General features: G+C 69.4%; 52 protein-coding genes and 1 riboswitch (1 of these 53 running past the window's edge). Of the genes, 38 read left to right on the plus strand and 14 right to left on the minus strand.

What is annotated here, in order from left to right; all coding sequences use genetic code 11:
* The 4 genes from ACE3N6_RS05755 to ACE3N6_RS05770 all read left to right on the plus strand — a co-directional run.
* On the plus strand, positions 1 to 1105 hold a 1105-nt coding region (locus ACE3N6_RS05755), incomplete at its 5' end, for a response regulator (RefSeq protein ID WP_374244233.1).
* On the plus strand, positions 1098 to 3218 hold the full coding sequence (locus tag ACE3N6_RS05760) for a putative bifunctional diguanylate cyclase/phosphodiesterase (RefSeq protein ID WP_374244234.1): 2121 nt from the start codon (positions 1098 to 1100) through the stop codon (positions 3216 to 3218). The genes ACE3N6_RS05755 and ACE3N6_RS05760, both read left to right, overlap by 8 nt.
* Positions 3215 to 5239 (plus strand): TonB-dependent receptor plug domain-containing protein, encoded by a 2025-nt coding sequence (locus ACE3N6_RS05765; RefSeq protein ID WP_374244235.1) that lies wholly within the window; start codon positions 3215 to 3217, stop codon positions 5237 to 5239. The genes ACE3N6_RS05760 and ACE3N6_RS05765 overlap by 4 nt, the downstream gene beginning before the upstream one ends.
* A 118-nt stretch (positions 5240 to 5357) precedes the next feature.
* Complete coding sequence (locus tag ACE3N6_RS05770) at positions 5358 to 5939, plus strand: peroxidase-related enzyme (RefSeq protein ID WP_374244236.1); 582 nt, start codon at positions 5358 to 5360, stop codon at positions 5937 to 5939.
* A 3-nt stretch (positions 5940 to 5942) separates the two neighbouring features.
* On the opposite strand, the gene ACE3N6_RS05775 is transcribed toward ACE3N6_RS05770, so the two are convergent.
* Complete coding sequence (locus tag ACE3N6_RS05775) at positions 5943 to 8201, minus strand: putative bifunctional diguanylate cyclase/phosphodiesterase (RefSeq protein ID WP_374244237.1); 2259 nt, start codon at positions 8199 to 8201, stop codon at positions 5943 to 5945.
* Between the two features lie 301 nt (positions 8202 to 8502).
* On the opposite strand from ACE3N6_RS05775, the gene napF reads away from it, so the two are divergent.
* The 10 genes from napF (at position 8503) to ACE3N6_RS05825 (ending at position 17615) form a co-directional block, all read left to right on the plus strand.
* On the plus strand, positions 8503 to 9003 hold the full coding sequence (gene napF / locus ACE3N6_RS05780) for a ferredoxin-type protein NapF (protein ID WP_374244238.1): 501 nt from the start codon (positions 8503 to 8505) through the stop codon (positions 9001 to 9003).
* Positions 9000 to 9299, plus strand: coding sequence for a chaperone NapD (locus tag ACE3N6_RS05785; protein ID WP_374244239.1), 300 nt, complete (start codon positions 9000 to 9002; stop codon positions 9297 to 9299). Before napF ends, ACE3N6_RS05785 begins: the two co-directional genes overlap by 4 nt.
* Positions 9296 to 11854 carry a nitrate reductase catalytic subunit NapA gene (gene napA / locus ACE3N6_RS05790; RefSeq protein WP_374244240.1) on the plus strand — a complete coding sequence of 853 codons (2559 nt, stop codon included), beginning with the start codon at positions 9296 to 9298 and terminating at the stop codon, positions 11852 to 11854. The genes ACE3N6_RS05785 and napA overlap by 4 nt, the downstream gene beginning before the upstream one ends.
* A gap of 74 nt (positions 11855 to 11928) precedes the next feature.
* On the plus strand, positions 11929 to 12834 hold the full coding sequence (gene napG / locus ACE3N6_RS05795) for a ferredoxin-type protein NapG (protein ID WP_374244241.1): 906 nt from the start codon (positions 11929 to 11931) through the stop codon (positions 12832 to 12834).
* A 2-nt stretch (positions 12835 to 12836) separates the two neighbouring features.
* Positions 12837 to 13712, plus strand: a complete 876-nt coding sequence (gene napH, locus ACE3N6_RS05800) for a quinol dehydrogenase ferredoxin subunit NapH (protein ID WP_374244242.1) — start codon at positions 12837 to 12839, stop codon at positions 13710 to 13712.
* Entirely contained in the window at positions 13712 to 14191 is a 480-nt protein-coding gene (locus tag ACE3N6_RS05805) for a nitrate reductase cytochrome c-type subunit (RefSeq protein WP_153160662.1), read from the plus strand. The genes napH and ACE3N6_RS05805 overlap by 1 nt, the downstream gene beginning before the upstream one ends.
* Before the next feature lie 25 nt (positions 14192 to 14216).
* A complete protein-coding gene (locus tag ACE3N6_RS05810; RefSeq protein WP_374244243.1) occupies positions 14217 to 14876 on the plus strand; it encodes a NapC/NirT family cytochrome c in 660 nt (219 codons plus the stop codon).
* Positions 14877 to 15196: 320 nt separating this feature from the next.
* Positions 15197 to 15622 carry a cytochrome c gene (locus ACE3N6_RS05815; RefSeq protein WP_374244244.1) on the plus strand — a complete coding sequence of 142 codons (426 nt, stop codon included), beginning with the start codon at positions 15197 to 15199 and terminating at the stop codon, positions 15620 to 15622.
* Positions 15623 to 15649: 27 nt separating this feature from the next.
* Positions 15650 to 17029 (plus strand): cbb3-type cytochrome c oxidase subunit I, encoded by a 1380-nt coding sequence (locus ACE3N6_RS05820; RefSeq protein WP_374244245.1) that lies wholly within the window; start codon positions 15650 to 15652, stop codon positions 17027 to 17029.
* A gap of 274 nt (positions 17030 to 17303) precedes the next feature.
* The gene (locus ACE3N6_RS05825) at positions 17304 to 17615 is read left to right on the plus strand and encodes a hypothetical protein (RefSeq protein WP_374244246.1); all 312 of its coding nucleotides are present in this window, start codon (positions 17304 to 17306) and stop codon (positions 17613 to 17615) included.
* Here the strand turns inward: ACE3N6_RS05825 and ACE3N6_RS05830 are convergent, their stop codons facing one another.
* Together ACE3N6_RS05830 and ACE3N6_RS05835 are read right to left on the minus strand one after the other, a co-directional pair.
* The gene (locus tag ACE3N6_RS05830) at positions 17616 to 19037 is read right to left on the minus strand and encodes an AAA family ATPase (protein ID WP_374244247.1); all 1422 of its coding nucleotides are present in this window, start codon (positions 19035 to 19037) and stop codon (positions 17616 to 17618) included.
* 33 nt (positions 19038 to 19070) lie between these two features.
* Positions 19071 to 20012 (minus strand): DUF805 domain-containing protein, encoded by a 942-nt coding sequence (locus tag ACE3N6_RS05835; protein WP_374244248.1) that lies wholly within the window; start codon positions 20010 to 20012, stop codon positions 19071 to 19073.
* Positions 20013 to 20156: 144 nt separating this feature from the next.
* Here ACE3N6_RS05835 and ACE3N6_RS05840 point away from each other — a divergent pair, with 144 nt between their 5' ends.
* The 4 genes from ACE3N6_RS05840 (at position 20157) to ACE3N6_RS05855 (ending at position 25446) form a co-directional block, all read left to right on the plus strand.
* A complete protein-coding gene (locus ACE3N6_RS05840) occupies positions 20157 to 20402 on the plus strand; it encodes an oxidoreductase-like domain-containing protein (protein WP_374244249.1) in 246 nt (81 codons plus the stop codon).
* Positions 20403 to 20411: 9 nt separating this feature from the next.
* Positions 20412 to 20493: riboswitch (S-adenosyl-L-homocysteine riboswitch) on the plus strand.
* Positions 20494 to 20554: 61 nt separating this feature from the next.
* Entirely contained in the window at positions 20555 to 24268 is a 3714-nt protein-coding gene (metH, locus tag ACE3N6_RS05845) for a methionine synthase (protein WP_374244250.1), read from the plus strand.
* Between the two features lie 30 nt (positions 24269 to 24298).
* Positions 24299 to 24880 carry a GIY-YIG nuclease family protein gene (locus ACE3N6_RS05850; RefSeq protein ID WP_374244251.1) on the plus strand — a complete coding sequence of 194 codons (582 nt, stop codon included), beginning with the start codon at positions 24299 to 24301 and terminating at the stop codon, positions 24878 to 24880.
* An 80-nt stretch (positions 24881 to 24960) separates the two neighbouring features.
* Positions 24961 to 25446 (plus strand): hypothetical protein, encoded by a 486-nt coding sequence (locus ACE3N6_RS05855; protein WP_374244252.1) that lies wholly within the window; start codon positions 24961 to 24963, stop codon positions 25444 to 25446.
* A gap of 21 nt (positions 25447 to 25467) precedes the next feature.
* Here the strand turns inward: ACE3N6_RS05855 and ACE3N6_RS05860 are convergent, their stop codons facing one another.
* The 3 genes from ACE3N6_RS05860 to ACE3N6_RS05870 are packed head-to-tail and all read right to left on the minus strand — an operon-like array spanning position 25468 to position 27131.
* The gene (locus ACE3N6_RS05860) at positions 25468 to 26265 is read right to left on the minus strand and encodes a CbbQ/NirQ/NorQ/GpvN family protein (RefSeq protein ID WP_374244253.1); all 798 of its coding nucleotides are present in this window, start codon (positions 26263 to 26265) and stop codon (positions 25468 to 25470) included.
* Positions 26262 to 26522, minus strand: coding sequence for a cytochrome C oxidase subunit IV family protein (locus tag ACE3N6_RS05865; protein ID WP_374244254.1), 261 nt, complete (start codon positions 26520 to 26522; stop codon positions 26262 to 26264). The genes ACE3N6_RS05860 and ACE3N6_RS05865 overlap by 4 nt, the downstream gene beginning before the upstream one ends.
* A 12-nt stretch (positions 26523 to 26534) precedes the next feature.
* Positions 26535 to 27131, minus strand: a complete 597-nt coding sequence (locus tag ACE3N6_RS05870) for a cytochrome c oxidase subunit 3 family protein (protein ID WP_374244255.1) — start codon at positions 27129 to 27131, stop codon at positions 26535 to 26537.
* Between the two features lie 164 nt (positions 27132 to 27295).
* Here ACE3N6_RS05870 and ACE3N6_RS05875 point away from each other — a divergent pair, with 164 nt between their 5' ends.
* A complete protein-coding gene (locus ACE3N6_RS05875) occupies positions 27296 to 28219 on the plus strand; it encodes a diguanylate cyclase domain-containing protein (protein WP_374244256.1) in 924 nt (307 codons plus the stop codon).
* Positions 28220 to 28224: 5 nt separating this feature from the next.
* Here the strand turns inward: ACE3N6_RS05875 and ACE3N6_RS05880 are convergent, their stop codons facing one another.
* Together ACE3N6_RS05880 and ACE3N6_RS05885 are read right to left on the minus strand one after the other, a co-directional pair.
* A complete protein-coding gene (locus tag ACE3N6_RS05880) occupies positions 28225 to 28716 on the minus strand; it encodes an isoprenylcysteine carboxylmethyltransferase family protein (RefSeq protein ID WP_374244257.1) in 492 nt (163 codons plus the stop codon).
* A 184-nt stretch (positions 28717 to 28900) separates the two neighbouring features.
* On the minus strand, positions 28901 to 29215 hold the full coding sequence (locus ACE3N6_RS05885; protein ID WP_374244258.1) for a hypothetical protein: 315 nt from the start codon (positions 29213 to 29215) through the stop codon (positions 28901 to 28903).
* 128 nt (positions 29216 to 29343) lie between these two features.
* Between ACE3N6_RS05885 and ACE3N6_RS05890 the strand changes: the two genes are divergently transcribed.
* Together ACE3N6_RS05890 and ACE3N6_RS05895 are read left to right on the plus strand one after the other, a co-directional pair.
* Entirely contained in the window at positions 29344 to 30603 is a 1260-nt protein-coding gene (locus ACE3N6_RS05890) for an AmpG family muropeptide MFS transporter (protein WP_374244259.1), read from the plus strand.
* Positions 30604 to 30622: 19 nt separating this feature from the next.
* Entirely contained in the window at positions 30623 to 31333 is a 711-nt protein-coding gene (locus ACE3N6_RS05895) for a uracil-DNA glycosylase family protein (RefSeq protein ID WP_374244260.1), read from the plus strand.
* Between the two features lie 316 nt (positions 31334 to 31649).
* Here ACE3N6_RS05895 and ACE3N6_RS05900 read toward each other — a convergent pair whose 3' ends face one another.
* The gene (locus ACE3N6_RS05900) at positions 31650 to 33170 is read right to left on the minus strand and encodes a helicase HerA-like C-terminal domain-containing protein (protein ID WP_374244261.1); all 1521 of its coding nucleotides are present in this window, start codon (positions 33168 to 33170) and stop codon (positions 31650 to 31652) included.
* A 190-nt stretch (positions 33171 to 33360) separates the two neighbouring features.
* Here ACE3N6_RS05900 and ACE3N6_RS05905 point away from each other — a divergent pair, with 190 nt between their 5' ends.
* A complete protein-coding gene (locus ACE3N6_RS05905) occupies positions 33361 to 34089 on the plus strand; it encodes a YebC/PmpR family DNA-binding transcriptional regulator (RefSeq protein WP_374244262.1) in 729 nt (242 codons plus the stop codon).
* Positions 34090 to 34190: 101 nt separating this feature from the next.
* Here ACE3N6_RS05905 and ACE3N6_RS05910 read toward each other — a convergent pair whose 3' ends face one another.
* Positions 34191 to 34901: a PEP-CTERM sorting domain-containing protein gene (locus ACE3N6_RS05910; protein ID WP_374244263.1), complete on the minus strand. Its 711-nt coding sequence runs from the start codon at positions 34899 to 34901 to the stop codon at positions 34191 to 34193.
* A gap of 336 nt (positions 34902 to 35237) precedes the next feature.
* Between ACE3N6_RS05910 and ACE3N6_RS05915 the strand changes: the two genes are divergently transcribed.
* Both ACE3N6_RS05915 and ACE3N6_RS05920 read left to right on the plus strand, forming a co-directional pair.
* A complete protein-coding gene (locus ACE3N6_RS05915; protein ID WP_374244264.1) occupies positions 35238 to 35669 on the plus strand; it encodes a PilZ domain-containing protein in 432 nt (143 codons plus the stop codon).
* Between the two features lie 148 nt (positions 35670 to 35817).
* Positions 35818 to 37449: an ABC-F family ATPase gene (locus ACE3N6_RS05920; protein WP_374244265.1), complete on the plus strand. Its 1632-nt coding sequence runs from the start codon at positions 35818 to 35820 to the stop codon at positions 37447 to 37449.
* A 15-nt stretch (positions 37450 to 37464) separates the two neighbouring features.
* On the opposite strand, the gene ACE3N6_RS05925 is transcribed toward ACE3N6_RS05920, so the two are convergent.
* Positions 37465 to 39669, minus strand: coding sequence for an EAL domain-containing protein (locus tag ACE3N6_RS05925; protein ID WP_374244266.1), 2205 nt, complete (start codon positions 39667 to 39669; stop codon positions 37465 to 37467).
* A 64-nt stretch (positions 39670 to 39733) separates the two neighbouring features.
* Here ACE3N6_RS05925 and ACE3N6_RS05930 point away from each other — a divergent pair, with 64 nt between their 5' ends.
* The 3 genes from ACE3N6_RS05930 to ACE3N6_RS05940 all read left to right on the plus strand — a co-directional run bounded on the left by ACE3N6_RS05930 (position 39734) and on the right by ACE3N6_RS05940 (position 44128).
* Positions 39734 to 40384 carry a hypothetical protein gene (locus ACE3N6_RS05930; protein ID WP_374244267.1) on the plus strand — a complete coding sequence of 217 codons (651 nt, stop codon included), beginning with the start codon at positions 39734 to 39736 and terminating at the stop codon, positions 40382 to 40384.
* A 31-nt stretch (positions 40385 to 40415) separates the two neighbouring features.
* Positions 40416 to 43382: a response regulator gene (locus tag ACE3N6_RS05935; protein ID WP_374244268.1), complete on the plus strand. Its 2967-nt coding sequence runs from the start codon at positions 40416 to 40418 to the stop codon at positions 43380 to 43382.
* Positions 43383 to 43705: 323 nt separating this feature from the next.
* Positions 43706 to 44128: a hypothetical protein gene (locus ACE3N6_RS05940; RefSeq protein ID WP_374244269.1), complete on the plus strand. Its 423-nt coding sequence runs from the start codon at positions 43706 to 43708 to the stop codon at positions 44126 to 44128.
* A gap of 18 nt (positions 44129 to 44146) precedes the next feature.
* On the opposite strand, the gene ACE3N6_RS05945 is transcribed toward ACE3N6_RS05940, so the two are convergent.
* A complete protein-coding gene (locus tag ACE3N6_RS05945) occupies positions 44147 to 45760 on the minus strand; it encodes an NAD(P)-binding protein (RefSeq protein WP_374244270.1) in 1614 nt (537 codons plus the stop codon).
* A complete protein-coding gene (locus ACE3N6_RS05950) occupies positions 45760 to 47301 on the minus strand; it encodes a polyamine aminopropyltransferase (RefSeq protein WP_374244271.1) in 1542 nt (513 codons plus the stop codon). The genes ACE3N6_RS05945 and ACE3N6_RS05950 overlap by 1 nt, the downstream gene beginning before the upstream one ends.
* Before the next feature lie 82 nt (positions 47302 to 47383).
* Between ACE3N6_RS05950 and ACE3N6_RS05955 the strand changes: the two genes are divergently transcribed.
* The 10 genes from ACE3N6_RS05955 to ACE3N6_RS06000 all read left to right on the plus strand — a co-directional run bounded on the left by ACE3N6_RS05955 (position 47384) and on the right by ACE3N6_RS06000 (position 54861).
* On the plus strand, positions 47384 to 47770 hold the full coding sequence (locus tag ACE3N6_RS05955) for a DUF350 domain-containing protein (RefSeq protein WP_374244272.1): 387 nt from the start codon (positions 47384 to 47386) through the stop codon (positions 47768 to 47770).
* Positions 47771 to 47798: 28 nt separating this feature from the next.
* Positions 47799 to 48815, plus strand: coding sequence for an SPFH domain-containing protein (locus tag ACE3N6_RS05960; protein ID WP_374244273.1), 1017 nt, complete (start codon positions 47799 to 47801; stop codon positions 48813 to 48815).
* A gap of 19 nt (positions 48816 to 48834) precedes the next feature.
* Positions 48835 to 50325 carry a DUF4178 domain-containing protein gene (locus tag ACE3N6_RS05965; protein ID WP_374244274.1) on the plus strand — a complete coding sequence of 497 codons (1491 nt, stop codon included), beginning with the start codon at positions 48835 to 48837 and terminating at the stop codon, positions 50323 to 50325.
* On the plus strand, positions 50322 to 50483 hold the full coding sequence (locus ACE3N6_RS05970; RefSeq protein WP_374244275.1) for a hypothetical protein: 162 nt from the start codon (positions 50322 to 50324) through the stop codon (positions 50481 to 50483). The genes ACE3N6_RS05965 and ACE3N6_RS05970 overlap by 4 nt, the downstream gene beginning before the upstream one ends.
* Positions 50480 to 50830 (plus strand): adenosylmethionine decarboxylase, encoded by a 351-nt coding sequence (speD, locus tag ACE3N6_RS05975; RefSeq protein WP_374244276.1) that lies wholly within the window; start codon positions 50480 to 50482, stop codon positions 50828 to 50830. Before ACE3N6_RS05970 ends, speD begins: the two co-directional genes overlap by 4 nt.
* Before the next feature lie 91 nt (positions 50831 to 50921).
* Positions 50922 to 51488 (plus strand): flavin reductase family protein, encoded by a 567-nt coding sequence (locus ACE3N6_RS05980; protein WP_374244277.1) that lies wholly within the window; start codon positions 50922 to 50924, stop codon positions 51486 to 51488.
* A 4-nt stretch (positions 51489 to 51492) separates the two neighbouring features.
* Positions 51493 to 51813 carry a hypothetical protein gene (locus ACE3N6_RS05985; protein WP_374244278.1) on the plus strand — a complete coding sequence of 107 codons (321 nt, stop codon included), beginning with the start codon at positions 51493 to 51495 and terminating at the stop codon, positions 51811 to 51813.
* A 145-nt stretch (positions 51814 to 51958) separates the two neighbouring features.
* Positions 51959 to 52537 carry a TIGR01841 family phasin gene (gene phaP / locus ACE3N6_RS05990; protein ID WP_374244279.1) on the plus strand — a complete coding sequence of 193 codons (579 nt, stop codon included), beginning with the start codon at positions 51959 to 51961 and terminating at the stop codon, positions 52535 to 52537.
* A gap of 156 nt (positions 52538 to 52693) precedes the next feature.
* Positions 52694 to 53770 (plus strand): PHB depolymerase family esterase, encoded by a 1077-nt coding sequence (locus tag ACE3N6_RS05995; RefSeq protein WP_374244280.1) that lies wholly within the window; start codon positions 52694 to 52696, stop codon positions 53768 to 53770.
* Positions 53771 to 53793: 23 nt separating this feature from the next.
* Positions 53794 to 54861: an ADP-ribosylglycohydrolase family protein gene (locus tag ACE3N6_RS06000; RefSeq protein ID WP_374244281.1), complete on the plus strand. Its 1068-nt coding sequence runs from the start codon at positions 53794 to 53796 to the stop codon at positions 54859 to 54861.
* Positions 54862 to 54877: 16 nt separating this feature from the next.
* Here ACE3N6_RS06000 and ACE3N6_RS06005 read toward each other — a convergent pair whose 3' ends face one another.
* Positions 54878 to 55174 (minus strand): DUF2502 domain-containing protein, encoded by a 297-nt coding sequence (locus ACE3N6_RS06005; protein ID WP_374244282.1) that lies wholly within the window; start codon positions 55172 to 55174, stop codon positions 54878 to 54880.
* A 165-nt stretch (positions 55175 to 55339) separates the two neighbouring features.
* Here ACE3N6_RS06005 and ACE3N6_RS06010 point away from each other — a divergent pair, with 165 nt between their 5' ends.
* Positions 55340 to 55415: the 5' end (the start) of a hypothetical protein gene (locus ACE3N6_RS06010; protein ID WP_374244283.1), read on the plus strand. The gene runs 434 nt beyond the window's last position; 76 of the gene's 510 nt are visible here — the first part of the coding sequence; its start codon is at positions 55340 to 55342; its stop codon lies beyond the right edge, outside the window.

A 55415-nucleotide genomic window follows, 5' to 3' on the forward strand; every position in this document is an offset into this window, starting at 1 on the left:
CAGCATCGTCGGCGCCTGTTCCAGCGCGCTGGATGCGCTGGCGGCCGGGCGGGTGGATGCGGTGGTGGTGGAGGAGGCACTGTGCCTCGCCATGGCCGCCGCCCACCCCGACTTCACCGGGCCGGGCGTGCCGGTGCTCTTCGTGCGCAGCTTTGCTACCCCCGGCGACCTGCAACTGGCGCTGCCCCCCTGGGTGGGGGCCGAGGTCCACGAGCCAGTCTCCGACATCGCCCTGTGGCGCGGCCTGGCCGGGCTGTTCGGCTTGGAGACCGGGTTTGTCCGGGCGCGACCCGATCTGGGCGGCCTGCCCGCCGGGCTACGGGTGCTGATGGTGGAGGACAACCACGTCAATCAGCTGGTGCTCAACGGGATGCTCCGCAACTACGGCTGCGCGTGCACCCTGGCCGGCAACGGCGAGGAGGCCCTGGCCATCCTCGCCGGGCAGGATTTCGACGTGGTGCTGATGGACATGCAGATGCCGGTGATGGACGGCCTCGCCGCGACCCGCGAGCTGCGTCGTCGCGAAGCCGCCGAGGGGCGCAAGCGCCAGCTGGTGATCGCCCTCACCGCCAACGCCCTGGCCGGCGACCGGGAGATGTGCCTCGAGGCGGGCATGGACGACTACATCGCCAAGCCGGTCACCTTCGACGCCCTGCGCACCGCCTTCACCCGCTGGATCGCCGCCGCCCGGGCGGATGCGGCGCCCGCCGCTCAGGCCGCGCCCCCCGCCGGCGGAGAGGCCGCCCTGCCGGTGTTCGACGTGGCGGTGCTGCGCGCCAACCTGGGCGAAGGGGCGGCCGGGGTGCTGCCCGAGGTGTTGTCGTCCTATCTCGACGAGGGCGGGCGCAACGTGGACACCCTCGCCGGCTTCGGCGACGACTTCGACCGCCAGCGGGCCACCCGCCTGCTCCACAACCTGAAGAGCGCCAGCGCCGCCATTGGCGCCCTGGCGTTCTCGGGCCTGTGCCGGGTGGCCGAGCAGGCCGCCCGCGAGGACGACTGGGACGCCGTGCGCCGCCACATCCCCGAGCTGGTGAGCGCCTTCGGGCCCGTGCGGGCCGCGGTGGCCGCCGAGCTGCAGGGCGAGGAGACCAGCCATGCATGAGGTGCGCGTGCTGGTGGTGGACGACGAGCCGGTGACCCGCATCATCACCGAGAAGGTGCTGCAGGCGCAGGGCTTCACGGTGCGCGCCGCCGCATCGGCCGAGGCCGCCTTCGCGCTGCTGGCCGACGACTTCCGGCCGGATCTGATCCTCCTCGACGTGGTGATGCCCGGCATGAGCGGCTACGAAGCCTGCCGCCGGCTGCGCGCCGACGCCCGCTACGAGCACCTGCCGATCGTGATGCTCACCGCCCTCGACGACCAGAAATCCATCGACGAGGCCTACTTCAGCGGCGCCACCGACTTCATCACCAAGCCCCTCAACATGCCGCTGCTGCCGCACCGGGTGCGCCACCTGCTGCGTTCGGCGATGACCTTCCAGCAGCTCCTGGCGAGCCGCGAGACCCTGCTCAACACCCAGAAGCTGGCCGGGCTGGGCGACTGGACCCTCGACGGCAACGGCGGGCTGCTCGACTGCGCCGAGCAGTTCCGGGCGCTGCTGGGCATCGGCCGTCCGCCGCGCCCGGCCGCGGCCCTGCTGGCCCGCGTCCACCCCGAGGACCGGGCGCGGGTGGAGGCGGCGCGGGCCGGGTTGCAGGGCGGCGCCGGCTACGAGATCGAATACCGGCTGGTGGCGCCCGACGGCGCCGTCACCCACCTTCAGGAGGTGGGCTACCCCAACCCCCCCGACGCCCCGCCGGGCGCCCACGGCTACACCCAGGACATCACCAAGCGCGTCGAGGTGGAGGCCCAGGTGCGCCGGCTGGCCTGGTTCGACCCCCTCACCGGGCTGCGCAACCGGTCGCGGATGGTGGCGCTGATGGCCGACGAGATGGCCGGCCCCGGCGGCGTGCTCAACCTCTTCTTCCTCCACCTGAGCGGCCTGCGCAAGTTCGCCCTGCTGTTCGGGCAGGCCCGCTCCGACGCGGTGCTGCGGGCCTTCGCCGAGCGGCTGCGGCGCTTCCTGGCCGACGAGGCGGTGGCCCTGGGCGTGCTCCCGTCCGAGGCCCTGGCGGGCGCCGGCCTGGGCCGCTACGACGAGGCCGACTTCATGCTGAGCGTGCCGGGCGACCATCCCCAGGCTGCGCTCGCGCGTTTTGCCGATGCGCTGCTGGCGGCCAGCGCCGCGCCCCTGGAGGCCGAGGCCGGCGAGCCCGGCGAGGCCTTCAACCCGGCGCCGTCGGTCGGGGTGAGCCGCAGCCCGGCCGACGCTCGCGACGTGCACGAGCTGATCCGCTGTGCCATGCGCAGCGCCATCCGCGGCGCCGCCGAAGGCGGCAACCGGGTGGTGTTCTTCGACCCCGCCCACGACGCCGAGCTGGCCGCGCGCCACCTGCTGGAGCGCCAGCTGCGCGTCGCCATCGACGCCGGCGACCAGCTCGAGCTGTACTTCCAGCCCAAGGTGGACGCCCGTTCCGGGGCGCCGGTGGGGGCCGAGGTGCTGCTGCGCTGGCGTCACCCGGAGCGCGGCATGGTCAGCCCCGGCGAGTTCATCCCCCTGGCCGAGCAGAGCGGCCTCATCCGACCGATGACCGACTGGCTGCTGGCCCGGGCGTTGGATCAGATCGCCGCCTGGCGCGCCGCGGGGCTCCCTCCCGGGCGGGTCAGCATCAACATGTCGGCCCACAGCTTCTATGGCGGCGGGCTGGTGCGGCTGGTGGACGACGTGCTGGCGCGTACCGGCGTGCCGGCCTCCCAGCTGGTGATCGAGATCACCGAAGGCACCCTGATGCACGACCGCCTCGCCGCGCTGCAGGTGCTCAACGCCCTGCGTGCCCGGCAGATCGGCATCTCCCTCGACGACTTCGGCACCGGCTATTCGTCGCTGGGCTACCTGCAACGTTTTCCCATCGACGAGATCAAGGTGGACCGCTCCTTCGTCACCGACCTGGACCGCAACCCCGGCAACCAGGCGCTGGTGAGCGCCATCGTCGGGCTGGGCAGCGCCCTGGGCCTGGCGGTGGTGGCGGAGGGCGTCGAGACCGAAGCCGAGGCCGCCCACCTGCGCCGCCTGGGCTGCCCCATCCTCCAAGGCTTTCTGTATGGCCGGCCGATGCCGGCGGCGGATTTCGCCACCTACATTGCCGGCGCTCTCCGGAGTGCATCCGCATCATGATGCCCAAACCTCCCTGCTTCCCCGCGCCTCCCGCCCGTCGCCAGCGCCTGCTCGGTGCACTGCTGGCCGCCGCGCTGGCGCCGCTGCCCGTCCAGGCGGCCGTCCGCGTGGACGGCATCGCCATGTCCCTCGAAGAGCTGGCCGAGGTGCGCATCCTCGCCACGCCCAAGTTTGCCGAGGACGCCGAGCATTCCCCGTCGGCCATCGCCATCGTCACCCGGGCCGACATCCGCACCTTCGGCTGGCGCACCCTGGCCGACGTGCTGCGCTCGCTGCAGGGCTTCACCGTCACCGACGACCACACCTATTCCTACGCCGGCGTGCGCGGCGTGTCGGCGCCGGGGGATTACCGCCAGCGCTTCCAGGTGCTCATCGACGGGATGAGCGTGAATGAGAACGTCTTCGCCAGCGTGCCGGTGGATTCGGCCTTCCCCCTCGATCTCGACCTCGTCGAGCGCATCGAGGTGATCCGCGGGCCCAGCGCCTCGGTGTATGGCGGCGACTCGATGTTCGGGGTGGTCAATCTGGTCACCCGCAGCGGCGACAGCCTGAACGGCAACGAGGCGGCCCTGTCCATCGGCAGTGGCCGGGATCGCCGCGCCCGCCTGACCCGCGGCGGCGAGACCGACGGCGGCATCGGCTACCTGGTGTCGGCCAGCGGGTTCAACGCCCGCGGGCAGGGGCTGGATTTCCCCGAGATGGTCGCGGCGGGCCTCGACACCCGCGCCAGCGGCCTGCGCGGCGAGACCGGCGGCCGCCTCTTCGCCCAGCTGCGCGGCGGCGACTGGCGCGCCACCCTGGTGCACGCCGAGCGGGACCGCAGCGTGCCCACCGGCAGCTACGGCACCGACTTCAACGACCTCGCCCATCGCGAGAAGGACGTCTTCACCCTCGCCGAGTTCGGCGCCGTGCAGGCGCTCGACAGCGACACCACGGTGCACGAGCGGGTGTACTTCGGCCGCTACCGCTACCGCGGCAGCTTCCCCTACACCTACGCGCCCGATTACGTGCTCAACCGCGACGACGCGGTGGGCGAGTGGTGGGGCATGGAAGGGCGGGTGGTCAGCCGGGCGCTCGCCGGCCAGCGCTGGACGGTTGGCGCCGAGCTGCGCGACAACCTGCGCCAGGACCAGAAGAACGCCGACCCGGGCTACGGCTGCTATGGCCTCGCCGCCACGCCCTGCCTCGACAGCCGCGAGACCAGCCGCCTGTTCAACCTGTACGTCCAGAACGAGATCAACCTGAGCCCGGCCACCCTGCTCACCGTGGGTCTGCGCTTCGACCAGCGCTTCGGCGCCAACCGCCACTGGAGCCCCCGCGTCGGGCTGGTGCACGAGACCGCCGGGGCCGGCATCTTCAAGCTGCTGTACGCCAGCGCCTTCCGCGACCCGACGGTGTTCGAGCGCTTCTACGTCACGCCCACCTACGTCTATGGCAACCCCGTGCTGCGCTCGGAGCGCATGCAGTCGGTCGAGGCCGCATGGGAAAAACGCATCGGCAACGGCCGCTTGATGGCGACAGCCTATCTGTTCCGGATCGCCGACCTGATCGCCCCCGACGCCGACACCGGCGTGGTAAGGAACAGCGGGCCGCTCACCGGCCAGGGGCTGGAGCTGGAGTACGAACAACGCTGGCTCGACCGCTACAGCCTGCGCACCGGCTACACCTTCCAGCAGCCCCGGGGCGAGCGCGGCCGGCCCGAGAACGCGCCGCGCCACATGCTCAAGGCCAACCTGGGGGCCGAGCTGGGCGGTGGCTTCGTCGCCGGCCTCGAAGGCCAGTACGTCAGCGCCCGCCTCACCGCCGAAGGCGGGCGGCGCGTGCCCGACTACGCCATCGCCAACCTCAACCTGCGCTACCTGCCGCCCGGCCAGGCGTGGGAGCTGGGGCTGGGGCTCTACAACCTGTTCGACATCCGCTTCAGCGAGCCCGCTGCCGGCGACACCACGCTGGCCGGCCCGCGCTGGACGATGCCCCAGCTGGGGCGGACGGCGATGCTCACCGCCCGGCTGGGCTTCTGAGGCGGCCGTGCAAATTCCGTCAATCGCATTGACCTTTCTGCCGATCTGAGCCGGCGCGCCGTCCGGCCCGGCGGGCTGTCTTACACTGGTGGCACAACAAGCCCACCAGGAGACAGTCATGACCGACCGCCCCGCCAGCCGTTACCCCCTCCCCGATCTCGCCAGCCTGCCCGACGACGTGCGCGAGCGCATCCTCGCGGTGCAGGAGAAGGCCGGCTTCGTGCCCAACGTGTTCCTCACCCTGGCCCACCGCCCGGCCGAGTTCCGGGCCTTCTTCGCCTACCACGACGCGCTGATGGAGAAGGACGAGGGCCTCACCAAGGCCGAACGGGAGATGATCGTCGTCGCCACCTCGGGCGCCAACCAGTGCCTGTACTGCGTGGTGGCCCACGGGGCGATCCTGCGCATCCGGGCCAAGAACCCGCGGCTGGCCGACCAGCTCGCCACCAACTACCGCAAGGCCGAACTCACCCCGCGTCAGCGCGCGATGCTGGATTTCGCCATGAAGCTGGCGCTGGATTCCGCGTCGGTGGGCGACGCCGACATCGACGCCCTCAAGGCCCACGGCTTCGACGACGAGGCGGTGTGGGACATCGGGGCGATCGCCGCCTTCTTCGCCATGAGCAACCGCCTCGCCAACCTCACCTCGATGCGCCCCAACGACGAGTTCTACGCCATGGGCCGGCTGCCCAAGGCCTGAGCCTCAGGCGCTCACCGGGGCGGCCAGCGGGTCTGGCTCGGTGAGCAGGGCGTTGAGCGCCTCGCTCGTCACCGGCCGCCCCAGCAGGTAGCCCTGGAAGGCGTCGCAGCCCAGCTCCCGCAGGGCGCGCAGCTGGAAGGGGTCTTCAATGCCCTCGGCGGTGCACTGCAGCCGCAGGGCGCGGGCCAGCCCGATCACCGCCCGCAGCATCGCCGTGGCCTGGCTGCCGGGCTGGAGCAGGGGCTGGACGAAGGCCCGGTCGATCTTCAGGCGGTCGAAACCGAAGTGCTGCAGGTAGGAGAGCGACGAGAAGCCGGTGCCGAAATCGTCCAGCGCCAGCTGTACGTCCAGCGCCCGCAGTGCCTCGAGCACCCGCCGCGCGATGCGCCGGTCGGCGAGGGTCGATTCGGTGATCTCCAGCTCCAGCCGGCTGGCGGGCAGGCCGCTGTCGGCCAGCGTCCGGCGCACCGCTTCCACCAGCCCCAGGTCGTTGAGCTGGCGCACCGACAGGTTGACCGCCACCCGCAGCGGGCGGGCCCAGCCCATCGCGTCGGTGCAGGCCTGGCGCAGCACCCACAGCCCGATCGGTACGATGAGGCCGGATTCCTCCGCCAGCTCGAGGAACTCGGCCGGCGTCAGCAGGCCCAGATCGGGGTGCCGCCAGCGCAGCAGCGCCTCGGCCGCCATCGGCCGCCCCCCGTCGGCGGCGAACACCGGCTGGTAGTACACCTCCAGCCCGCCGCTGTGGATGGCCTCCGACAGCTCGTGGGTGCGCCGCAGGCGGGTGGACACCCGGGCGCGGATCTCCTCGTCGAACACCGCCAGGGTGTTGCGGCCCTTCATCTTGGCCGCGTACAGGGCCATGTCGGCGCAGCGCAGCAGGTCGGTGCGGTTGCGGGCGTGGGCCGGCGCGAAGGCGAGCCCGGCGCTGGTGCGCACGTCCAGGCGCAGGTCGCCGATCAGGAAAGGGTGGCGCAGGTGCTCCAGGATGCGCCGGCAGGCGTCGGCCACCGCCTGGGGGTTGTCGCCGCCGGCCAGCAGGAGCGCGAACTCGTCGCCCCCCAGCCGGGCCAGCGCCAGCCGGCCGCCATCTACGCGCAGCTTCTCGAGGCGGCGCGCCACGGCGCCCAGCAGGCGGTCGCCCACGCCGTGGCCGTGAGCGTCGTTGATCGCCTTGAAGGCGTCCAGGTCGAGGATCAGCAGGCTCACCGGCTGGGCCGGCCCGGCGGGGTTGAAACAGCCGTCGAGGGTGTGGTTGAAGGCGTGGCGGTTGGCCAGTCCGGTCAGGCTGTCCAGGGTGGCGAGCCGCTCGAGTTCGTGACGGTGGATCTGGGCGGCGGTGACGTCCACGCCCACGCCGCGCCAGCCGATCACGTCGCCGTGACCGGACAGGAGCGGCTTGCCGCTGATCGAGCGCCACTGGATGCCGGCCGGCGTCTGCAGCGGCAGGATCACGTCGCGGAAAGGGCGGCGGCTGTCGAAGCGGTGGCCCAGCAGCCCGATGGCGCGGGTGAGGTCGGCGCGCCCGCCGGTGTTGGCGGCCGTCAGGGCGGCCACCAGCGGGGTGCCCAGCAGCCCGGCTTCGGGTTGGCCAAGGGCTTCGGCCAGGCGCGCGGAGGCGTGGGTGAGCCGCCCGTCGGCGTCGCACTCCCAGAACCAGTCGCGGGAGGCGTCTTCGAAATCGGACAGCAGCAGCTCGACCATCTGGGTCTGGCGTTCGGCCTCGAACTCGGCCAGACAGCGCTCGACGAACTCCCGCGAGGTGGAAAGCATGTCGCGGGCCACGATGGCGGCGTAGATCAGCACCGCGACCGACGCCGCCGCGCCGGTGCCCCGGTCGATCTGGGCGAGGGTGAGCAGCGACACCGACACCAGGGTGCCCAGCCACACCAGGCCCGCCGGGGGCAGGCAGGCGTAGGTGAGGGCTTCGGCGAACAGCACGCCGGCGGTGACGGTGCCCAGCAGCATGCGCAGCTCGTCGTTCCCGCGCAGGAACAGCCAGGCGGTCATCGCGATGAAGAGCTGCGCGGTCGTCAGCGCCTGCAGGCAGACGAGGCCCGGGGTGATCGCCCGGGCGCTGCCAAGACCCCGGGCGAGCCGGGGCAGCCAGAACCTGGAGAGGGGGTTGAGCGCCACGGCCGCCAGCCAGACGGCAGCCAGGAAAGGGTCGATCAGCTGGGGCCCGGCCATCCACGTGAACATGGCCACCACCGCCAGCATCGCCAGATCGTTGCTCCAGCGGGGACGGCGGGCGCGGCTCAACTGGCGTTCCAGCAGGCGGCCGGCGTGCACCTCGTCGAGCCCGGCGGGCCTCCAGGCTTCCCGAAAGCCGGCGAGGAGGCTACCGGGCCGGATTCGCGAAGATGGCGCTGGGTCGGTCGTCAACGGGGTTTGGCGGTGAATGTCAATGGCCTATTGTAGCAGTTTGTGAGGTAATTTACGGACCGCTGCCGCTTTTTGGTGCCCAGAGTGCGTTTTGGTCGACTTTCCTTCGCATAGATCAAGGTTTTGGGTTGAGGTGGGGCCTACAGTCGAAGTCTTCCGAAAAAACCACGAGCCGACAATGGACGTTTCCCGCCGCCGCTTTCTGGGTGCCCGAGTGCCCGGTCCGGCGCCGTTCCGTCCACCGTGGAGCCTCGCCGAGGCTGCGTTTCTCGACCGCTGCAGCCGCTGCGACGACTGCATCAAGGCCTGTCCCACAGGGCTCCTGTTGCGGGGCGCCGGGGGCTATCCCGAGGCCGACTTCTCCGCCGCCGCGTGCACCTTCTGCGGCGATTGCAGCCGGGCCTGCGCCAGCGGCGCCATCGGCCGCGATACCGCGCAGTCGCCCTGGTCCTTCGGCGTCGTCATCGGCGAAGGCTGCCTGGCCGCCCAGAACGTCGAGTGCCGGGTGTGCGGCGAGGTCTGCGATCCCGCCGCGATCCGTTTCCGGCCCCGCCTGGGCGGTGTGCCGCTGCCCGAGGTCGATCTGGCCGCCTGCACCGGCTGCGGTGCCTGCATCGCGCCGTGCCCGGTGGTGGCCGTGACCCGCAAGGCCCAACCTTCCGCCCTGGAGCAATCATGAACATCGTCAGTCTCGTCCTGCGCATCAAGCCGGAGACCCGGGCGGAGGCCGAAGCGGCCCTCACCGCCTACCCCGGCGTCGAATGCCACGGCATGTCGGACGACGGCAAGCTCGTCGTCACCGTCGAAGACGCCGACGGCGCCGCCATGTCCGACACCCTCATCGCCCTGCACCGCGTGCCCCAGGTTCTCGCCGCCACCCTGGCCTACGAGCACTGCGGGTCGACGGATGGCGACAGCCCCGTTTCGAATCAACCGGAAGCCCTGAAATCCCCCTGCGAGGAGGCTCAATCATGACCATCAACCGACGCGACTTCATCAAGACCCAGGCGATCGCCACGGCCGCCGCCACGGCCGGCATTTCGGTGCCCGCCCTCGCAGCGAAGAAGGAGGACGCCGCGGCGCCCGCCGAGAACGCCACCGCCGTGCGCTGGGACAAGGCGGCCTGCCGCTTCTGCGGCACCGGCTGTTCGGTGCTGGTGGGCGTGCAGAACGGCCGCGTGGTGGCCACCCAGGGCGATCCGGATTCCCAGGTCAACCGCGGCCTGAACTGCATCAAGGGTTACTTCCTGTCCAAGATCATGTACGGCGAGGACCGCCTCACCCGCCCGCTGCTGCGCATGAAGGATGGCAAGTACGACAAGAACGGCGAGTTCACCCCGATCAGCTGGAACCAGGCCTTCGACATCATGGCCGAGAAGTGGAAGACCGCGCTGAAGGCCGAAGGGCCGGGTTCGGTGGGCATGTTCGGCTCGGGTCAGTGGACGATCTGGGAAGGCTACGCCGCCGCCAAGCTGATGAAGGCCGGCTTCCGCTCCAACAACCTCGACCCGAACGCCCGCCACTGCATGGCCTCCGCCGTGGCCGGCTTCATGCGCACCTTCGGCATCGACGAGCCGATGGGCTGCTACGACGACATCGAGCAGGCCGACGCCTTCGTGCTGTGGGGCAGCAACATGGCCGAGATGCACCCGATCCTGTGGACGCGCATCACCGACCGCCGCCTCACCAAGACCGACGTGCAGGTGCACGTGCTGTCCACCTTCGAGCATCGCAGCTTCGAGTTGGCCGACAACGGCATGATCTTCGTGCCCCAGACCGATCTGGCGATCCTCAACTACATCTGCAACCACATCATCCAGGCGGGCAAGGTCAATCAGGAGTTCGTCAAGAAGAACGTCAACTTCAAGATGGGCGAGACCGACATCGGCTTCGGCCTGCGCCCGGCCCACGCGCTGGAGAAGGACGCCAAGTTCAACGGCTACCCCGGCGCCGACGGCAAGCCCAAGAACAACCCGACCGATGCCAAGCCGGCCACGTTCGAGGACTTCAAGAAGTTCGTCTCCACCTACACCCTGGACTACACCGCCAAGCTCACCGGCGTGCCCAAGGAGCGCCTGCAGAAGCTGGCCGAGCTGTACGCCGACCCGAAGAAGAAGGTCGTCAGCTTCTGGACGATGGGCTTCAACCAGCACACCCGCGGCACCTGGGTGAACAACATGATCTACAACGTCCACCTGCTGGTGGGCAAGATCTCCACCCCGGGCTCGGGCCCGTTCTCCCTCACCGGCCAGCCGTCGGCCTGCGGCACCGCCCGTGAAGTGGGCACCTTCTCCCACCGCCTGCCGGCCGACATGGTGGTGACCAACCCCGAGCACCGCCACCACACCGAAGAGATCTGGCAGCTGCCCGAAGGCACCATCCCCGACAAGATCGGTCTCCACGCCGTGGCCCAGAGCCGCGCCCTGAAGGACGGCAAGCTCAAGTGCTACTGGACCAGCACCACCAACAACATGCAGGCCGGCCCCAACGTCAACCAGGAGATCTACCCGGGCTGGCGTAACCCGGCGGCCTTCGTGGTGGTGTCGGATGTATACCCGACCGTGTCGGCCCTCGCCGCCGACCTGATCCTCCCGTCGGCCATGTGGACCGAGAAGGAAGGCGCCTTCGGCAACGCCGAGCGCCGCACCCAGTTCTGGCGTCAGCAGGTGAAGGCGCCGGGCGAGGCCAAGTCCGACCTGTGGCAGTACATGGAGTTCTCCAAGCGTTTCAAGATGGAAGAAGTGTGGCCGGCCGAGCTGCTCGCCAAGAAGCCGGAGTACAAGGGCAAGACCCTCTACGACGTGCTCTACGCCAACAAGGTGGTGAACAAGTTCCCGAAGGCCGATCTGGCCAAGGCCAACGAGCACGCCATCAAGAACTACACCAACGACGAATCCGAGGCCTTCGGCTACTACGTGCAGAAGGGCCTGTTCGAGGAGTACGCCCTGTTCGGTCGCGGCCACGGCCACGATCTGGCCTTCTTCGATGTCTATCACAAGGCCCGCGGCCTGCGCTGGCCGGTGGTCGATGGCAAGGAAACCCTGTGGCGCTTCCGGGAAGGCTACGACCCGTACGTCAAGGCCGGCGAAGGGGTGAAGTTCTACGGTCACAAGGACGGCAAGGCGATCATCTTCGCGCTGCCCTACCAGGATCCCCCCGAGAAGCCCGACGCCGAGTTCGACCTGTGGCTGTGCACTGGCCGCGTGCTGGAGCACTGGCACACCGGCTCGATGACCCGCCGCGTGCCCGAGCTGCACAAGGCGGTGCCCGAGGCGCAGGTGTTCATGCACCCGGACGACGCCAAGAAGCGCGGCCTCCAGCGCGGCATGCAGGTCAAGGTCCAGTCCCGTCGCGGCGAGATGATCGCCCGCATCGAGACCAAGGGCCGCAACAAGCCGCCGGTGGGCCTGATCTTCGTGCCCTTCTTCGACGAATCCAAGCTGGTGAACAAGCTCACGCTCGACGCCACCTGCCCGATCTCGAAGGAAACCGACTACAAGAAGTGCGCCGTCAAGGTGGTGCGCGCCTGATCTTCCGGGTGGCCGGCGACAGGCTGGGCTGACACCTGGCCTGTCGCCGTCCCCCGGATCAAAGCAGAACAATCATGGACACCGGCAAGAAACCCGCCCGCAAGCCCTCCGATGCCGCATCGCCGGCGTCGGTGGCCCGGCGCAAGTTCATCAACAACGTGGCAGCCGCTGCTGGCGGCGGCTGCCTGTTGGCGCTGGGCGCGGGGCTGTACGCCAAGAGCGCGTCGGCCCTGCCGGCCCAGGCCCTGCGCCCGCCCGGCGCCTTGCCCGAACCCGATTTTCTGGCGGCCTGCGTGCGCTGCGGCCTGTGCGTGCGCGACTGCCCCTACGACACCCTCAAGCTCTCCGACCTGGGCGACCCGGTGGTCACCGGCACGCCCTACTTCACGGCTCGCAAGACGCCCTGCGAGATGTGCGAGGACATCCCCTGCGTGAAGGCCTGCCCCACCGGCGCGCTCGACCGCAACCTCACCGACATCAACAAGGCCCAGATGGGCCTCGCCGCCCTCGTCGACCACGAGAGCTGCCTCAACTTCCTGGGCCTGCGCTGCGACGTGTGCTACCGCGTGTGCCCGGTCATCGACAAGGCGATCACCCTCGAAACCCAGCACAACCCGCGCTCCGACCGCCACGCGATGCTGCTGCCCACGGTGCACTCCGATGCCTGCACCGGCTGCGGCAAGTGCGAGAAATCCTGCGTGCTGCCGGTGGCGGCGATCAAGGTCTTCCCCCGGCAGCTCGCCCAGGGCGCGCTGCCGGCCCACTACCGCAAGGGCTGGGAAGAAAAGGCCCGCCACGGCGGATCGCTGATCGGCGAGCAGGTCGAGTTGCCGGTGCGCGGCTTCGAGGGCCCCACCGCCGGACGCGCCGCCACCGAAACCGTGGTTGCCCCGACTGGCCCCGCGCCGGCACCTGCTGCGGCCACGCCGCCCCCTGCGCCCAAGGGCCCCACCGGCATCGACTCCCGCTGGAAACCCTGACCATGGCCACCACCACCCTGTCCCACAAACCGGCCGACGCGGCGGCCTGCGCGCCGGCCCGCAGCCTGTGGCAGCGCCAGCGCTGGCTGATCCTGCGCCGCGCCACTCAGCTCTCGATCCTGCTCGCCTTCCTGGCGGGCCCGTGGTTCGGCGTGTGGCTCGTCAAGGGCAATCTGTCGTCGTCCCTCACCCTCGGGGTGCTCCCGCTCACCGACCCGCTGCTGGTGCTGCAGACCCTCGTCACCGGCCATCTGCCCTACTCGTCGGCGCTGATCGGTGCCGCCATCGTGCTGGCCTTCTACCTGCTGGTGGGCGGGCGGGTGTTCTGCAGCTGGGCGTGCCCGGTGAATGTGGTCACCGACGCCGCCGCCTGGAGCCGCCGCCGCCTCGGCATCAAGACCGGCCGGGTGCCGGACGCCGCCACCCGCTACTGGCTGCTGGGCGGCCTGCTGGTGGCCGCCGCGATCACCGGCAGCCTCGTCTGGGAATGGGTCAACCCGGTTTCCCTGTTGCATCGGGGCCTGATCTTCGGGATGGGCGGCGGGCTGTTCGTGATCGCCGGCATCTTCCTGTACGACCTGCTGGTGGCCAGCCGCGGCTGGTGCGGACACCTGTGCCCGATGGGCGCCTTCTACGGCCTGCTCGGCAAGACGGCGCTGGTGCGCATCTCCGCCAGCAAGCGCGCCGCCTGCGACGACTGCATGGACTGCTTCGCGGTCTGCCCCGAACCCCAGGTGATCCGCCCGGCCCTCAAGCAGGTCGGGCAGGAGAGCCCCCTGATCCTGGCCGCCGACTGCACCACCTGCGGCCGCTGCATCGATGTGTGCGACAAACAGGTTTTCAAAATGACCCATAGGTTCGATCAAAGGAGCGAGTGATGAACAAGCCGACCTTCCATTCCGCCCGCCTGCGGGCAGCCGCCCTGGCCGTGTGCCTGGCCCAGACTTTCCTTGCTCCTGTCGCTGCCGTCGCCGCCGGTGAGCCGGCCATCAAGCTCATGACCCTGCGCGGTGCCGAGATCAACGCCAGCGATCCGGAAGGCGACGGCACCCGCTATGGCCGCGATTCCGCGCCGCTGCCGCGGGATTTCGTCCAGCAGCCGCCGCTGATCCCCCACACCATCAAGGGCTACACGGTCACCAAGAACTTCAACAAGTGCCTCGACTGCCACGCCTGGGCGCGGGCCAAGGAAACCGGTGCCACCAAGATCTCGGTCACCCATTTCAAGGATCGCGAAGGCCAGGAGCTGTCCAGCGTGTCGCCGCGCCGCTACTTCTGCAACCAGTGCCACGTGCCCCAGAGCGACGCCAAGCCGCTGGTGGGCAACACCTTCAAGCCCGGCACCGGGATGCGCTGACGGATAGACAAGGGAGTTCGGACAAATGGATACCAACAACAAGGGCCTGATCGGACGCATCCGATCCGTCGGCTGGGGATTTGCGGCGATGCTGTTCATCGCCGGCATCCTCTTCTGGGGCGGCTTCAACACCGCCATGGAGTGGACCAACCGGGAAGCCTTCTGCATCTCGTGCCACGAAATGAAGGACAACGTCTATCAGGAATACCGCTCCACCATCCACGCCTCGAACCGCTCCGGCGTGCGGGCCACCTGCCCGGATTGCCACGTGCCGAAGGAGTGGGGGCCGAAGATCATCCGCAAGATCCAGGCCTCCAACGAGGTGCTGCACAAGGTGCTCGGTTCCATCGACACCCCCGAGAAGTTCAACGCCAAGCGGTTGGAGCTCGCCAAGCATGAGTGGGAACGGATGAAGAAGACCGACTCCCGCGAGTGCCGCAACTGCCACAACTACGACAGCTTCGACTACGCCGAACAGGGCCGTCGCTCGTCCAAGATGCACCAGACCGGCCTCAACGAAGGCAAGACCTGCATCGACTGCCATAAGGGCATCGCCCACCAGCTGCCCGAAGTCGAGCAGGCCATCGGCGCGCCGAAGGAAGGCGCGACGCCGGAGGAGTTCCATCCGCCGACGCCGAAGGCCGAAGAACCCAAGCCCGAGGCCGACAAGGCCAGCAAGGGCTGACGCCGGAGCGTGAGCAAAGCCGGGTGAGACGACCTGGCATGGGGAGCACAGGGGCCGCTATTGCGGCCTTTGTGCTTTGTGTGCCCGCCAGCCGAGGTGAGGGTAGGGCGCGACGGCCTTCCGGCAGGGGGCGTGTCGTTCGGGCGAATGCCCCGCCGGGCGCGGCACGCCGCGGCAATTTTAGCCAGGGGCATATGCCATGCGCGCCTGCGGCGGCAGCGGCCCTGGCATCTTGACCGCCATCAAGGACTCATCCCCCCTCCAGCCCGCACCATCCCGCCCAAGCTGCGTCGTGCAGCGAAGCCATCCAGGGAGGTTCCATGAGCGGGACATTCACAAAATCAATGGCGCGAAACATCTTCTTCGGGGGCACTGTTTTCTTTGCGCTCCTGTTTCTCGCGCTGACCTTCGATTCGATGCAGGCCCTGCCCAAACGGGACAATCGGGCCAACCTGACGCCAGCCGTTGCGGCCGGCAAAAAGGTATGGGAAGTCAATAACTGCATCGGTTGTCACACCCTGCTGGGCGAGGGCGCGTACTTCGCTCCCGAGCTGGGCAATGTTTACAAGCGTCGCGGCCCCGAGTTCATCAAGGCCTGGATTCAGTCTCAGCCGACCGGTACGCCGGGTCGTCGCCAGATGCCGAACTTCCACCTGACCGACCAGCAGCTCAACGATCTCGTCGAGTTCCTGAAGTACATGTCGGAAGTCAATACCGCCAACTGGCCGCCGAACATCGAAGGCTGATCGCCGATCCGAAAGGGAGCTAATACTATGCAATATTCGTCTCAGGCGGTCGCGAAGCCATACTTCATCGCGGCCATCGGACTCTTCGTCGGACAGATCCTGTTCGGGCTCATCATGGGCCTGCAGTATGTGATCGGCGACTTCCTGTTTCCTGCCATCCCGTTCAACGTCGCACGGATGGTCCACACCAACCTGCTGATCGTCTGGCTGCTGTTCGGTTTCATGGGCGCGGCCTACTACATGATTCCCGAGGAAACCGAAACGGAGCTGTATTCGCCGAAGCTGGCCTTGCTCATGTTCTGGGTCTTCCTGGTTGCCGGTGCGGCCACCATCCTCGGCTACCTGCTGGTGCCCTACGCCACCCTGGCGAAGTTCACCGGTAACGACCTGCTCGAGACAATGGGCCGGGAGTTCCTGGAGCAGCCGCTGCTGACCAAGGTAGGCATCGTGGTCGTTGCGCTGGTGTTCCTCTTCAACCTGACCATGACCATGCTCAAGGGCCGCAAGACCTCCATCGGCATCGTGCTGATGATGGGTCTGTGGGGCCTTGCGGTGTTCTTCCTGTTCTCCTTCTACAACCCGCACAACCCGGTGCTCGACAAGTACTTCTGGTGGTGGGTCGTGCACCTCTGGGTCGAAGGCGTCTGGGAACTGATCCTCGGTGCGCTGCTCGCCTTCGTGCTGGTCAAGGTCACCGGTGTCGACCGGGAAGTCATCGAAAAGTGGCTGTACGTCATCATCACCCTGACCCTGGTCACCGGCATCATCGGTACCGGCCACCACTACTTCTGGATCGGTACGCCGGAATACTGGCAGTGGTGGGGTTCCGTGTTCTCCGCGCTGGAGCCGATCCCGTTCTTCGCGATGACCGTCTTCGCCTTCAACATGGTGAACCGTCGCCGCCGCGAGCACCCGAACAAGGCCGCCACGCTGTGGGCTCTGGGTACTGGTGTGATGGCGTTCCTGGGCGCTGGCGTGTGGGGCTTCCTGCACACCCTGGCTCCGGTCAACTACTACACCCACGGCACCCAGATCACCGCCGCTCACGGTCACATGGCCTTCTACGGCGCCTACGCCATGGTGGTCCTCACCATCATCAGCTACGCCATGCCGATCCTGCGCGGCCGTGCCGCCAACAGCGAGAAGGCTCAGGTGCTGGAGATGTGGTCGTTCTGGCTGATGACCATCGCCATGGTGTTCATCACCCTGTTCCTCACCGCTGCGGGCATCCTGCAGGTCTGGCTGCAGCGCTACAGCGCCACGCCGATCCCGTTCATGGCGGCGCAGGATCAACTGGCGATCTTCTACTGGCTGCGTGAAGGCACCGGTGTGATGTTCCTGATCGGCCTGCTGATCTACATCGCCAGCTTCTTCGTGGGCGGCGAGAGCAAGAGCCGCGCGGCGTAAGCCGATTCAGGCAGAAGTTGGTACGACGAGCCCGGCGCAAGCCGGGCTTTTCGTTTCTGGGGCGGCCCATTCCGGGTGTGGAGCGTGCCGCGGGCGGGGGCTTCTCGTGATAAAAGGGGGCAAATTGCTTTGATGCACCGCAGCGGTGCCACCATCCTGCCGGATGTCCCGTCTTGGGGCATGATCGGGTCGCCGCGGCCCGGCTGAGTGGGGTTTCAGGTCGGCACAGCACTTGCTGACGGTGTGAGGAAAACCCACAACAGAGAGAGCCGTCATGGAATCGGATTCCGTCGTTCTCGGCCTGCTCGGCCGGATTCACGTGCTCATGCGTCGGGTGACCAACCGGATCACCGACGTGGAGTACATGCGCGCCAATAAGGAATACGCCCGGGAGATCGTCCGGCTCGCGGTGGCCACCGGCAATGCCGAACTGGTCGAGCTGTGCGAGCGCCTGCGCGCCGCGATGGAGCTTGACCCGCCACCCGGCGACGACGCGCCCGCGCGCCCGGGCCTGTTCGACCGGCTGCGCGCCCACCGCCCGGCGGCCACCCATCCGGTGGATCGCTACGTGGGCACCCTGCGTTAATCAGCCGGGGCCGACCACCCGCACCAGCTCGTCGGCATCCAGCGGTTCCATCCAGCGCAGCTGCCGGTCGAGGACGTCGACGGTGGCCTCCGAGGCGTCGCCGTGGCGGGCCAGCAGGCGGCGGCGCAGTTCTTCGTCCGGCGCCGAGCAGGCCAGGATGTCCAGCGATGCGCCGTGGGCGTTGGCCAGGGCCAGGAAGCGGTTGCGCTCGTCCCGGCGCAGAAAGGCGGCATCCACCACCACCGACCAGCCCGCGCCCAGTAGCAGGCGGGCGGTGTCGTGGAGCGTGGTGTAGGTGCGCAGCGTGCTGCCGGGGGTGTAGATGCCGCCCGGCACGACGCGGCTGTCGTCCAGCGGGCCCAGGCCGAACAGGCGCTTGCGCTCCACGTCCGAGCGCAGGCGCACGGTGGTCGCGCTGGCGTCGGCCAGCAGCAGGTCGGCGCTGGCGGTGGTCTTGCCCGATCCCGATACCCCGCAGGCGATGACCAGCCGCAGCGGCGGCGGGGACGAGATCTCTTCGGCCAGCCGCAGGTAGGCTTCGACGCCTTCGGAGGCGCCCCCCAGCCCGGCCACCTTGGCGCGCACCATCGCCCGATACACCGCGTAGAAGCGCAGCACCTGCATGGCGTCGAAATCGCCGGAGAGGGTGAGCCACTCGTTGAGCAGCCAGGCGGCGAGATCGGGCCGCCGGTGGTCGAGCAGGTCGATGTAGGTGAAGGCGATCTCCGAGGCCACGTCGATCCAGCGCAGCTGCGGGTTGAACTCGATGCAGTCGAAGGGGGTGATCCGGTCGTCCAGGAGCACCAGGTTGCCCAGGTGCAGGTCGCCATGGCATTCGCGCACCCGACCGGCGGCCTTGCGGGCGGCCAGCGCCGGGCGGATGCGCGCGAACTCGGCGCGGGTCCAGGCTTCCAGCCTGGCGAGGCGGCTGGCCTGGGCCGGCGCCAGGGCGGCGAGTTCGGTAAAGTTCTCGAGGGCGGGGGCGAGCACCTGCCCGGGCTCGCCGAAGGGGCTGTCGGGGCCGGCCACCGGCGCCTCCCGGTGAAAGGCATGGAGCGTGACCGCAAGGCCCGACAGGTGGGCCAGCCGCAACTGGCCGTGGGCGCACACGTGATCGAGCCGCTGCGCTTCGGGGAAGCGACGCATCTGCACCGCCCACTCCTCGCCCTGATCGCTGGTGCCGACGACCTCCAGGCCCAGGTAGAGATCGGGTGCGAACCGCCGGTTGAGGCGCAGCTCCGCCTCGCAGCAGCGGCGACGTTTCTCCGCGCTGCCGTAATCGAGGAAGGGCAGGCCGATCGGCTTCTTGATCTTCCAGGTGAGGGCGCCGGCCAGGAGCAGCCACGAGATGTGGGTCTCGATCACCGTTGCGTCGTGGCGCGCCCGGAACGCTTCAAGCCAGGGGGGCAAGGGGGTTGTCATGGGCGAATTATCGTCCCGCGCGGCGCATCGTGCTCAACCGGCTGCCAGGGGTGGAATACGGCCAGCCGGCCCGCCGGTCAACACCGGGCCGGCTTCGTCGGTGGGTTGCGGGAGGGGGGCGTCGGGCAGCGCGTAGGCGAGCCAGCCCAGGCTGCCTAGAAAGAGGGCGGCTGTCAGCCCGATGGCCTTGAGGCTGGTGCGTTGGCGCGGGCCCCACGCGTTGGCCTCCGCCCGGCCGGGCCAGCAGGCGAGCTTGAAGGTGAAATACAGCCCGACCACCGGCACCAACTGGGCCAGCCAGACCCAGCCGCGCCAGTCCAGGTCGTGGCAGCGGCGCACCAGGGCGCGAACCTTGAGCAGGGTGGCCAGCGCGATGGCCACGGCGAGCGCGGCGGCGGAGCCCCAGGTGAAGAACGCGGCGAAGCCCAGATTCAGGATGCCCAGGCTGAGCAGCGCGGTCTGGAGCAGCAGGCCGCGCCCGAAGCGCCCGCCGAAGTCCAGGCCGAAGAACTCGCTGGCGGCGGCGGGCGGGCCAGCCTGTTCCTGCCGGGCGGCGTTGGCGCCTTCGGCGGCCTGAGCGGCCAGATAGCCCGGCATGTTGATCGAGCAGGCCCGGCAGATCGTGCGCACGGGCTGGGTTTCGCCGCAGGCGGGGCAGACGACCTGGGGCACGGGGGCGTCGACCACCGTCCGGCCGGCGTCGTCGCGCACCGCGCTGAGGTGCTTGTCGAGCATGTCGGGCGGCAGGGGCGGGTCGATCGTCACCTTGAGCCCGATGCCCTTCAGGCGCAGCTCGTAGCGCTGCGCCTCGACGCTGGAGAGGCCCTTGCGCAGGCGGACGCGTTGCCCCGAGAACACCTGGTGGATGGTCTCGCGGGAGCAGCCGAGCAGGGCCTGGAGTTGCATGCGGGCGATGCTCCGGTCGTAGCCCGGCAGGGTTTCGCCAAAGAAGACGATGTTATGGACGGGTTCCAAAGTGCTTTCCGGATGGCATTTCGGCCGGGATTCTACGGTGCCGCAGGCCCGCCGGCAATGACGCCGGGGTGCAGTTCGGGCAGGCCGGCGCTTTCGTGGGCCGGCGGGCGGTGCTATGTTCGCGCCCTTTCGCCCGAGCCGCCGATGACCGTCGCCGCCAACCCTTTCGATTCCCGGCCTGCCACCCTCGCCGAGGCCGAAGCCCAGATCGCCGCGATCCGGGCGCAGCTCGCGAGGGCCGGGTGCGGCCACCGTAACCCGCCGCCGCCGCCCGACGCCTGCTGCGGCCGCGGCTGCAACGGCTGCGTGTGGGAGGGCTACTACGCGGCCCTTGGCCGGTGGCGCGACGACGCCCGCGCACTGCTGGCGGATACGCCGAAAGCCTTGTAAAATCCGTCGCTTGCCGAGGAGCGTTGCGACCCGCTGATCCCCTCGATCCAGCAGGCCAGGCTCGGCAACCGATCAACGGCGCTCACAAACCTTGCCCGGTTTGTTGCGCCGTTTTTCTTTGCGCGCCCCGGCCGATTTTTTTAGGAACCGCCATGCAGCCCGACCGTACCGCCGAACTCCACAATCAACTGACCCACCGCATCCTGATCCTCGACGGGGCGATGGGCACGATGATCCAGCAGCACAAGCTGGGTGAAGCCGACTACCGGGGCACGCGCTTCGCCGAACACGGCAAGGATCTCAAGGGCAACAACGATCTGCTGGTGCTCACCCGGCCGGATGTGGTGGGCGGCATCCACCGGGCCTACCTTGAGGCTGGCGCCGACATCGTCGAGACCTGCACCTTCAACGCCACCCGCGTGTCCCAGGCCGAATATGGCCTGGCCGACGTGGCCTACGAGCTGAACGTGGAAGGCGCCCGCCTGGTGCGCGCGCTGTGCGACGAATTCACCGCCGCCAACCCGGCCAAGCCGCGCTACTGCGCCGGCGTGCTGGGCCCCACCTCGCGCACCCTGTCGATCTCGCCGGACGTGAACGATCCGGGCTTTCGCAACATCAGCTTCGACGCGCTGGTGGACGACTACTACGACTCCGCCCGCGGCCTGCTGGAAGGCGGCGCCGACATCCTGCTGATCGAAACCATCTTCGACACCCTCAACGCCAAGGCCGCGGTGTTTGCCGTCGAGAAGCTGTTCGCGGATCTGGGCCGCCGCGTGCCGGTGATGATCTCCGGCACCATCACCGACGCCTCCGGCCGCACCCTGTCGGGCCAGACCGCCGAGGCCTTCTGGAACTCCCTCTCCCACGCCCAGCCGATCAGCTTCGGTCTCAACTGCGCGCTGGGCGCGAAGGAGCTGCGCCAGTACGTGGAGGAACTCGCGGGCGTCTGCAACACCTTCGTGTCGGCCCACCCCAACGCCGGCCTGCCCAACCCGCTGTCGCCCACCGGCTACGACGAGACGCCCGAGGAGCTGGCGAGCGAGATCGTCGAGTGGGCGCGCTCCGGGCTGGTGAACATCGTCGGCGGCTGCTGCGGCACCTCGCCGGCGCACATCAAGGCGATCGCCGACGCGGTCAGCCTCGTTACCCCGCGCAGCGTGCCGGATGTGGAGAAGAAGCTGCGCCTGTCGGGCCTGGAGCCCTTCAACGTGGGCGCCGACTCGCTCTTCGTCAACGTGGGCGAGCGCACCAACGTCACCGGCTCCCGCGCCTTTGCGCGGATGATCCTTGAGGGCCGCTTCGACGACGCCCTGGCGGTGGCCCGCCAGCAGGTGGAGAACGGCGCCCAGGTCATCGACATCAACATGGACGAGGCGATGCTCGACTCCCTCGCGGCGATGGAGAAATTCCTCAAGCTCATCGCCTCCGAGCCGGACATCTCCCGCGTGCCCATCATGCTCGACTCGTCCAAGTGGAGCGTGATCGAGGCCGGCCTGAAGTGCATCCAGGGCAAGGGCGTGGTCAACTCCATCTCGATGAAGGAGGGCGAGGCCGAGTTCCTGCGCCAGGCGCGCCTGTGCCGCCAGTACGGCGCCGCGGTCATCGTGATGGCCTTCGACGAGAAGGGGCAGGCCGACACCTTCGCCCGCAAGACCGAGATCTGCGCCAAAGCCTACCAACTCCTCACCGGTATCGGCTTCCCGCCCGAAGACATCATCTTCGACCCGAACATCTTCGCCATCGCCACCGGCATCGAGGAGCACGACAACTACGCCGTGGACTTCATCGAGGCGGTGGCCTGGATCAAGGCCAACCTGCCTTACGCCAAGGTGAGCGGCGGCGTCTCCAACGTGAGCTTCAGCTTCCGCGGCAACGACCCGGTGCGCGAGGCGATCCACACCGTGTTCCTGTACCACGCCATCAAGGCCGGCATGAGCATGGGCATCGTCAACGCCGGCATGCTGGGCGTGTACGACGATCTGGAGCCCGAGCTGCGGGCCAAGGTCGAGGACGTGGTGCTCAACCGCCACCCGGGCGCCGGCGAGGCGCTGGTGGAGTTCGCCCAGACGGTGAAGGAAGGCAAGGCCAAGGATTCCGGGCCGGATCTCACCTGGCGCGAGCAGCCCGTCGAGGCGCGCCTTTCCCACGCGCTGGTCAAGGGCATCACCGATTTCGTGGTGGCCGACACCGAAGAAGTGCGCGCCAAACTCGCCGCCGAGGGCAAGCCGCCGCTCGCCGTGATCGAAGGCCCGCTGATGGCCGGGATGAACGTGGTGGGCGACCTCTTCGGCGCCGGCAAGATGTTCCTGCCCCAGGTGGTCAAGTCGGCCCGCGTGATGAAGCAGGCCGTGGCCCACCTGATCCCCTTCATCGAAGAGGAAAAGGCCCGCACCGGCGCCACCAGCAAGGGCAAGATCGTCGTCGCCACCGTGAAGGGCGACGTGCACGACATCGGCAAGAACATCGTCGGCGTGGTGCTGGGCTGCAACGGCTACGACGTGGTGGACCTGGGCGTGATGGTGCCCTGCGACAAGATCCTCCACGCCGCCCGCGAGCACGGCGCCCAGGCCATCGGCCTGTCGGGTCTCATCACCCCGTCGCTCGAAGAGATGAGCCACGTGGCGGCCGAGATGCAGCGTCAGGGCTTTGCCGACGGTCAGCCGATCCCGCTCCTGATCGGCGGCGCCACCACCAGCCGCGCCCACACCGCCATCAAGATCGCCCCGCACTACGGTGGGCCGGTGGTGTACGTGCCCGATGCCTCCCGCGCGGTGGGCGTGGTCACCAGCCTGCTCTCCGAAGGCCAGCGCGAGGGCTACGCCGCCGACGTGGCCGCCGACTACGAGAAGATCCGCGCCCAGCACGCCGGCAAGAAGGGCGTCGCGATGGTCAAGCTCGACGTCGCCCGCGCCAACGCCTTCCGGTGGAACCTCGACCCGGCCTACACGCCGGCCAAGCCCGCTCAACTGGGTGTGCACGCCTTCGACATCGACCTCGCCGAGCTGGTGGATTTCATCGACTGGGGCCCGTTCTTCCAGACCTGGGATCTGGCCGGCAGCTACCCGAAGATCCTCGACGACGAGATCGTCGGCGAGACCGCCCGCGAGCTGAAATCCGACGCCGAGGTGATGCTCGCCCGCATCGTCGCCGAGCAGGACACCAACCCGTGGGTCAAGGCCCGCGGCGTGATCGGCCTGTTCCCCGCCAACAGCGTGGGCGACGACATCGAGATCTACGCCGACGAATCCCGCAGCAACGTGCTGATGACCTGGCACGGCCTGCGCCAGCAGCACGAACGCCCGGCCGGCAAGCCCAACTACTGCCTGGCGGATTTCGTCGCCGGCAAGGAATCGGGCGTCGCCGACTACGTGGGCGCTTTCGCGGTCACCGCCGGCCTGGGCATCGAGGGCCGTCTGGCTGCCTACGAGCGCACCCACGACGACTACCACGCGATCATGCTCAAGGCCCTCGCCGACCGCTTCGCCGAAGCCGCCGCCGAATGGCTGCACACCCGCGTGCGCAAGGAGTTCTGGGGCTATTCGCCGGCCGAAACCTTCAGCAACGAAGAACTCATCAAGGAAGCCTACCAGGGCATCCGCCCGGCGCCGGGCTACCCGGCCTGCCCGGATCACACGGTGAAGGGCGACCTTTTCAAGCTCCTCGACGTGCCCGCCAACACCGGCATGGGCCTCACCGAGAGCTTCGCGATGACGCCCGCGGCGGCGGTCTCCGGCTTCTACTTCGCCCACCCGGACAGCCACTACTTCGCGGTCAGCAAGATCGGGCGGGATCAGCTGGAAGACTGGGCGAAGCGCACCGGGATGGCGGTGGCTGAGGCGGAGAAGTGGCTGGCGCCGCTGCTGTAAGCGATCGATCAGGGGCCGGGGGATTCGACCATGAGCACGGATACGTCGTACTACGTCTATGCCCTGAAAGACCCCCGGCAGTCGCCGGCGCTGCCGTTCTACATCGGCAAGGGCTCCGGCACGCGTGCCCACGACCACCTGGTCAATCCTGACGACTCGCCCAAAGGGCGGCGGATTCGGGAGATCGAAGCCGCCGGGGCCAAGGTGCTCGTGGTCCGGCTCGTGGATGCGCTCACCGAGGCGCAGGCGCTCAGGATCGAGGCCGAACTGATCGCGGCCTTCGGGACGATCGAAACCGGCGGCTCGCTGACGAACGCCGTCATGCCGTCGGGGCTTGCCCGGAAAGCCCGGGCCGCGGTGGTTGTCCCCTCGGGCGTGCGCGAGAAGGCCCAGATCGGCCTGGCGCTGCTGAAGGATGCGGTGCTCGAGCTGGCGAAGGCCAACCCCCAGGGGATCTCCAACTCAGACGCCGCCAGTCTGCTGGGTTTGCGCAGCGACTATGGCGGCGGCTCGAAGGATTACCTGTCGTACAGCGTGATCGGGCTGCTGATGCGCGATGGCAAGCTTGCGCGCACCGTGACGGGCCGCAAGCACATAGCGAAAGTGGATTGAGCGGGTTTTCCACCCCTCTGTTGATCGCCGCTGTATTTGATTGTTGTAAATAACATCAGGTATGATGAACGGCTTAATTCATGGCTGGTTTTATTTATTTATATATGTATTGCTTGCGTAACTTGCTGGTTGTTCTGGTTGTCAGCCTGATTTCGGTTTTCGCACTGGCTGATCCGCTGTCTCAAACTAAGCATCAGCGGATCATGGGGCTGGCTGCCGAGCAGGGTCAGAACTCAGTGACCGTGGTCAGCATTGAGGAGGCCAATAATGCGCTCGCTACGATGCTGATGATCGGCGCCCTCAATTCCGGCGTTCCCTCAGGGAATTCCGGTGTCTTGCGGCAGTTTTTTGAGGGCAAATTTAACGTGAAGGTCTTGGGGGTTGTCGGCGACGATGACGCCCTGACTGCGGCAACAGTTGCTCGGGCGCTGGAGGACGTCAAGGGTAAGGCTGTGTCCAACGTGTCTTTATTTGTGGTGCTGGACGATGAGGCGCAGCGCAGTCGCCTTGCAGCCCTCGCGGAAGCCGCAGGCGTTCGACTCGTGCTCGCGCCGTTGCAGCGTTAGTGCGCGCGATGCCGCCCGCCATCACCGCCCGAACGTCGCCCTCACCACCTCCAGCAGCGCGTCGGCCACGTCGGCGTCGTCGGTGAGGCTTTCCACCAGGGCCGAGCGGCAGGCTTCGATCGGGTCGAGGCCGACCTTCACCAGCTTGGCGGCGTACACCAGCAGGCGGGTGGAGACCACTTCCTCCAGATCCACATCCTTCAGGCTGCGCAGGCGGGCGGCGATGGAGACGAGCTGCTTGGCCAGCAGCGGGTCGCAGGCGGCTTCGCCCAGCAGGATGGATTCCTCCCGCGCGGCGCTGGGAAACTCGAAGCGCAGGCTGATGAAGCGCTGGCGGGTGGAGGGCTTCAGGCCCTTCAGGAAGTTCTGGTAGCCGGGGTTGTAGGACATCACCAGCATGAAGCTGGCGGGCGCGTGGAGCAGCTCGCCGGTGCGCTCGATGGGCAGCACGCGGCGGTCGTCGGCCAGCGGGTGGATCACCACCGTGGTGTCGCGGCGGGCCTCGACCACTTCGTCCAGGTAGCAGATGCCGCCTTCGCGCACCGCGCGGGTCAGCGGGCCGTCGCACCACACGGTCTGGCCGTCGCCCAGCAGGTGGCGGCCGACCAGATCGGCGGCGGTGAGGTCGTCGTGGCAGGCCACGGTGTACAGCGGCAGCCCCAGCCGTGCGGCCATGTGGGCCACGAAACGGGTCTTGCCCACGCCGGTGGGGCCCTTGATGAGGAGCGGCAGGCGGTTCTTCCAGGCCTGCTCGAAGACTTCCACTTCGTTGCCGGCGGCTTCGTAGAACGGGGTGTTGGCGGTCATCGGGGCGTTCATGGGATGGAGATCCAGTAGGCGACGGCGATCAGCGTCGAGACGAGCAGCAGCCAGCCGAACAGCAGGCCGCGCCAGAAGAATTTGACCCCGCGCAGGCCCATGAAGTCGAGCACCACGAGGCGGCCCTTCACGAAGCCGATGGCGAGCAGTGCCGCCATGGCGGCCGTGCCGGCCACGCCGCGCTCGCCGATCTCGAAGGTGGCGACGGTGGCCAGCAGCAGCACGACCAGCACGAGGTTGAGTTGTCGGGTGTTCATCGGGCGGGCTCCTCAGCGCATCACGTACACGAGGGGGAAGAGGACGATCCACACCAGGTCCACCATGTGCCAGTAGGCCGCGCCGCTCTCGATGCCGTTCATGTTGTGGGGGCCGTAGTCGCCGCTGCGGGTCTTCCACCACAGGGCGACGAGGATCACCAGCCCGAGGATGACGTGCATGAAGTGGAAGAAGGTGAGCGACAGGTAGAACATGTAGAAGGTGTTGGTGGACAGGTTGATGCCGGCCCCGAACTTGGCGCCGTACTCGAAGCCCTTCACCACCAGAAAGCCGCCGCCACAGGCGATGCCGGCCAGCAGCCAGCGGGCGCCGGTGGCGCTGCGGGCGCGGCCGACGGCCTCCACGGCCCGGGCCACGCACCAGCTGCCGGTGATGAGCAGCACGGTGTTCACCGCGCCGGCCGGGCGGTCGAGGGTGGCCTGCATGGTGTTGAAGAGGTCGACGTGGCGGGCCCGCGCGAAGGCGTAGGCGGCGAAGAACACGCCGAAGGCGAGCAGCTCGGCCAGGATGAAGAACCAGATCGCGAGATCGCCGGGGGGCGCGGCGGCGGGGCCGCCGGCGGGTTGCGGGGTCGGGGTGGAGGCGTCCATCGCCGGCAGTATCGGCCGCCCCGCCGCGTCGAGCCTTGATCTGGGCCAATTGCGCGGGCGGGCTGCGGCGTGAAAGTGAATTCCGTCATGCGGAAGTTTTTCGGGCTACTATAACTAAAGTTATATATAAGAAGAGGCGGGGAGGTGGCATGCGGATTCTGGTGGTGGACGATTCCAGAACCATCGCGACGGTGTTCGGCGCGCGGCTCGTCGAGTTCGGGCACGAGGTGGTGATCGCCGAGAACGGGCAGATCGCGGTGGAGCGTTTCCAGGCGTCGGCGCCCGATCTGGTGCTGATGGACATCGAGATGCCGGTGATGAACGGCTTCGAGGCGGCCAAGCAGATCCGCGCCTTCGAGGCGACCCAGCAGTGGGCGTGGACGCCGATCATCTTCCTCACCGCCTCCTACACCCCGGAGAACCTCATCACCGCCATCGAGGCGGGCGGCGACGACTTCATCCCCAAGTCGTCCCCCGAGGGGGTTGTCCAGGCCAAGATGAAGGCCATGGCGCGCATTGCCAGCCTGCGGGCCGAGCTGTCCCTGGCCAACCGCAAGCTGGAGGCCCAGGCCAGCCAGGACGGGCTGACCGGGCTGTTCAACCGCCGCTACATGGATCGGCGCCTCGACGAGCAGTGGCGCGACGCCATCCGCAGCGGGGCGCCCTTCGGCCTGCTGATGATGGATGTGGATCACTTCAAGCGCTACAACGACCACTACGGCCACCTGATGGGCGACGACTGCCTGCGGGCCATCGCCACGACGCTGGCGAAGGTGGCCGAGCAGGTGAACGCCCGCCGGCTGGCCCGGGATGCCTTCGCGGCCCGCTACGGGGGCGAGGAGTTCGCGATCATGCTGCCGCGCTGTTCGGCCGAGGCGCTGGGCGAGATCGCCCGGGCCACCGTGGAGGCCGTGCAGCGGCAGGCGATTCCCCACATCCGCAATGCCGACTGGGGGGTGGTCACGCTGTCGGTGGGCGGTGCCTACATCGGGCGGGCGGAGGGCCCGCTGGCGCCGCTCTTCCGCCGCGCCGACGCCAACCTCTACAAGGCCAAGGAGGGCGGGCGCAACCGCGCCGAGCTTGCCTGAGGCGTTCAGTAGATGAGCGGGATCAGCTTGCGCACCCGCTTGCGGTAGCTGGCGTAGGCCGGGAAGCGGGCCATCAGCCAGCGCTCCTCGCGCCGCGACTTGATGTCGAAGAACACCAGCAGCACCACCGCCCACAGCAGGGTCAGCCAGCCCTGGGCGATCAGCGCCCAGCCGAAGGCAGCGAGGATCAGGCCGCTGTAGATCGGGTGGCGGACCCAGCCGTAGGGGCCGGTCTCCACCAGATGGCAGTCGTCCCGGGGGTGGGGCAGGGGGGTGAGGTTGCGCCCCAGGCGCAGCACCGCCGCGGCGCAGATGGTGACCCCCAGCGCCAGCAACATGGCGCCGACGGCCTGGGCAGGAAACGCCAGCACCCGCGGCCAGGCGGGCAGGCCGGGGGCGGACGAAGGCCCGAACAGGATCAGCGCGAAGAGGCCCCCCTGGGCCACCACGTACCACTCGCCGCGGGGGCCTTTCCACCAGGGCGCCGGGCGGCTCACGGCTGGGTCTCCGCGCCGCGCTGCGCGCTGGCCGGCCGGCGGAGGGCCGGCGTGGCCGCGACAGGCGGGCGATTCAAGGCTGGGTTCATGGCCGCGTGGGGTTCCGTGCGACGGCCGACATGCCGTCGTCAGCCCCCATTCTAGGCCTGCCGGCGGCGCTGCGGGCGATTACCGCCCGCGAGCTTCAGCCCACCACGAAGCCCGGTACGTCGATGCGCACCGCGGGGCGGTCCAGCACCACCGCGACGCAGTGGGCGAAGGTGCGCGCCCACTCGCCGCCCTGGGCGAAGCGCTGTTCGCCGCCGTACTTGGCCACGTTGAGAATCACGTCGAGCATCAGCACCTTGCCCACCGGGTTGCTCGGCGTGCACTCCAGCTCGTCGAACTCCTCGTGGAGCCATTCCTGGGCGCTGGCTTTGGTGAGATCGGCGACGTCTGCGGCGTGCACATGGAATTCGTATTCCCGGTCTGCCCGGAACACGACGGTGACGGTGTACATTCGGGTCTCCTCGTTATTTTTCCACCCTGACCGGCGCATTTTTCGGTGGCCCGCCGGCAAGATCAAGTAACCGATTGTTATCATCCCGCGCTGGCCTGCCTCACCCTTCCCGTCTTCTCCTCTCCGCCATGACCGAATCCCCCTGGCGCGCCCTCGCCAACCGCCGCATGCTGATCTGCGTGCTCACCGGTTTCTCGTCGGGCCTGCCCCTTTACCTGCTGCTCAATCTGGTGCCGGCCTGGCTGAAGACCGAGGGCTTGTCGCTCAAGGCCATCGGGGCGTTTGCGCTGATCCAGTTCCCCTACACCTGGAAGTTCGTCTGGTCGCCCTTCCTCGACCGCTTCGCGCTGCCGCTGCTGGGGCGGCGGCGGGGCTGGATGGCGCTCACCATGCTGCTGCTGCTGGCGGCGGTGGCCTGGCTGGGCACCCTGTCGCCCACCGGCCAGCTCGGGCTGGTGATCGGGCTCACGGCGCTGATCGCCTTTCTCTCGGCCACCCTCGACATCGTCCTCGACGCCTACCGGCGCGAGCTGCTGCCCGAGATCGAGCTGGGCATCGGCAACGCCATCCACGTGAACGCCTACAAGCTGGCCGGACTGGTGCCGGGCAGCCTGTCGCTGGTGCTGGCCGATCACCTGCCGTGGTCGCAGGTGTTCCTGGTGACCGCGCTGTTCATGGCGCCGGGGCTGGCGATGACGCTGCTGGTGAAGGAGCCGGCCGCCGCCCAGGGCGCCCCGCGCACCCTGCGCGACGCGGTGGTGGAGCCGTTCCGGGAGTTCTTCGGCCGCCACGGCGTGCGGTCGGCGCTGGTGGTGCTGGGCTTCATCTTTCTCTACAAGCTGGGCGATTCGCTGTGCACCGCGCTCGCCACGCCCTTTTACCTCGACATGGGCTTCTCCAAGACCGAGATCGGCCTCGTCGCCAAGAACGCCGGCCTGTGGCCCAGCGTGATCGGCGGCATCCTGGGCGGGCTGTGGATGGTGAAGCTGGGCATCAACCGGGCCCTGTGGGTGTTCGGCGTGGTGCAGTGGCTGGCGATCTACGGTTTTGCGTGGCTGGCCTGGCTGGGCCCGGCCGAGGCCGACGCCGGCCGCCTGGGCGTGCTGGCGGCGGTGATCGGGCTGGAGGCGCTGGGCGTGGGCCTGGGCACCACGGCCTTCGTGGCCTACATGGCGCGCACCACCCACCCGGCCTACACCGCCACCCAGCTGGCGCTATTCACCAGCCTGATGGCGGTGCCGCGCACCTTCATCAACGCCTCGGCCGGCTGGCTGGTGGAATACTTCGGCTGGTTCGACTTCTTCCTGCTGTGCGGCGTGCTGGCGGTGCCCGGCATGCTGCTGCTGTTCAAGGTGGCGCCGTGGCGCGAGACGCCGGCCGCCGCCTGATTTCCCATCGATGCTCACCATGACGCCCCTCGAATCCGCCGCCCGCCGCCTGTGCGACACCCTCGACCCGATGCGCTTCGCCGCGCCGGTCAGCCATGTGTACAACCCCCTCGACTACGCCTGGGCACCCAACGCCCTGTACCTGCAGCGCTTTGGCCAGGGGCGGAAGAAGGCGATCTTCGTGGGCATGAACCCCGGCCCCTTCGGCATGGTGCAGACCGGCGTGCCCTTTGGCGAGATCGCCGCGGTGCGCGACTGGATGGGCATCGAGGCGGCGGTGGGCAAGCCCGCCATCGAGAACCCCAAGCGTCCCATCGAGGGCTTCGCCTGCCCGCGCTCCGAGGTGAGCGGGCGGCGCCTGTGGGGCCTGTTTGCCGAGCGCTTCGGCAGCGCCGAGGCCTTCTTTGCCGATCACTTCGTGGCCAACTACTGCCCGCTGGCCTTCTTCGACCACGGCCGTAACCTCACCCCCGACAAGCTGCCGGTGGCCGAGCAGGGCCCGCTGCTGGCGGCCTGCGACGCGCATCTGCGGGCGGTGGTGGCGACGCTCGCGCCCGACTGGGTGATCGGCGTGGGCGCCTGGGCCGAACAGCGCGCCCGCGAGGCGCTGGTGGGGTTGCCGGTGAAGTTTGGCCGCGTGCTCCACCCCAGCCCGGCCAGCCCGGCGGCCAACCGGGGCTGGAGCGAGGCGGCGACGAAGCAGCTGGTGGCCTTGGGCGTGTGGGCCTGAGCGTTCAAGGGGGCGGGCAAGCCTCCGGGCTGCGCGGGCACTGCAAATTGCCGCGCGGTTCTGGCGTCGAGCCTTGTGCGCAAGGCAAAAAGCCTTGCGGTCGATGCAAAAAGCCTTGCCGGCAAGGCTGCCGGGCAACCCCCTTGCGGCAAATAGCGTCGCCGCCAAGGCCCAAGGATTTGCGCGCAGGGCTCGCGGCCTTGCCCGCAAGGCCCCAGGGCCACGGCGGTGCTGCAAAAAGCCTCGTCCGCAAGGCTTTTTGCCTTGCGGGCGAGGGGTCGGGCCGGTGGGGCGAGGCGGGCTGGCCCCGGAGGGATTAGCGGCGGCGGCCGCCTCCGCCCAGAATCGACCCCAGCACGCCGCGCACGATCTCGCGGCCGATGGTGGAGCCCACCGTGCGGGCCACGCTGCGGGCGGCGGTCTCCGCCAGGCCGGGGTGACGGCCGCCGCGCGGCCCGGTGGTGCCGAAGAGGATGCCGGACAGCCCGCCCAGCAACCCGCCGCCTTCCTCCTCCTGCGGGGCCGGCGCCGGGGCTGCGCCAGCGCCGTTGCCGGCCGGGGCCGCGCCGCCGCGCAGCTTCTCGAAGGCGGATTCGCGGTCGATGATCTCCTCGTAGTGCCCGTAGATCACCGAGCCCTCGATGGCGGCCTTGCGTTCGGCGGCGGTGAGCGGCCCCAGGCGCGAGCCCGGGGCGACGATGAAGCCGCGCTCCACCATGTGCGGGCGGCCCTTCTCGTCGAGGAAGGAGATCAGCGCCTCGCCCACGCCCAGCTCGGTGATGACGGTGGCGGCGTCGAACTCGGGGTTGGCGCGCATGGTTTCGGCGGCGGTCTTCACCGCCTTCTGGTCGCGCGGGGTGAAGGCGCGCAGGGCGTGCTGCACCCGGTTGCCCAGCTGGCCAAGCACCGTCTCGGGCACGTCCAGCGGGTTCTGGGTGACGAAGTAGATGCCCACGCCCTTGGAGCGGATCAGCCGCACCACCTGCTCGATCTTCTCCAGCAGGGCCTTGGGCGCCTCGTTGAAGAGCAGGTGGGCCTCGTCGAAGAAGAACACCAGCTTGGGCTTGTCCAGGTCGCCCACTTCCGGGAGCTGCTCGAAGAGTTCGGCCAGCATCCACAGCAGGAAGGTGGAGTAGAGCTTGGGCGAGTTGTAGAGCTTGTCGGCGGCGAGGATGTTGATGACCCCACGGCCGTCGGCGTCCGTCTGGATGAGGTCGGCGATGTCGAGCATCGGCTCGCCGAAGAACTTGTCGCCGCCCTGGGATTCGATGGCCAGCAGCCCGCGCTGGATGGCGCCGATGGACGCAGCGGAGATGTTGCCGTACTCGGTGGTGAAATCCTTGGCGTTGTCGCCCACGTACTGCAGGGTGGCGCGCAGATCCTTCAGGTCGATGATGAGCAGGCCCTGGTCGTCGGCGATCTTGAACACCAGCTGCAGCACGCCGGCCTGGGTGTCGTTGAGGTTGAGCAGCCGCGCCAGCAGCATCGGGCCCATGTCGGATACCGTGGCGCGCACCGGGTGGCCGGCCTCGCCGAAGACGTCCCAGAACACCGCGGTGTTGGCCCGCGGGGTGAATTCGGCGATGCCCAGGGCCGCCAGGCGCTCCTTGAGCTTGGGCGACTCGACGCCCGCCGCGCCGATGCCCGACAGGTCGCCCTTCACGTCGGCCATGAACACCGGCACGCCGATGCCGGCAAAGGATTCGGCCATCTTCTGCAGCGTGACCGTCTTGCCGGTGCCGGTGGCGCCGGTGATGAGGCCGTGGCGGTTGGCCAGCTGGGGCAGCAGGGCGATCTCCTTGTCTTTCGACTTGGCGATGATGAGGGGCGCGGTCATGGAATCCTCCGGGTGGGCAAAATGGGTTCAGCGGGCAATTATCGGCCAACTACCCGCCAGGGGCATGAAATCCGCCCGGCCACGCCCGAAAAAGCCTCGCCGAATTGATCCGCGGCAAGCGCGGGCTGCGCGAACTTCGGGCGGCGGGGTAAAATCGCCGTTTTTCGTTGCAAACCAAGGACACAGAATCATGGCGGGTCATTCCAAGTGGGCCAATATCCAGCACCGCAAGGGCCGGCAGGATGAAAAGCGCGGTCGGGTCTTCTCCCGGCTGGCCAAGGAAATCACGGTTGCGGCACGCATGGGTGGGGGCGACGCCGCCTTCAACCCGCGCCTGCGTCTGGCGGTGGATCGCGCCAAGGCGGTGAACATGCCGGCCGACAACATCGACCGCGCCGTCAAGAAGGGCACCGGCGAGCTGGAAGGCGTCACCTACGAGGAAGCCCGCTACGAGGGCTACGGCATCGGCGGCGCGGCGGTGATGGTCGATTGCCTCACCGACAACAAGACCCGCACCGTGGCCGACGTGCGTCATGCCTTCAACAAGTACGGCGGCAACATGGGCACCGACGGCTGCGTGGCCTTCCAGTTCAAGCACTGCGGCCAGCTGCTGTTCGCCCCGGGCACGTCGGAAGACGCGCTGATGGAAGCCGCCCTCGAAGCCGGCGCCGACGACGTGGTGCCCAACGACGACGGCTCCATCGAGGTGATGACCGACCCGTACCAGTTCGGCGAGGTGAAGGAGGCGCTGGAGAAGGCCGGCTTCACCGCCGAGTTCGGCGAAGTCACCATGAAGCCCCTCAACGACACCGAACTCGCCGGCGACGACGCGCTGCGCATGCAGAAGCTGCTCGACGCGCTGGAATCCCTCGACGACGTGCAGGCGGTGTACACCTCCGCGGCGATGGACGACGCCTGACCGGCGCTCCACCCGCCGGAAGCCGGACACAAAAAAGCCACCTTGCGGTGGCTTTTTTGCTTTGCAGCGCATCCCGGCCGAAGCCGGGAGAGCGAGGCAGATTACTTGCGGCGACGGGCAGCAGCCAGGCCCAGCGCGCCCAGGCCGATCAGGGCCATGGAGGTGGGTTCCGGAACGGTGACCGGATCCTGGGTGTAAACGTAGCGGGCTTGAGCGCCGACGTTCGCGTAGTTGGAGAAGGAGGCGTCGGCGTTGCCGTCGGAGGTGAAGGTGTTGGCGGCGGAGGCCAGCGCGAAGATCGACAGGGCGTTGTTGGCGATCCAGCCGGTGCTCAGGACGTCGCTGTCGTCGCCCAGGGCCAGGGTGGCGCCGGAGCTGACGACGTGCAGGTCGCCGGTGAAGCTGCCGATGGCGGTGGAGACGATGGAGCCGATCTGGCTGCCGCCCCAGGCGGTGCCAACACGCAGGCGGGTGTTGGAGGACAGGTCTTCGATCAGCGAGCCGCTCGGGTTGGTGCTGGTGGCGGAGCCGCCGGCGAAGGTGTTGCCGTAGGCTTGCCATTCGATGTGGTCGAAGGTGTAGCCGGCGACGACGGGAGCGGCGGCGATGTTGAAGTTGATGCCGAAGCTGGTCTTGTTGGAGACGGACGGCAGGACGGCGTCGTTCAGCAGCTGGTTGAGGGAGAGGGTGCCGGAGGCGCCGGTGGCCGCCAGGGTGCCGGTGTAGCCAGCCCAGTTAACGGTGGCGTCGATGGTGTAGGCGTGAGCGGTGCCGGCAGCGGCAACCAGCGCGAGGGCGAGCAGTTTTTTCATGTGAAGCTCCAGATTGAAAATCGACAAAAATATTTGGCAATGGGGGCGATCCCAACTGCTGCCTCATTCTGAGCAAGTCGCATGCCCGCTTTGGGGTAGATTATATAAATCAACAAGTTGAGCTTTTTGTCACGCGGGGTTGAATCCATTTGTAAAAATTCCCGACAGCTAACCGTGAACAACTGTGTATCCGCACCGGGTAAGGCGAAAAATACGTATCGATCTTTGCTGTGTGCCAAAGAATTGGCATTTATCGCAAAATAGTCGTGTGTTTTTTGTTTTTGTTGTATTTTGGCGTTTGTCTGTCGGACAAGAGATTTTGGAGGATTTGCCTTGATGGAGCTTCAGACTGCAAGCGCGACCGCCGCCGTTCCGCGCGGTGAGCGCCGCAAACGCCAGCGTTTCGTGGCGAAGCGCTGGGGTCAGGTGTGTTTCTGGGTGGTGATCGACGGCGAGCGGCTGCCGGTCAACGACCTTTCGCTGGAGGGCTTCAGCGTGCCCTGGGGGTCGCCCCTGGCCGAGCCCGAGGCCTTCCCCTTCGTGCTGGAGCTGGAAGGGATTCCCGACGTCATCCGCGGCATGGCGGAGACGGTGAACTTCGTGCTTGCGATGGATGGCGGGCTGATGGGCTGCCGCTTCGTCGCGCTGTCCCGCGATGCCACCGAGCGCCTGCACGAGTGGCTGACCCTGCACGTCATCTCCACCGCGACGATCCGCATCACCGAGGCCGACGCGGCCGCCATCGTGTCGGGGCCGTCGCTGGTCTGAGCCGACGCCCGTGGCGGGCACTGAGAAAACTTCTCAGGTGCTTGAAAGACATGATAAATTTCGGACAAGCTGCGCCGGCCTCGTGCCGGCGCCTTTGTTTTGCCCGCGTCGCCCTCCGGCGACCGCCGGAATTTAAGGAATTCGTGTCGTGCTCATCGCCAACAACATCACCATGCAGTTCGGGGCCAAGCCCCTTTTCGAGAACGTCTCCGTCAAGTTCGGCGACGGCAACCGCTACGGCCTGATCGGCGCCAACGGGGCCGGCAAGTCCACCTTCATGAAGATCCTGGCCGGCGTGCTGGAGCCCACCGCCGGCAACGTGGCCCTCGACAGCGGCGAGCGGATGGCCTTCCTGAAACAGGATCAGTTTGCCTACGAAGACGTGCGCGTGCTCGACGTGGTGATGCAGGGCCACGCGGAGATGTGGGCGTGCATGCAGGAGAAGGACGCCATCTACGCCAACCCGGAGGCCACCGAAGAGGACTACATGAAGGCGGCCGAGCTGGAAGGCCACTTCGCCGAGTACGACGGCTACACCGCCGAGGCCCGCGCCGGCGAACTGCTCCACGGTGTCGGCATCCCCACCGAGCAGCACAACGGCCCGATGCGCGAGGTCGCCCCCGGCTGGAAGCTGCGGGTGCTGCTGGCCCAGGCCCTGTTCGCCAACCCGGACATCCTGCTGCTCGACGAACCGACCAACAACCTCGACATCAACACCATCCGCTGGCTGGAGAACGTGCTCAACGAGCGCAACTCCACCATGATCATCATCTCCCACGACCGCCACTTCCTGAACCAGGTGTGCACCCACATGGCGGATCTGGACTACGGCCGCATCCAGGTGTGGCCGGGCACCTGGGACGACTACATCGAGGCCTCCACCCAGGCCCGCGAGCGCCAGTCGGCCGCCAACCAGAAGGCCAAGGAGAAGGTTCAGGAGCTGCAGGAGTTCGTGCGCCGCTTCTCGGCCAACAAGTCCAAGGCCCGTCAGGCCACCAGCCGCGCCAAGCAGATCGAGAAGATCAAGATCGAGGAGTTCAAGCCCTCGTCCCGGCAGTACCCGTGGATCCGCTTCGACTACGACGAGAAGGAGAAGCTGCACCGTCAGGCCGTCGAGATCGAGAATCTCACCTTCGGCTACGATCCGGCCAAGCCGATCATCAAGAACTTCACCTTCACCGCCGACGCCAACGACCGCATCGCGATCATCGGCGAGAACGGCATCGGCAAGACGACCCTGCTCAAGCTGCTGGTCGGCCCCGGCCTGCACGGCCTGGCGCCCCAGTACGGCACCGTCAAGTGGGCCGAGAAGGCCAAGCTGGGCTACTACGCGCAGGACCACGCCGATGACTTCGCCAGCGGGGAGAACCTCACCGACTGGATCAGCGGCTACGTGCGCGAGGGCGGCTACGAGGGCGACGACGCCGAGACCCTGATCCGCGGCACGCTTGGCCGGCTGCTCTTCAAGGGCGACGACGTGAAGAAGTCGGTCAAGGTGATCTCCGGCGGCGAGCAGGGCCGGATGCTGTTCGGCAAGCTGATGCTCCAGCGCAAGAACGTGCTGCTGCTGGACGAGCCCACCAACCACATGGACATGGAATCCATCGAATCCCTCAACTCGGGCATCGCGGATTTCGGCGGCACGCTGTTCTTCGTCTCCCACGACCGGGCCTTCGTGTCGTCCATCGCCACCCGCATCCTCGAGATCCGTGGCCCCGGCGACATCGTCGACTACCGCGGCACCTACGAGGAATACCTCGCCAGCCAGGGCATCGAGTAAGCCCGCCGGCGGCGCTCAGGCGGTGGCCCGGGGGGCTGGCCGGGTGGCCGCCCGCCGGGCCTCCACGAAGGCACGGCAGGTCTCCGGGCCCAGCGCCGGGCTGTACAGCCAGCCCTGAAAGCCGTCGCAACCCAGGCTCGCCAGCAAATCCCGCTGGTCCTGGGTCTCCACGTATTCGGCCACCATCTGCACGTGCTGGCTGCGGCACAGCTGGCCCACGCTGGCGATGATCTCGCGGCAGCTGGCGTTGTGCAGCGCCTCCCGGGTCAGCGATCCGTCCAGCTTGATCGCGTCGATCCGGAAGCGCCGCATGTACAGCAGCGAGCTGTAGCCCATCCCGAAGTCGTCCATCGCCAGCTTCACCCCCAGCTCGCCCAGGGCCGACAGGTTGCGGGCCGAGGTGTCGCTGCTGCTCACCAGGTGGCCTTCGGTGATCTCGATCTGCAGCTCGCCCGGCGTCAGCCGGTGGCGGGTCAGGCAGTGCGCCACCCGCCCGGCGAAGCCTGGGTCTTCGAGCTGCAGGGGCGACACATTCACCGCCATCTCGAGGCCCGTCAGCCCGGCGTCGTGCCACTGGCGCAACTGGCGGCAGGCGGTCTCGAGCACCCAGTCGCCCACCGCGTCGATCTTGCCGGCGTCCTCGACGATGGCCATCGCCACGTGGGCCGGCACCTGCCCCAGCAGGGGGTGATCCCAGCGCAGCAGGGCTTCCACGCCGCTCACCGCGCCGGCCAGGTCGAGCTTGGGCTGGTAGGCCAGGTGGACGCGGCCCGCGCGCAGGTCGTGGTCGAGCCGGGCCGCCAGGCTGCGGGCCAGGCTGCCGATCCCGTCGGTGCGCATCAGCAGCTGCGGGCCCGGCTGCACCAGCATGCCCTGCATCGACGCGATCAGCCGCCCGAAGGCGTCCCGGGTGCGGTCGCGCTGGCGGCGGTCGTTGCGGCGCACGAAGGGCAGATAGAGGGCCGAACACAGGCCGATGTTGACCAGCTGCAAGGCCACGCCCGTCCACGCGCCGGTGGCCAGCCAGGCGTTGAGCAGCAGGGGCGTGGTCCAGATCACGTGGCCGCTGTTGACCGGCACGAGCCCCGCCGCCACCGCGCCGTAGGCCACCAGCAGGCTCACCACCGGCGCCAGCAGGAAGGGCGTCAGCAGCGCCGGGTTGAAGACGATGGGCAGCCCGAAGATCAGGATCTCGTTGATGTTGAACAGCGCGGGCGGGGCGGCCAGCCAGGCCAGGCGCCGGCGGCTGCCCCGGCTCACCGCCAGCAGCGGGATCAGCAGGCCGATCGTGGCCCCCGAGCCGCCCAGCAGCACGAAGGTATCCACGAAGGCGTTGGTGACGATCTCGGGCGGCGCCTGCCCGGCCTGCAGCGCGTGGATGTTGGCCTCGCTCGCCGGCACGAGGTAGTCGCGGTAGAAGGGCTCCAGCGCGTTGTTGCCGTGGACGCCGACGAACCACAGCAGGTGCACCAGCACCGCGAACAGCAGGGTGCGCACCAGCGGGTCGTCGGACAGCTGGAAGATCCAGCCCAGGCTGCGGTCGGCGATGGCGTCGGCCGACCGGGCGTAGGGGGCGATCAGGGCGTGCTGGATCAGGAAGAACAGGCCGATGGTGAGCATGCCCGGCAGCACCGACCGGAGGACCGCCGGCAGCTCGGAGTCGGCCTCGGCCAGCCGGCTCAGGTCGAGCCCGGGCAGCCGCCGCAGCCGCAGCACCAGCTCGGTGGCGGCGATGCTCACCACCACCGACAGGAACACCCCCCGGGGCACCGCCAGCCCGCTGCCCAGCAGGCCCTTGCCCGGCAGCTCCAGGATGAAATAGCAGCACAGGGCGATCAGGGCCACCGCCACCGGGCTCGTGTCGATGCGCTGTCGGGCGCCGGCCAGGCTGGCCAGGGCGTGGCTGGTGGCAAAGGCCACGGCGATCGACAGCAGGCCCAGGCTCGCCTGCCAGACGTCCTGCATCGCGGCGCGCCAGCCCGGCCCCCACCAGCCGTCCATCGCCGCCTGATAGCCCGGCAGGGGCAGGTTGAGGGCGAACAGCGCGAGCGCGCCGCTCAGGACCAGCGGCAGGGTCTGCAGGAAGGCGCGGCGGACGGCCAGCGCCCAGGGGTGGTCGCGCGGCCCGAGGGTGTCGGCGTCGGTCATGGCGGGGGGCAGGATGGCGCGGGCGCCGGCTTCGACATGGGGTGTCCTCGGATGTCCCGTGGGGGCTGACATCGTTCCGCGCCGCATCGGGCGCGCTGCCGGTATCATCGCGCATTTCATGCCGACTGCAAGCCCCATGCTGCGACCTTCCGCCCTCGCCGCGCTGATCGCCCTCACCATCGCCGTCGGGCTGGCGGTCGACCGCTTCGGCGGCGTCTGGGGGCAGCCCGCGGTCGGCGTCTGGGCCTGGGCGCTGGCGGCGCTGCTGGCGGTGCGTTACCCGGAGCAGCGCGTCCGCCTGCTGGCCTGCCTCGTCATCGCCAGCGCCGGCGAGGTGGTGCTGTCGCTGGTGTGGGGGCTGTACGACTACCGCCTGGGCAACCTGCCGCTGTTCGTGCCGCCGGGGCATGTGCTGCTGTACTGGCTGGGGCTTCATCTGGCGGACCGCCTGCCGGCCCGGCTCCTGACGGCCACCGGCTGGCTCGCGGTGGGGGGCGTGAGCGCGCTGGCGCTGGGGGGCATCGACTGGCTTGGGCCGCCGCTCCTGCTGATCTTTCTGGCCTGCCTGCGCTGGGGGCCGGCGCCGCGGCTGTACGCAACGATGTTCCTGCTGTCGCTGCTCATGGAGCTGTGGGGCACCTGGCTGGGCAACTGGACGTGGCGGAGCCAGGTGCCCGGGCTGGGCTGGCCGATGAGCAATCCCCCCCTCGCGGCGGGGGCTTTTTACTGCCTGCTCGACCTATTCAGTGAAAGTGTGCGACGCCGCAGGGGGGTTGCATCGGCCTGAGCGGTGCGCCGGTGTAAGCTGGCGACCGCCCATGAAGCTCTCCAAGCTCTCCCTCATCTTCTCGGCGGTGCTGCTCCTGATCCTGGGGATCAACGGGTCGATCTCGACGCTCGTCCTGTCGACCTTCGATACCGTCCAGGCCGTCCAGCAGAACCGGGCCGACGCCCTGCGCCAGGTGGACGACCTGCGGCGCGAGATGGACATGCTCAGCCGGCTGGTGCGCAGCTACGCGGTGACCGGCGAGCCGCGCTACCTCACCTACTACTACGCCATCCTGGCGATCCGCGAGGGCGAGCGTCCGCCGGTGGTGGACGACCACCCCGCCACCTACTGGGAGCGGGTGCTGGCCGGCACCACCCCCTTTGTCCAGCGCGACGCCGGCCCCGGGGTGTCGCTGCGGGCACGCATGATCGCCCTGGGTTTCGACGGCGCCGAGCTGGAGGCGCTGCAGGCGGTGCTGGCCGAGGCCGAGGCGTTGAAGGCCATCGAGCAGGTGGCCTTCGCCGCCACCCAGGGCCTCTACGACCCCAAGACCGGCGCCTTCGTCTCGGAGGGCGTGCCCCGCCCCGACATGGCGATCAGGTTCGTCCACAGCCGGGACTACGACATCCAGCGCGCCCGCATGGCCCAGGCCGTGGCTGCACTGAAGGAGCGGGTGGACCGGCGCACCGGCGCGGCGGTGGCCGACGCCCGGGGGCGCCTGCGGGACTGGATCGTGGCCGCCATCGTGGGCATGGTGGTGACCGCCCTGTTCGTGATTCGCGGCTACTTCACCGTGCGCCGGCGGGTGCTCCAGCCCATCGACGAGATGTGCGCGGCCACCGGCCGGCTGGCCCGCGGCGAGTACGACACGCGGATTCCCGCGGCAGACGGGGTGGAGGAGATCCGCACCCTGCGCACCACCTTCAACTCGATGGCCGGCTCCATCGAGAACGACATCCTCGAACGGGAGAACATCCGCCAGGAACTGGTGGAGGCCCGCGCCCGGGCCGAGCACGCCACCCAGGCCAAGTCGATGTTCCTGGCCAACATGAGCCACGAGATCCGCACCCCGCTCAACGCGGTGATCGGGATGGCCGAGCTGATCCTCCACAGCCGCCTCTCGCCGCGGCAGCGCGACTACGCCAGCAAGATCCGCATCGCCGGGCGCACGCTGCTCGACACCCTCAACGACATCCTCGACTTCTCCAAGATCGAAGCCGGCCGGCTCGAACTGGAGGCCATCCCCTTCCGGCTCGAGCAGGTGGTGGCCAACGCCTTCCTGCTGGTGGAGCGCACCGCCCTTGAAAAAGGCGTCGAGCTGCTCTTCGAGGCCCGCCCCGAAAGCGCCGCGCTGCTGGGCGAGCGGCTGCTTGGCGACCCCCTGCGGATCGGCCAGGTGCTGGCCAACCTGCTCTCCAACGCCGTCAAGTTCACCCCCTCCGGCCACGTCTCCCTGCGGGTGGACGGCAAGCCCGCGGCGGACGGGCGCTACCTCGTCAGCCTCACCGTCGAGGACACCGGGATCGGCATGCGGCCGGATCAGATCGAGCACCTGTTCGACGACTTCGTCCAGGCCGACGGCGCCACCACCCGGCAGTACGGCGGCACCGGGCTGGGGCTCGCCATCGTGCGCCGGCTGGTCGAAGCGATGGGCGGCGAGATCCGGGTGCAGAGCGTTCCCCGGTCCGGCAGCAGCTTTCACATCCAGATCCCGATCACCCGCGAGGGCGACGAACCGCTGGCGCCCCTGCCGCCCCTGCCGCCGATGCGCGTGCTGGTGGCCGAAGACTACCCCGAAGCGCGGCTAGCCCTCATCGACCTGCTCAACCTGCAGGGTATCGACGACGTGGAGGCGGTGAGCAGCGGCGTCGAGGCGATGGCCAGCCTGCACGCCGCCCGGGGCCTGGACCGGCCCTACGACCTGATGTTCCTCGACTGGTCGCTGCCCGACCTGGACGGCGGCGCCATCATGCGCGCCCTGCGCGACCGGCCCGAGCTGGTCCCGGCCCACATCGCCCTCATGTCGGTGCCGCGCACCCTCGACGAGGACGTGGCCGAACTGCGGCCGGGCGGCCTGCACTTCTGCGACCGCCCGCTGCTGCCCGGCACCCTGCGCCGGCTGTGCAACATCGTGCTTGGCCGCCAGCCCAACGAGCCGGCGATCGGCGGCGTGGCCACCGGCGCCCTCGACGGCATGCGGGTGCTGCTGGTCGAAGACAACGCCACCAGCCGCGACGTGGCGGTGGCCCTGCTGGGCCGCTGGGGGGTGGAAGTGGACACCGCCGCCGACGGCCGCGACGCCCTCGCCCAGCTCGGCGCCGAACCGCCCGACCACTACGCCCTGGTGCTGATGGACCTGCAGATGCCGGTGATGGACGGCTACGAGGCGATCCGCCAGATCCGCGCCCGGCCCGAGTTCAACGGCCTGCCGGTGTACGCCCTGTCGGCCCACCGCGGGCGCAGCGTGCTGGAGCAGTGCCTCGCCCTGGGCATGAACGGCTGCCTCAACAAACCCTACGAGCTGCCCGACCTGTTCGACGTGCTCAGTCGTCACCACCGCCCCGAACCCGCCCCCGCCACCCCGCTCTTCCCCGTCGGCGGCCCTGCCGTGGTGGGGCTGGCGTCGGTGCCCGGCCTCGACCCCCACTGCGCCATCAACGACACCGGGATCAGCCCCACCCTCTACCCGCGCCTGCTCGCCAAGTTCCGGGTGCAGTTTGCCGACGGCCCGCTGGCCCTGCGCAAGGACGTGGAGGCGCGCGACTGGGAGGCGGTGGCGCTGTCGTCCCACACCCTCAAGGGGCGCGCCGGCCTGCTCGGGATGAACGGCATCGCCGCCATGGCCGGCCGGCTCGAATCCGCCGCCCGGGCCGGCGACCGCCCCCGCGCCCAGGCCGCCCTGGCCGAACTCGAGAGCCAGCTTCGCCCCCTCGTCGAAGGTCTCGGGCGCATCCTGCTGCCCGACGTGGCCGAAACCGACGACGACGCCGACGAAGGCCCCGACGCCACGGTCTGAGCGGCCTCGCGGCCGCCCCGGCATGGCGACGGGCTATGCGGTCGGCGTCGGTTTAACAGTTTGTTGCCAACCGTCGTCGCGGGCAAAGGCAGAATGCCGGCATCCCGTGGCTCACCGGTCCGGGATGCCAACATTCTCCGACGATGAGCCCTCTCCTCCGAATCCGGTGCGCCGGGCCTGCCCTGCCGGCCCGCCACCGGGATGCCCGCCCCCCGGCCCGCTCCGCCCTCCAACCTGCCCGCCATGCCGGGCGGGGCCTGCATCGCCGATGCCGGAGGGCGCGTCGCGGTGCGCCTGGCCCGGTGTCGCGCTGAGGGATGACCATGCGGAAACGGCAGCTGCTGTTCGTCCTCCTGAGCCTGCTGGCCGGCCTGGGCCCCGCGGCGGGGCGGCCCACCGGCAACGTGGTGCTGATCGGTCACCCGTCGGTGCCCCGCCTCGACCGGGCGGCGGTGGAGCGCATCTACACCGGCAAGGTCGTCGAGGTGGGCGAGCTGCGCATCGTGCCCCTCGACCTGCCCCCCGACAGCCCCCTGCGCAGCCGCTTCCTGTCGCGCTGGCTCAGCCGCGACGAGGCCGGCTACGCGGCCTACTGGACGGTGCGCCGCTACGTGGGCAAGGGCGCGCCGCCCCTGGAGGTGGCGTCCCCTGCCGAGGTGATCCGGCTGGTGGCGACCCGGCCCGGGGCCGTCGGCTACATCGACGAGGCCGACCTCACCCCCGGCATGAACGTGGTGGCGCGCTGACCCGCAGCGGCCGGGCGCTCAGATCGCCTTGCGCGCCGCCTGCTCGCCCCACCACACCGCCTCCTCGAACACCGAATAGCCCGACAGATCCGAGTGGGCGAACAGCACCGGCCCGTCTGCCGCCCTCAGCGCGGCCAGCCCGGCGTTGCCGAGGCTGCCCGGCACCGGCGTGGCCATGCCGTGGCCGCGCACGGCGATCTCCACGGCCAGGGTGCGCCGCCACAGCGCCAGCTCGCCATAGGCCGCGCGCAGATCGCCGCCGGCGAGATCCAACAGCGCGTCGGCGCTGGCGCTGGCGAGGCGCTGGCGGGCGTCGGCGGGCGTGCTGTCGGCCAGCGCCCGGTAGGCCGTGAACACCGTGTGGGCCGGCCGCGCGGCGCGGATCAGCTGGTGAGTCGCCACCACCCAGCCCAGGCCCGGGCTGCCGTGGACGACGTTGTCCCAGGCCAGCGGTTCGTCGCCGGATTCGGCGGGAAAGCCATCCAGCAGGAAGTTGGCCACCAGCCACGGGGCCTGGGGCGGTTGGTGGCGGGCCGGGTCGAAGCCCAGGTTGCGGATGCCCGCCACCACCCGCGCCGCCACATGCAGCGGCATCGCGCAGATGGCGCGCCGGGCGTGGATGCGGACGACGCCGGCGGGCGTGGCGCACAGCACCGTCACCCCGCCGCGGGCTTCCTCCACCCGCAGCGCGTGGCCGGGCAGGCGGCGCTCCGCCGGCACCCGCGCCAGCAGGCCGCGGGCGATGCCGGCGAGGCCGTCCGGCCAGGTGAGCAGCGCCCCGTCGGCCGCGTTGGCGGCACGCCCGCCGCGGCTGGCGAAGTAGTGCAGCCCGAACCACGCCGACACCCGATCCGACCCCGCGCCGTATTCGTCCCGGCACACGTAGTCGAGCCAGGTGTGCAGGGTGGGCGAGGTGTAGCCCTGGGCGACGAGCCAGTCGCGGAAGACCACGCCGTCCAGCCGCCGCCAGTCGGCATCGACGCTGGATGCCACCAGCGGCACGCTGAACAGGCGCTTGCCGTCGGCGCCGCGGCGGTGGGTGAGTTCGCCCACGAAGGCCAGGAAGCGCCGGTGCTGGGCAGCCTCAAGGGGCCCGACGGCGTCGGTGGGCAGCAGGCCCTCGTGCCACTGCCCGCCAAACAGCAGGCGCTCGTCCGGGGCGTGCACCAGCGCCGTCTCGGCAAAGCGCGGGTGGCTGCCGAACGGGTCGGCCTCGATCGCGCCCTGCTCGAAGAGGATTTCCCGCACGGTGGCCGATTCCATCGACGGCAGCGGCAGGTAGTGGGCGCCACGGGGGTGCGGGATGGGGCCGGAGGGGCTCGTCATCGCGCCGGCGGCGGCATTGCCCAGGGGCTCCGGGCCCTCCAGCAGCAGGAAGTCGTCGACGCCTTCTTTCGCCAGCCGCCACGCGGCGGTGAGCCCGGCGATGCCGCTGCCCAGGATCGCCACGCCGCAGCGGATCTCCCGCGTCGGGGCGGGCAGGGCGGTGGCGTCGCGGAGCGCGTGGCCGGCATCCATGCCCGGGCGCAGCACGGTGACCGGGATGCCGAAGCCGCGCAGCTGCCGGCAGCCGGGCAGGGCGGCGAGGGCGCCGGCGGCGAGCCCGGCCTGCATCCACCGGCGGCGGTCCATCAGCGCACCACGTTGCGCCAGTCCTGTTCGAAGTAATGCACCAGGGTCTGGCTGTTGAGGTGGTTGGGCTCGACGGCCGGCGGGCGCATGTCGGGCGGAAAGCGGAACATCGCGCGGGTGGTGTCGGCGTCGAGGAAGCGGGTGGGCACCGGGTAGCGATCCGGCGGCACGAAGCCCGGCCGGCGGGTGGCGAGGTTGAAGCCCCACTCGCCAAACGATGGCACGTAGGCGTGGTAGGGCTGGGTGACGAAGCCGGCCTCGCGCAGGGTGGCGTCGATGCACCAGTAGCTCCTGGGTGCGAACCACGGCGAGGTGGATTGCACCACCAGCGCGCCATTGGCCGACAGGTGCCTGGCCATCAGCCGGTAGAGGGGCACCGAGTACAGCTTGCCCAGGCCGAAGTTGGAGGGGTCGGGGAAATCCGCGACGATCAGGTCGAAGACCTCGGCGCTGTCTTCGAGCCACTGGCCGGCGTCGGCGTTGACGACCGTGACGCGCGGATCGGACAGCGAACCGCCGTTGAGCCCGGCAAGGTAGGCGTTGCGGGCGAAGAGGTCGGTCATCGCCGGGTCCAGGTCCACCAGCGTGATGTGCTCGATGTGGGCGTAGCGCAGGATCTCGCGCACCGCCAGCCCGTCGCCGCCGCCCAGCACCAGCACCCGCCGCGCCCACGGCATGGTGGCCAGCGCGGGGTGCACCAGCGCCTCGTGGTAGCGGTGCTCGTCGCGGCTGGAGAACTGCAGGTTGCCGTTGATGTGCAGCCGCGTGTCGTCCTTCCAGCGGGTGACGACGATGCGCTGATAAGGCGTGGTGGTGGCGTAGATCACCTCGTCGCCGAACAGCCCGCGCTCGGCCCAGCGGGTGAGGTGCTCGGAGGCGCCCAGCCCGATCGCCAGGAAGGCCATCGCCAGCGCCCCGCGGGTGAAGCGGCCGCGGGCGCCGGGCACCTCGGCGCGGTAGTGCCACAGCGTCCACAGGGCCACCGCGGCGTTGGCCATGCCGAACAGGAAACCCGTGCGCGACAGCCCCAGCTTGGGCGCCAGCACCAGCGGAAAGAGCAGCGACACCACCAGCGCGCCCAGGTAATCGAAGGTGAGCACCCGGCTCACCAGCTCCGAGAACTGCGCCTGCCGGTTGTGGAGCACCCGCATCACCAGCGGAATCTCCATCCCCACCAGCACCCCCAGCGCGAACACCAGCGCGTAGAGCACCGTGCGGAAGGGCGCCGCCATCCATGCAAAGAGCAGGAACAGCAGCGTGGCCGACACGCCGCCGACGATGCCCACCAGCAGCTCGATGTCGATGAAGCGGGCCAGGGCGTCCTCGTCGCGCACGTATCTGGACAGGTGCGAGCCGACGCCCATCGCGAACAGGTAGCAGCCGATGATCGACGAGAACTGCAGCACCGAATCGCCCAGCAGGTAGCTGCTGAGGGCGCCGGCGATCAGCTCGTAGGCGAGCCCGCAGGAGGCGACCACGAACACCGACAGGATCAGCAGGCGGTCGGCGGGCGCGGTGGCGGCGTGGGATGGCTCGGACATGGCGCGGACTCTACCCGGATTGCGCTTGCCCGGCACGGGAAATGCTGGCTAAATGCCTCGCTTGCTGATTCGGACTCGGGCCATGGACGCGGCGCTCAACTACCTCCTGCACCTCATCTCCGGCCTCGCGATGGTGGCCGCCTTTGCCGCCCTCTACATGGCGGTCACCCCTTTTCGCGAGCGGGCGCTGATCCGCCAGGGCTTCGTGGCGCCGGCCCTGTCGCTGGCCGGTGCGGTGGTCGGCTTCTCGCTCACGGTGGCCTCCAGCATCCTCCACAACGACAGCTACCCGCTGTTCGTCGCCTGGTGCGCGGCCGGGCTGTCGGTGCAGGTGCTCGCCTACTTCGTGCTGGCGCGCCTGCTCCCCGGGCTGCCCGACCAGCTCGCCGGCAACAACGTGGCCGCCGGTGCCACCCTCGGCATGGTGTCGCTGGTGGTGGGCATCGTGAACGCCGCGTGCATGTCCTGACACCGCCTCTCATCACCCAGGAGAAACCATGAGCCTCGGTTCGTTCATCAAAAAGCAGTTCATCGACGTCCTCCAGTGGAACGAGGATTCCGACGGCACGCTGGCGTGGCGTTACCCGATGGAAGACTTCGAGATCCAGTACGGCGCCAGCCTCACCGTGCGCGACTCGCAGGTGGCGGTGTTCGTCAACGAGGGCAAGGTGGCGGATGTGTTCGGGCCGGGGCGTTACACCCTCACCACCCAGACCATCCCGGTGCTCACCAACCTCAAGAACTGGGACAAGTTCTTCGAGTCGCCCTTCAAGTCGGACGTGTACTTCTTCAGCACCCGCCTGCAGCTGGGCCGCAAGTGGGGCACGCCGCAGCCCATCACCCTCCGCGACACCGATTTCGGCATGGTGCGCCTGCGCGCCTTCGGCATGTACTCGTACAAGCTGGCCGACCCGCGGCGCTTCTTCACCGAGATCAGCGGCACCCGCGCCAGCTACACCGTCGACGAGCTGGAGCAGCAGCTGCGCAATCTGGTGGTTGCTACGATGAGCGCCACCCTCGGCGGCTCGGAGCTGCCCTTCCTCGACATGGCCGCCAACCAGATCCTGCTGGCCGACAAGATGCGCGCGGCGATGCTGCCCACCTTCGAGCGCTACGGCCTCGCCCTCGACAATTTCGCGGTCGAGAACATCTCGCTGCCCGAAGAGCTGCAGAAGGCCATCGACACCCGCATCTCCATGGGCATGGTGGGCGACCTGGGCAAGTACACCCAGTACCAGGTGGCCAACTCCATGCCCCTGGCGGCCCAGAACGAAGGCGGCCTCGCCGGTGTGGGGGCCGGGCTGGCGGCGGGCGTGGGCATGGGCCAGGTGATGATGGACGCGCTGCGCGGCAGCCAGGCGCCGGCCGCGGTTCCGGCGCAACCCGCGGCACCGGCCGCCGACGACCCCGAGGCGCGCCTCGCCAAGCTCAAGGCGCTGCTCGACAAGGGCCTCGTCACCCAGGCCGACTACGATTCGGCGAAGGCTGAGATCCTCAAAAAGCTCATCGGCTGACCCGCCGCCCGCCCCCGTCGTGTTCAAGCTCGCCTGCCCCAGCTGCGGGGCCGAAGTCGTGTTCCGCTCGCCCACCTCGGCGATGGCGGTGTGCGAGTACTGCCGCAGCACCCTGCTGCGCGATGGCGAGGCGGTGCGCGACGCCGGCAAGATGTCCGCCACGCTCGAGGACTACTCGCCCATCCGCATCGCCACCGCCGGCATCTACGCCGGGCGGCGCTTCGGCGTAGTGGGGCGCATCCAGCTGCGCTACGACGCGGGCTTCTGGAACGAGTGGTACATCCTCTTCGACGACGGCGGCACCGGCTGGCTGTCGGACGCCTCCGGCCAGTACGCCGTCACCCTCGACACCGGGCTCGCCGGCGATGCGCCGCGCTTCGAGCAGATCGTGCCCGGCGGGCTGTACCGCTGGGATGGCGTCGCCTATGCCGCGTCCGACCTGCGCACCGCCCGCTGCACCGGCGGCGAGGGCGAGCTGCCCTTCCGCGTCGGCGAGGGCTGGCAGGCGAAAGTGGCCGACTACCGCCAGGCCCACCGCTTCCTCACCCTGGATTACTCCGAAGGCGACACCCCGCGCCGCTACGCCGGCAAGGCGGTCACGCTGGCCGATCTCAAGTGCCAGCTCCTGCGCAGCCCCACCGAGATCGCCGCCAGCGCCGGCAAGCTGCCGGGCAAGGCGGCCAGCCTCGAATGCCCCGCGTGCGGCGCGTCGATCAGCTGGCGTCCGGCCGCCGCGGCCCATCTCAACTGCCCGGCCTGCGGCACGGTGTCCGACGCCTCCACCGGCACCGTCGAGGTGATGCAGGCCGTGCGCCGGGAAGCCCTCGCCAGCACCACCCTGGCCCTGGGCGACGCGGCCACCATCGACGGCGAGCCCTACACCCTCATCGGCCTGATGCGCCGGCGCACCACCGGCAGCGGCGAGGGCTGGACCGAATACCTGATGTTCAGCGAGGGGGCGGGCTTCCTGTGGCTGGTCGAATCCGCCACCGGCTGGCAAAAGGTCAAGGTGCTTGACGTATTTCCCGAGTCCGTCTCGGCCAGCGCGGTGCGCGTGGAGGACGCCGCCTACACCCGCATGGACAGCTACACCGCCGAAGTCACCTACGCCGCCGGCGCCTTCAACTGGCAGGTGAAAGTGGGCGACAAGGTCAGTGTCACCGAATACGTGGGTGGCCGCGGCAGCCTCGCCAGCGAACGCACCGCGGCCGAGATCACCTGGTCGCGCGCCCAGCGCGTCACTGCAGCGGCCATCGGCGCGTGGTTCGGCAAGCCGGCGCTGGCCAGCGCGGCCGTCGCGTCGGCGGGCGAGGGCCGCGGCGACGCGGCCGGAGTCCCCCGCGAGGCCCTGTACGGCCTCGCGGCCAGCTTTTCGGCGGGCCTGCTGTTCCTCAACCTGCCCATCGCCCTGTTCGGCCGCCACGGCGGCAGCGTGATGTTTCTGGTGGTGATCGGGCTGCTCCTGCTGTGGGCACCCCTGTTCAGCGACAGGTTCGGCGGCGACTCATGAAGCGGGCGAGCTACATCGTCTACGCCATCCTAGTGGTCGTGGTGGTCACCATGGTCAACCTTGGCAGCCAGTCCGACAGCAGCAGCCGGGGCTGGAGCGGCGGCAGCTCCGGCTCCTCCGGCGGCAGCTGGTCGTCCGGCGGGGGCGGCCACAAGTGAGCGCCCACCTGCCCCGCGGCCGCCACCTGCTGGCCGATCTCACCGGCGTCGCCGCCAAGCGCCTCACCGACCCCGCCGCCCTCGAAACCCTGCTCCGCGACGCCGCCCGCGCCGCTGGCGGCACGGTGCTCGGCGGCCACTTCCACCCCTTCGGCCCCGGCCTGGGCGTGACCGGCGTGCTGCTCCTGGCCGAATCCCACCTCAGCATCCACACCTGGCCCGAGCACGGCTTTGCGGCGCTGGATGTCTTCATGTGCGGCAGCGCCCGGCCCGAGCTGGCGGTGGACGCCATCGAAGCCGCCCTGGCCCCGGCGAGCTGCGTGCGGCGCGAGGTGGCGCGGGGCTGATCCCTTGGCGGCCAGCGCGGGCTGCGGGAGGGCCGAAATGGCCTGCCGACTCATTTAGAATGGGCGCCTGTCAACATGCAACGCACCCCCCATGACCCCCATCCCCGTTCCCCTGCCCGAGTCCTACCGTCTCCTCAACCACGGCCCCACCGTGTTGGTGTCGTCGGCCCACGGGGGGCGGCGCAACGTGATGGCGGCGGCGTGGAACATGCCGCTCGATTTCGATCCGCCCAAGGTGGCGGTGGTGGTGGATAAATCCACCTTCAGCCGCGAGCTGATCGAGGCCGCCGGCGAGTTCGTGCTGGCGGTGCCCACCCGAGCCATCGCCGAGAAGGTGGTGGCGGTCGGCTCCTGCTCGGGGCGCGACGGCGACAAGTTCGACGCCCTGGGCATCGACACCCTGCCGGCCGCGCGGGTGGGCGCGCCGCTGCCCACCGGCTGCATCGGCTGGCTGGAGTGCCGGGTCATCGACGAGCCCCACGTCCAGCGCACCTACGACCTGTTTCTGGGCGAGGTGGTGGCCGCCTGGGCCGACCCGGCGGTGTATTCCGACGGGCGCTGGCATTTCGAATCCGGCGGCGATGCGCTGCGCAGCCTGCACTACATCGCCGGCGGTGCGTTCTTCTTCACCGGCGACGCCTTCGACGCCAAGGAGTGAACGGATGAGCCTGCGCCTTGTCTTCGACAATTCACAACTCGCCCATATCATCGACCAGGCCCTGATTTACCAGTGTGCCTGCCCCGGTCAGGTGGCCCAGCACATCCTTGGCCTGCGGGAACTGTTCCGCTACCAGACGAGCTGCGGGGCGATGCGCAGCGAGGATTTCGGCATCCACGCCCGCATCATGGAGGCGGTGGAGCGCACCCACGCCGAGATGGAGACCTGCCTCACCGACATCCTCGCCGCCGAGGGCTGGGACATGGCCACGCTGACCATGCCGGAGGGCCTGCGCAAGCTGCGCGACGAGCTGCTGGCAGGGTAGCCGGTGGGCGGTTTCGGGGTGGCTGGAATAATTTTGTGCACCGCAACAAAAAGTGCTTGCAAAAGTTTTTGCTGCGGTGCAACATTGAGCCATACCGAAATCAGTTCGGTGATCGCAAGCCCAACCCAAACTTGAGGAGATCATCATGTCCGTCACCCCCGAGACCCTTGCCGCCGCCGCCAAGTCCAACGCCGAAGCCGGCCTGACCAGCGCCTCCGCCTTCGTTGCCGCCGTGTTCACCGCCGTCGAGCGCGTGTCCACCCTCAACCTGGCCACCGCCCGCACCGCCTTCGACGACAGCGTCGCCTTCTCCAAGGCCGTGATCGCCGCCAAGGACCCGAAGGCCCTGGCCGCCCTGAACCTGGGCGCCCTGACCCCCGCCGTCGAGAAGGGCGTGGCCTACGGCCGTAGCCTGTCCGTGATCGGCGGCGACACCCAGGAAGAGCTGACCAAGCTGGTCGAAGCCGAAGCCGCTGCCCTGGGCAAGAACTTCGACACCGCCCTGGAAGGCCTCTTCAAGAACGCCCCGGCCGGCTCCGAAGCCGCCGTCAAGGCCGTGAAGACCGCCCTGGCCAACGCCAACTCCGCCTACGAAGGCGCCACCAAGGCCGCCAAGCAGGTTGCCGCTGCCGCCCAGGCCAGCGTCGAGAAGGCCACCGAAGTGGCCGTCGAGAGCGTTGAAAAGGGCACCAAGGCTGCCGCCTCCGCCCTGAAGGTTGCCTGAGCATCAAGCCAGTCTGCCGCGGGCTAATGCGCCGCGGCGTGGAATGAAGCTGAAAAGCAGTCGATGAAAAAGGCCCTCCGGGGCCTTTTTCGTTGGCGGGTTCCGGCCGATGATGGTGGGTCGGCCACGGGGCCGGCAGGTTTCGGGAGTCGTTCGATGGGGCGTCGCAAGTCACCGCTGGTTTCTGCGCTGGTCAAGCTCACCCGGGCCGGGCTGCGCCAGTCCACCCGCATCGGCAAGGCCGCAGCGGAGCAGGGCATCCGCTCGGGCGGCGAGCTGGCCGAGCGGGCCGGGCGGGTGCTCCGCGGGGTGGCGACCCCCACCGACGCCCCCAAGCCGATCACCGGCGGGCGCTGGTACGAGGGCCGCTGGGGCCTCGGGCCGCTGGCGATGCGGCGCTACCGGCTGTTCATCCCCACCGGCGGCAGCACCCGCAAGCCCTTGCCGCTGCTGCTCCTCCTCCACGGCTGCGCCCAGGACACGGCCGCCTTCGCGGCGGTCACCCGGGCGGCCGTCACGGCCAAGTCCCGCGGCTTCGCGGTGCTGATGCCCGAGCAGGCCCAGGAGGCCAACCCCCAGCGCTGCTGGAACTGGTTCGGCAGCGAGGCCCGGGTCGGGCTCGAAACCCAGCTGCTGATGGCCATCGTCGATCACGCGGTGGCGGCCCACCCGCGCATCGCCGGGCCGCTGTTCGCCCTGGGCCTGTCGGCCGGCGGGGCGATGGCGATGACCCTCGCGCTGCGCCACCCCGAGCGCTTCACGGCGGTCGGCAGCCACTCCGGCGCCGCGCCCCACAGCGCGGCTACGCCGCTGCAGGCGGGGCAATCCATGCGCGGGCGGCGCTCGCCCGATGCGGACGCCATCGCCCAGCGCCTGGCCGGCCGGCGCCTGCCGCCGCTGGTGCTGATCCACGGCGACGCGGACCGGGTGGTGTCCTTCGACAGCGCCCGCGCCGCCGCCGGCCTGTGGCTCGACCTGCTGCCCGACGGCGTGAGCCCGCGCGAGCAGGAGGACGAAGTGACGCGCGGCACCCGGCGCGCGGTGGTCCGCCACGACTGGAAGACCGGCCGCCAGCCCTACCTGCGCCTGCTGCGGGTGCGCGGCCTGGGCCACGCCTGGAGCGGCGGTGCCTCGGGGCAGGCGTTCTCCGACCCCACCGGCCCCGACGCCCTGCGCCTGGCCTGGACGTTTTTCGCGGCGACGATGGAACAAGGGGCAGCGCCGCCGCTCTGACTTTCTTTGCGTCGGAGATCGCCATGCCTGACGACCGCCTCCAAGACCGCGCCGCCGGTGCCCTGCTGGGCGCCTTCATCGGCGACGCCCTCGCCCTCGGTCCCCACTGGTATTACAACCTCGACGAGCTGCACGCCGACTTCGGCGAGTGGATCGACGGCTACACCGATCCGAAGCCCGGCCGCTACCACGCCGGGCTCAAGGCCGGCGACCCGTCCCAGGCCGGCATCCTGCTGGCGCTCACCCTGCGCTCGCTGGTGGAGCAGGGCGGCTACGACGAGGCGGATTTCTGCCGCCGCCTCGACACCGAATTCTTCCCGCAGATCGACGGCACGCCCATGGCCGGCCCCGGCGGCTACACCAGCCAGTCGATCCGCGAAGCCTGGCGCAAGCGGGTGGGCGAGGGCCTGCCCTGGGGTGCCTGCGGCGGCAACGCCGACACTACCGAAGCCGCCGAGCGCATCCTCGCCATCGCGGTGCGCTACGCCCGCCAGCCGGCCGCGCTGGCGGCGGCGGTCACCCGCAACACGGCCCTCACCCAGACCGACGGCACGGTGCTGGCGATGACCGTGGCCTTCGGCGCGGTGCTCGGGATGCTGGTGGAAGGCCACGCCCTGGATGGGGAGCTGTCGGGCAAGCTGATGGCGCGGGTCAAATCCGGCGAGCTGCCTTTCCACGCCGTGACCAGCGGCAAGCTGCAGGCGCCGGTGGGCGTCGAGGCCCCAACTCTGGGGCGTTTCCCGTCGCCGGACGCGCTGCTCACGCCCTCCAGCATCGCCCGCGCGGCGCTCGACCCCGGCGTGCGCATCGAGCCGGCGTGGAAGGCCTCGCTGGTGTACGGCATGCCCTGCGCGGTGTATCACCAGTTTCCGGCGGCGTATTACCTGGCGGCGCGCTTTGCGGGCGACTTTGAATCGGCGGTGCTCCACGCCGTCAATGGCGGCGGGCAGAACCTCGCCCGGGCGATGCTGACCGGCGCCCTGGTGGGGGCGCAGGTGGGGCTGTCCGGCATCCCCCGGCGCTTCGTGACCGGCCTGGCCGACTCGGACGCGCTGGTGGCGCTCGCCCAGCGGCTGGCCGCGGCGGTCTGACCGGCGCCGGCGCGCGTCAGCAGCGGCCCTTCTTGGCCTGCCCCGGCGGGCAGTGGCCTTCGTTGCCGCGGCCCGGATGGGGCTCGCAGCGGCCGCGGAAATTCTTGTGGCCCTCGTAGCGGTGGCAGTTGTCGCGCCACCAGGCTTCGTCGCGCCAGCGCCCGCCGTCCCAGTAGCGGCCGTCGGGGTTGCGGTCGCCGATATAGAGCGACACGCCGGGGGCGCGGATGGACAGGTCCACATCGATGGCGGTGGCCGGCGCGGCGGCCAGGAGGGCAAGCAACAGGCAGGGCAGGGCGATGGTCGGGCGCATGGGGGGCTCGCAGAAAGGTGAAGCCCCGACTATACGGCGTGACCGGCGCGTTTGCCCGGCGACGATAATCTGAAAGGCCGCCTGCCCGCCTTGGCATGAGCCCGCTACAATGCTTCGAAAAAACGATCGCCACCCGGTAACGCGGACGATGGGGAGACAGACAGCATGGCCGTGATTTTTGCCAAGACCGAGCGCGGGCACGCGGAGATCGCCAGTCGGGCCGGGGGGCTCAGCCCGCGGG

Source organism: Zoogloea sp. (assembly GCF_041904905.1).
Taxonomy (GTDB): domain Bacteria; phylum Pseudomonadota; class Gammaproteobacteria; order Burkholderiales; family Rhodocyclaceae; genus Zoogloea.

Excerpts from the sequence above, each read along its gene's own strand:
- ACE3N6_RS05840 (WP_374244249.1), top strand. The coding sequence starts at position 20,157 with ATGACCGTCGCCGCCAACCCTTTCGATTCCCGGCCTGCCACCCTCGCC.
- ACE3N6_RS05985 (WP_374244278.1), top strand. The coding sequence starts at position 51,493 with ATGAGCCTGCGCCTTGTCTTCGACAATTCACAACTCGCCCATATCATC.
- ACE3N6_RS05825 (WP_374244246.1), top strand. The coding sequence starts at position 17,304 with ATGGAATCGGATTCCGTCGTTCTCGGCCTGCTCGGCCGGATTCACGTG.
- ACE3N6_RS05940 (WP_374244269.1), top strand. The coding sequence starts at position 43,706 with ATGCGGAAACGGCAGCTGCTGTTCGTCCTCCTGAGCCTGCTGGCCGGC.
- ACE3N6_RS05850 (WP_374244251.1), top strand. The coding sequence starts at position 24,299 with ATGAGCACGGATACGTCGTACTACGTCTATGCCCTGAAAGACCCCCGG.
- phaP (WP_374244279.1), top strand. The coding sequence starts at position 51,959 with ATGTCCGTCACCCCCGAGACCCTTGCCGCCGCCGCCAAGTCCAACGCC.
- ACE3N6_RS05815 (WP_374244244.1), top strand. The coding sequence starts at position 15,197 with ATGAGCGGGACATTCACAAAATCAATGGCGCGAAACATCTTCTTCGGG.
- ACE3N6_RS05895 (WP_374244260.1), top strand. The coding sequence starts at position 30,623 with ATGACGCCCCTCGAATCCGCCGCCCGCCGCCTGTGCGACACCCTCGAC.
- ACE3N6_RS05930 (WP_374244267.1), top strand. The coding sequence starts at position 39,734 with ATGCTGCGACCTTCCGCCCTCGCCGCGCTGATCGCCCTCACCATCGCC.
- ACE3N6_RS05870 (WP_374244255.1), bottom strand. The coding sequence starts at position 27,131 with ATGGACGCCTCCACCCCGACCCCGCAACCCGCCGGCGGCCCCGCCGCC.
- ACE3N6_RS05970 (WP_374244275.1), top strand. The coding sequence starts at position 50,322 with ATGAAGCGGGCGAGCTACATCGTCTACGCCATCCTAGTGGTCGTGGTG.
- ACE3N6_RS05915 (WP_374244264.1), top strand. The coding sequence starts at position 35,238 with ATGGAGCTTCAGACTGCAAGCGCGACCGCCGCCGTTCCGCGCGGTGAG.
- ACE3N6_RS05925 (WP_374244266.1), bottom strand. The coding sequence starts at position 39,669 with ATGTCAGCCCCCACGGGACATCCGAGGACACCCCATGTCGAAGCCGGC.
- ACE3N6_RS05760 (WP_374244234.1), top strand. The coding sequence starts at position 1,098 with ATGCATGAGGTGCGCGTGCTGGTGGTGGACGACGAGCCGGTGACCCGC.
- metH (WP_374244250.1), top strand. The coding sequence starts at position 20,555 with ATGCAGCCCGACCGTACCGCCGAACTCCACAATCAACTGACCCACCGC.
- ACE3N6_RS05995 (WP_374244280.1), top strand. The coding sequence starts at position 52,694 with ATGGGGCGTCGCAAGTCACCGCTGGTTTCTGCGCTGGTCAAGCTCACC.
- ACE3N6_RS05955 (WP_374244272.1), top strand. The coding sequence starts at position 47,384 with ATGGACGCGGCGCTCAACTACCTCCTGCACCTCATCTCCGGCCTCGCG.
- ACE3N6_RS05805 (WP_153160662.1), top strand. The coding sequence starts at position 13,712 with ATGAACAAGCCGACCTTCCATTCCGCCCGCCTGCGGGCAGCCGCCCTG.
- ACE3N6_RS05785 (WP_374244239.1), top strand. The coding sequence starts at position 9,000 with ATGAACATCGTCAGTCTCGTCCTGCGCATCAAGCCGGAGACCCGGGCG.
- napF (WP_374244238.1), top strand. The coding sequence starts at position 8,503 with ATGGACGTTTCCCGCCGCCGCTTTCTGGGTGCCCGAGTGCCCGGTCCG.
- ACE3N6_RS05765 (WP_374244235.1), top strand. The coding sequence starts at position 3,215 with ATGATGCCCAAACCTCCCTGCTTCCCCGCGCCTCCCGCCCGTCGCCAG.
- ACE3N6_RS05885 (WP_374244258.1), bottom strand. The coding sequence starts at position 29,215 with ATGTACACCGTCACCGTCGTGTTCCGGGCAGACCGGGAATACGAATTC.
- ACE3N6_RS06005 (WP_374244282.1), bottom strand. The coding sequence starts at position 55,174 with ATGCGCCCGACCATCGCCCTGCCCTGCCTGTTGCTTGCCCTCCTGGCC.
- ACE3N6_RS05810 (WP_374244243.1), top strand. The coding sequence starts at position 14,217 with ATGGATACCAACAACAAGGGCCTGATCGGACGCATCCGATCCGTCGGC.
- ACE3N6_RS05935 (WP_374244268.1), top strand. The coding sequence starts at position 40,416 with ATGAAGCTCTCCAAGCTCTCCCTCATCTTCTCGGCGGTGCTGCTCCTG.
- napH (WP_374244242.1), top strand. The coding sequence starts at position 12,837 with ATGGCCACCACCACCCTGTCCCACAAACCGGCCGACGCGGCGGCCTGC.
- ACE3N6_RS05980 (WP_374244277.1), top strand. The coding sequence starts at position 50,922 with ATGACCCCCATCCCCGTTCCCCTGCCCGAGTCCTACCGTCTCCTCAAC.
- ACE3N6_RS05910 (WP_374244263.1), bottom strand. The coding sequence starts at position 34,901 with ATGAAAAAACTGCTCGCCCTCGCGCTGGTTGCCGCTGCCGGCACCGCT.
- ACE3N6_RS05830 (WP_374244247.1), bottom strand. The coding sequence starts at position 19,037 with ATGACAACCCCCTTGCCCCCCTGGCTTGAAGCGTTCCGGGCGCGCCAC.
- ACE3N6_RS06000 (WP_374244281.1), top strand. The coding sequence starts at position 53,794 with ATGCCTGACGACCGCCTCCAAGACCGCGCCGCCGGTGCCCTGCTGGGC.
- ACE3N6_RS05900 (WP_374244261.1), bottom strand. The coding sequence starts at position 33,170 with ATGACCGCGCCCCTCATCATCGCCAAGTCGAAAGACAAGGAGATCGCC.
- ACE3N6_RS05945 (WP_374244270.1), bottom strand. The coding sequence starts at position 45,760 with ATGGACCGCCGCCGGTGGATGCAGGCCGGGCTCGCCGCCGGCGCCCTC.
- ACE3N6_RS05905 (WP_374244262.1), top strand. The coding sequence starts at position 33,361 with ATGGCGGGTCATTCCAAGTGGGCCAATATCCAGCACCGCAAGGGCCGG.
- ACE3N6_RS05950 (WP_374244271.1), bottom strand. The coding sequence starts at position 47,301 with ATGTCCGAGCCATCCCACGCCGCCACCGCGCCCGCCGACCGCCTGCTG.
- ACE3N6_RS05820 (WP_374244245.1), top strand. The coding sequence starts at position 15,650 with ATGCAATATTCGTCTCAGGCGGTCGCGAAGCCATACTTCATCGCGGCC.
- ACE3N6_RS05960 (WP_374244273.1), top strand. The coding sequence starts at position 47,799 with ATGAGCCTCGGTTCGTTCATCAAAAAGCAGTTCATCGACGTCCTCCAG.
- ACE3N6_RS05855 (WP_374244252.1), top strand. The coding sequence starts at position 24,961 with ATGGCTGGTTTTATTTATTTATATATGTATTGCTTGCGTAACTTGCTG.
- napG (WP_374244241.1), top strand. The coding sequence starts at position 11,929 with ATGGACACCGGCAAGAAACCCGCCCGCAAGCCCTCCGATGCCGCATCG.
- napA (WP_374244240.1), top strand. The coding sequence starts at position 9,296 with ATGACCATCAACCGACGCGACTTCATCAAGACCCAGGCGATCGCCACG.
- ACE3N6_RS05890 (WP_374244259.1), top strand. The coding sequence starts at position 29,344 with ATGACCGAATCCCCCTGGCGCGCCCTCGCCAACCGCCGCATGCTGATC.
- ACE3N6_RS05770 (WP_374244236.1), top strand. The coding sequence starts at position 5,358 with ATGACCGACCGCCCCGCCAGCCGTTACCCCCTCCCCGATCTCGCCAGC.
- ACE3N6_RS05860 (WP_374244253.1), bottom strand. The coding sequence starts at position 26,265 with ATGAACGCCCCGATGACCGCCAACACCCCGTTCTACGAAGCCGCCGGC.
- ACE3N6_RS05865 (WP_374244254.1), bottom strand. The coding sequence starts at position 26,522 with ATGAACACCCGACAACTCAACCTCGTGCTGGTCGTGCTGCTGCTGGCC.